A 57,122-nucleotide genomic window follows, 5' to 3' on the forward strand; every position below is an offset into this window, starting at 1 on the left:
GAACTCGCGCTGCGCATGCGGCAGGCCGGCAATTTCAGCCGCCTCGATTACGCGCGCGAGCAGGCGTTCCATGCCGATGCGGTTGCGCAGCACGCGAAGGCACGCCAGCAGGCCGTCGCCGCGCGCGAGAAGCTCACGCGTGCGATGGGCCTGTGGGGTGAACGCACGCGGTACGCGCTGCCCGAGCGCCTGCCCGACCTGCCGAAAGCGCGGCCGAACCTGCCCGATCTCGAGCGGTTCGCGATGAGCAACCGCTTCGACATCCAGGCCGCTAAGCTGCAGACGCAGGGCGTCGCGTCGTCGCTCGGCCTGAGCAAGGCGACGCGCTTCGTCAATGCGGTCGACCTCGGTTACGTGAACAACTACGAGACCGGCAAGGGTCACGAGCACGGCTACGAGATCAGCGTCGAGATCCCGCTGTTCGACTGGGGCGGCGCGAAGGTTGCGCGCGCCGAGGCCGTCTACATGCAATCGGCGAACCGCCTCGCGAAGACGGCGATCGACGCACGCTCCGAAGTGCGCGAATCGTATGCGGCATACGTGACGAGCTACGACGTCGCGACCCACTACCGCGACGAAGTCGTGCCGCTGCGCAAGACGATCTCCGACGAACTGCTGCTGCGCTACAACGGGATGCTCGCGAGCGTGTTCGAACTGCTCGCCGATGCGCGCGAACAGGTCGGCGCGGTCAACGGCTACATCGATGCGCTGAAGGACTACTGGCTCGCCGAAACCGATCTGCAGATGGCCGTCGGGGGCCGGCTGCCGTCCGGCCATGCCACGCCGCGTACGACGCAACCGACCCAACCCGAACCCGCTTCAAACGCCGACGCTGCGCCGCAGCGGGCATCGACCCCCGCGGCGCAACCGACGCCCGCGACGCAACCGCATCCGGAAGGTCATTGACATGGTGTCCCGTCGACAATTTCTCAGCGGCTCGGGCGCCGCGCTGCTGGGCGCCGCAATGGTCAGCAAGGCCGGCGCCGCGTCGCTGCCCGAAGCGCCCACGATGGCGAAAGCGGCGACCCAGCCGCCGCTCGTGCCGCCGAACGGCCGTCCCTACACGCCCGTCGCGACGCTGAACGGCTGGACGCTGCCGTGGCGGATGAAGAACGGCTGGAAGGAGTTCCACCTGACGGCCGAGCCCGTCGTGCGCGAGATGGCGCCCGGCATGAACGCGAACCTGTGGGGCTACAACGGCCAGTCGCCGGGCCCGACGATCGAGGCCGTCGAAGGCGACAAGGTGCGGATCTTCGTGACCAACCGGCTGCCCGAGCACACGACGATCCACTGGCACGGGCTGCGGCTGCCGAACGGGATGGACGGCGTCGGCGGCCTGACGCAGCCGCATATCCCGCCCGGCAAGACCTTCGTCTACGAGTTCCAGCTGGAAGCGCACGGCACGTTCATGTATCACCCGCACGCCGACGAGATGGTGCAGATGGCGATGGGGATGATGGGCATGTTCATCGTGCACCCGAAGGATCGCGGCACGATGCCGGTCGATCGCGATTTCGTGTTCCTGCTCGCCGCGTACGACATCGATCCGGGCAGCTACACGCCGCGCGTGAACGAGATGACGGACTTCAACATGTGGACCTTCAACTCGCGCGTGTTCCCGGGCATCGACCCGCTGCCGGTGCGAGCGGGCGACCGCGTGCGGATTCGATTCGGCAACCTGACGATGACGAACCATCCGATCCACCTGCACGGCTACAGCTTCGAAGTCGCGGGCACCGACGGCGGGTGGATTCCGCCGGCTGCGCGCTGGCCGGAAGTGACGGCCGATGTCGCGGTGGGCCAGATGCGCGCGATCGAGTTCACCGCCGATCGCCCGGGCGACTGGGCGTTCCACTGCCACAAGTCGCATCACACGATGAATGCGATGGGCCACCAGGTGCCGAACCTGATCGGCGTGCCGCAGAAGGATCTCGCGCAGCGCATCGGCAAGCTCGTGCCCGACTACATGGCGATGGGCAGCACGGGCGGTGCGATGGGCGGCATGGAGATGCCGTTGCCCGACAACACGCTGCCGATGATGACGGGCACGGGCCCGTTCGGGCCGCTGGAGATGGGCGGCATGTTCACGGTCTGCAAGGTGCGGCAGGGGCTCGGCCGCAACGACTATCGCGATCCGGGCTGGTTCCGGCATCCGAAGGGGACCGTCGCGTACGAGTACACCGGCGAACTGCCGGACGGTTGAGCAGCAGCATACGGCGGCTGCGTGAATGCAGCCGCCGGTTTCGTTTCATTTATTCGGGAGTCGACACGATGAAGAAGGGACTGGGTTTGATGGCAACGGGTTGTGCATTGGCGTTTTCCGCGGCGTCCTACGCGGCCGGCGACGTGGCCGGCATGGACATGAGCGGCGGCGCGACGCAGGCAGCCGCGGCGCAACAGGGCATGTCGCACGGCGAAATCCGCAAGGTCGACACGGCCGCCGGCAAGCTGACGATCAAGCACGGCCCGCTGGACAACCTCGGGATGGACGCGATGACGATGGTGTTCAAGGTGAAGGACCCGGCGATGCTGTCGCAGGTGAAAGCGGGCGACAAGATCGACTTCGTCGCGGAAGACGTGGGCGGCGCGCTGACCGTCGTCGAACTGAAGAAGCCGTGACGCGGAGCGTGCACATGAAGATGACGAACCTCACGCGGCTGGCCGCGATCGTCGCGACCGGCGCGATGCTCGCTGCGGCACCGCTCGCGGCAGCCGCGCACGGCAAGCTGGAACGTGCCGCGCCGGCGACGGGCAGCACGGTCGACATCGCGCCCGACACGGTGCGGCTGACCTTCAACGAAGACCTCGAACCGGCGTTCAGTTCGGTGAAGGTAGCGGATGCGAACGGCAACGCCGTCACGCAGGACACGGCGAAGGTCGATGCGGCGAACCCGCGCGTGATGACGCTCGCGATGCCGAAGCTCGCGCCCGGCGCGTACACGGTGCAGTGGGCGGCGATGACGGCCGACGCGCATCGCACGAAGGGCACCTATACGTTCCGGGTGAAGGGGTGAACGACGGCCTCGTCGGTCTCCTGCGGCTCGTGTCGGTGGCGATCCAGAACGCCGGGTTCGCCGTCGTCGTCGGCGCGCTGCTCGGCCGCCACTGGCTCGCGCACGGCGCATCCGCGTGGCAGCGCGGCATCGGGCGGCGGCTCGTCGCGACGCTGCGCATCGCGTCCGTCGTATCGCTGGTCGCGAGCATCACCGCGTTCTGGGCGCACTGCGCGCTGATGAGCGAGGTGTCGTTGCTCGACGCGGGGCCGGCCGTCTGCTCGATGCTCGCGGGCACCGGGTTCGGTCATGCGTGGCTGGCCGGCGCGGGGTTCATGCTCGTCGTGGTGGTGCTGTCGTTTGTCCGGCGCGGGAACGACACGCGCTTGCGGTTCGCGATGTGGGCCGCGCTCGCCTGCGTCGCACTCGCGCGCAGCAACGGCGGGCATCCGGTGGATGCCGGGTTGTTCAGCGTGCCGGTGTGGATCGACTGGCTGCATCTGCTGGCGATCAGCGCATGGGTCGGGCTCGTGCTCGTGACGGCAGTCGGCGTGATGCCGAGGCTCGTCGGCATGCCCGCAAGCGAGCGCAAGACCGGCGCATCGTTCGTGCAGTCGCTGTCCGATGCGTCGACCTGCGCATTGATCGTGCTGTTCGCGACCGGCGCGTACAACGGCTGGCGCGGCGTCGATACGCCCGCCAACCTGCTCGCGTCGGCGTACGGGCAGATCCTGCTGTTGAAACTCGCGCTCGTGCTGATCGCCGCAGCGCTCGGCGGACACAACCGCTTCTTCGGGATGCCGACTTTGCTGGCCGCGTTGAACGATCCGGCCGCCTCGATGCCGGCCAGCGCGTTGAAACGGTTCGGCACAGTGCTGAGGATCGAGGCGGTCGTGCTCGGCGGCGTGCTGATGGTCGCGGCGGTGCTCGTGTCGAGCGCGTTGCCGGGCACGGTGTAGCGGGGCGGCGCGACGCAGCGGCAGCGAAGGCCCGCGGGGGAGTCGCCTCGTTCACGGCGGATTTTCATCAGACGATTTCCCCGCTTTTTCAGGTGCAAACGTGCGCTCGACGGCGATCGCAGCGCGATCACGATAATTACATCAACCTGTCTCGCGATTACCAAAAACTGTCATTGAGCGCCGCTAAGCTTTCGCCACCCTCACAACCGGGATTCCCCGTCATGCGCTCGACAATCCGCCTCTTCACCCCGCTATTGCTGCTCCCGACGCTCGCCGCGCCGGTTTTCGCCGCCACTGCCGCGCCCGTCAGCGCGAACTGCGGCGGCAGCACGACGCCGATCGCCGATATCCAGGGGCCGGGCGCGCCGTCGCCGCTCGCCGGCCAGAACGTGTCGATCGAAGCGGTCGTCACCGCCGATTTCGGCGGCACGGACGGCTTCGGCGGCTTCTTCGTCCAGCAGGCCGACGCGCAGCGCCGCAACCAGCCGGGCGTGTCCGAAGGGCTGTTCGTCTACGCGCCGAAGGTGCGTGCGACAGCGGGCGACCTCGTGCACGTGACGGGCAAGGTCGAGGAGAAATACGGCCAGACGCAGCTCACGCAGTCGGGGGCGATCGCGGTGTGCGCGAACAACCAGACCGTCACGCCCGTGACGCTCACGCTGCCGGTCGACAGCCCGAACACGTTCGCCGCGTATGAAGGGATGCGGGTGCGCCTGCCGCAGACGCTGAACGTCACCGACAACTACGAACTCGGCCGCTACGGCAGCGTGATGCTCAGCAACGGCCGCCTGCGCACGCCGACGAGCGTCGTGCCGCCCGCCCAGGCGCAAACGCAGATCGAGGCGAACGCACGCAACCGGCTGATCCTCGACGACGGCTCGAACAAGCAGAACCCCGCGACCGTGCCGTACCCGGCGCCGGGCCTGTCGGCCGCGAACACGCTGCGCGCGGGCTACACGGTGCGCGACGTCGAAGGCTTGCTCGAAGTGCGCTACGGCGCATGGCGCGTGCAGCCGCTGCCGGGCGCGGCCGTGCCGGCATTCGACGCGCGCACGAACCCGCGCACCCAAGCACCGGCGCGCGATCCGAAATCGAACCTGCGCGTGGCGTCGTTCAACGTCCTGAACTACTTCAACGGCAACGGTCTCGGCGGCGGTTTCGACGATCCGAACAATCGCGGTGCGAAGAACTTCCAGGAATTCCAGCGCCAGGAAGCGAAGATCGTCAGCGCGCTGAAGGCGATCGACGCCGACGTGATCGGCCTGATGGAAATCCAGAACAACGGCTACGGCGAACTGAGCGCCGTGCGCCAGCTCGCGGCGAAGCTCGGCACCCAATGGCGTGTCGTCGATCCGGGCGTGTCGCGCCTCGGTGGCGATGCGATCACGGTCGCGATGATCTACGACAGCCGCAAGGTCGAACCGGTCGGCCGCGCGGCCACGCTCGCGATCGACGACAAGAACCGCCAGCCGCTCGCGCAGTCGTTCCGGCTGGTCAACGGCAACAAGCAGTCGCTGACGGTGGCCGTGAACCACCTGAAGTCGAAGAACTGCCCGGACGCCGCGAACGACGATCTCGACCAGGGCGACGGCCAGGGCTGCTGGAACCCGACCCGCACGCGCGCGGCGGCGAAGGTGGCCGACTGGCTCGCCGGCAACCCGACGGGCGTCGCAGGCCAGGGCGTGCTGCTGATCGGCGACTTCAACAGCTACACGTACGAAGACCCGATCCGCACGCTCGAATCGCGCGGCTACCGCAACCTCGTCGCGCGCTGGATCGGCGCGAATGCGTACAGCTACGTGTACAACGGCGAAGCCGGCTATCTCGATCACGCGCTCGCGACGCTGCCGCTCGCGTCGCACGTGAAGGCCGTGCACGAATGGCACATCAACGCGGACGAGCCGCTCGCGCTGCAGTACACGCTCGCGTATAAGTCGGCGGAGCAGCAGAAGACGTTCTACGCGCCGGATGCGTATCGTTCGTCGGATCACGATCCGGTGCTGATCGATATCGCGCTGCCGGGCGGAGGGAAGTAACGGCGGATTGAAGGCGGAAGAATCGCGGCGTGCGGCGAGGCTGCATGTCGCGCTTCATTCCGACCGGAAGCGCCGGCAGGAGAAAGGGTAAATAATTCCGCTGATTTTTTGAGGATTGGGAAAATCGGTATTTTATGGATGACGCGATGCGGATAAGCGCAGCGATTGAAGAATGATTGAAGTGACTTGAATCATTGAATGGCAGTCCACGCCTGCCGTCACGCTGAATTAATCGATTCCGGATAATTAAAATGAAAGAATAATTCCGGAGATCTGAAGGCTTTCGAGACGCAACATCAACACCGGTAAAGGATCGCCGCTTGTGCGACAAAAGCGGCGGATTCGGCCGATTAGTGTCGATGGAGCGTGCAATGCACGCATAATCCCGTTTTCTTTCAATTGCCAGACACTGTCCGCCATTAGCATCATTGCGGGTTTTTTAATATCCGAATGATCTTTGACAACGCGGCGCAGCACCGCCTATTTTTGTGTTGTCGTAAATTTGGGTCATATAAAAGTTGTCCAGACTGCAGGGGGCGTCCGAGCACCATTCTCGCCAGCAGTTTGCTGTGTCTGTATCAAGTTCAGTCTCTTAGAAGTCCAATCCCCAACCGCCGACTGCCGACCGTGCAACGCGAGTGGCGGGTCGGCCTGCGCGTTTCGCAGGCGTTGGCGGCCTTTGTGATGCGGTATCCGAACCAAAGGACAGAGATGAAACCAGACAGGAGCTGTACCGGCAGCCGCCGTGGCCGTCACGGCCGGTTGGCCGGGCTAGGTGCATTGACCGTCATGACACTGGCGCTCGCGGCATGCGGCGGCGACGATTCGTCGTCCGTCGGTGCGTCGAGCCTCGCGCAGGCCACCGCCAGCCAGCAGGCCAGCGCGCAACAGGCGGCCGGGCAGACGCCGGCCAACCAGCCGTACGTCGACCCGGTCGCGTATTCGATGAATGCGACCGACGGCCTGGCACCCGGGCAGGTGTCCGAGAAAACCGCCGTCATGCATTACCAGTGGAAAAACGGCGGCACGACCATCAACTACACGACGACCACCGGCCACCTGACCGCGCAGGACGCGAACGGCAATGCGGAAGCGTCGATGTCGTATGTCGCATACACCGCGCCGAGCACGAACGGCAAGCCGCGCCCGGTCACGTTCGTCTATAACGGCGGCCCCGGCTCGTCGTCGATCTGGCTGCGGCTCGGCTCGTTCGCGCCGACCCGCGTGGCCACGCCCGATCCGCTGTTCGGCAGCAACTGGCCGAACTATCCGCTCGTCGACAACGCCGAAAGCCTGATCGACACCACCGACCTCGTTTTCATCGACCCGCCCGGCACCGGGCTGTCGGAAGCCGTGTTGCCGAACACCAACCAGAAGTACTGGGGTTCCGATGCGGACGTGAACATCATGCGCGACTTCATCCAGCGCTACCTGAACGTCAACAGCCGCGGCACGTCACCGATCTACCTGTACGGCGAATCGTACGGCACGCCGCGTACCGACATGCTCGCGCTGGCGCTCGAATCGGCCGGCGTGCACCTGACGGGCATCGTGCTGCAGTCGGCGATCCTGAACTACTTCGCGGATGCGGTGGAAGCCGTGGCGATCACGCAGTCGACGGAGGGGCTGCTGCTCGAGACCGATACCGTGGCCGGCTACCTGCCGGGCTATGCGGCGGTCGCGGCGTACTTCAACCAGGTTTCGCCGGCACCGGTGAACCAGGATCTGTACGCATTCCAGACGGAACTGTTCACGACGCTGATCTACAACCAGCTGCAGAAGTACTCGCAGTCGTGGGTGTTGAGCCAGCTCGGCATTCCGGATGCGCTCGGCACGCCGGTGTTCCCGAGCGACGCGACGCTCAGGCTGTGGTCGATCCCGTCGAGCCTCACGCAGCAGGCGCTGCGCGGCTACTTCAACGCGAATCCGTTCGGCACGAGCCTGCTGCCCGGCACGACGATCGGCCGGTATGACGGACGCGTGTCGTTGCCGAATTCCGATCCGCGCCTGCAGAACGACGGCGACCCGTCCGACATCCTGATTTCGCAGCCGTTCACGAACGCGCTCGCGACGCAGATGCCGGATTACCTCGGCTACACCGCACCGAACGCGACGTACCTGCCGCTGAACGACAACATCATCGGCGTCTGGGACTTCACGCACGACGGCCAGCCGATGCCCGACACGATCCCCGATCTGCTCGGTGCGCTGCAGCTCAACCCGAAGCTTCGCGTGCTCGCGGAGAACGGCTTCCACGATCTCGCGACGCCGTTCTTCAACACCGAGAAGCAACTCGCGCGGCTGCAGACGGTGAATTGCCTGAATCCGAAGCTGCAGGTGAACTTCTTCCAGGGCGGCCACATGATCTACCTGGACGACGTCGCCCGTCCGCAGATGAAGCGGGACCTGAAGACGTTCTACAAGGGGGCGCGGATTCCGACGGCGCTGACGCTGCACACGCTGCCGCCGCCGTGGCCGGATGAAAACCCGCCCAGCGTACCGACCGGCAGCGTCCCGGGCGCGACCGCCGGAACGACGCTGGCTGCGGCCCCGTGAGCGACCCAGAGCGACGGACTCCTTGTCAAAGGAACCCTCTATTCATCCATTGAATGCGAGTGATCATGTCCCTAATCAAATTGATGCGGCGTATGTCTCCGTTGATCGTCCTCGGTGCCGTGACGAGCAGTGCCTACGCGTTGCCGCCGCAGGCGGTCGCGCCGGTGAAGCTGCCGCACGGCGGGCGCGGTGTCGACGGTCCGTTCTTTCCGGCCACGAAAGCGGCGCCGGTGTTGCCGTCGACCGGCGCGACGCTGCAGCAGCAGGCGCAGCAGCGTGTCGATGCGCGGCTCGGCGCCAATACGGTGCTGAGCAACGGTGCGGCCGTGACGAAGGCGCAGGCGCAGAGCAGCGGTCTCGGCTTCGTGTCGAAGCACTTCGACGAGATCGATGCGAAGCACACCGGCCGCGTGACGATGAGCGATGTGCGGCAGTTCATCCAGCAGCGGCAGGTGCAGGCGCAGCAGGAACAGCAGGACGAGTGACGTAGCAGGCAGGGCGGCGGCCGGTGCGGACTCCTGCGCACTGGCCGCCGGAAGGTGAACGACAGGGGGAACGACAGGCGCTAGAGGGCCTGGCGCGCGCAGCGCTTCGCGGTGGCCGACGGCAGTTCGCCGAACATCGCGCGATAGTCCTGCGCAAAACTGCTCAGGTGCCAGAAGCCCCACTTGGTGGCCGCGGACGTCACGGAGCCGCCGAGCCGAAGCTCGCGGCGCACGTGGTTCAGCCGCACGGCCCGCAGGTACGCGATCGGGTTCAGGTTCAACGTATCCTGGAACGCGTATTGCGCGGTGCGCCGGCTGACGCCGAGTTCCACGCACAGCTCGGCGATCGACAGCGGGCAGGTCGACGCATCCTGCAGCCGCTCCCGCACCGCATTGACCAGCGACCAGTATTTCGTCGGGCGCACGATCTGTGCGCCGGCTTCCGGCGTGGCGGCCGTCATCACTTCCGAGATCGCGTACAGCACGGTGCGTTCGAGCAGTTCGATCCTGTCCTGCGTCGTCGCGTCGTCGACGCGTGTGGTCCTGACGGCGGCGGCCAGTGTCTGGCGCAGCAGGTCGCGCAGGTGATCGGCCACACCGGTCGCCATCGGGATCACCGGCGCGTGGGTTTGCGCGCGCAGCGACGCGGCCACCGAGCGCAGCGCCTGCGTCGACAGTTTCTCCGGCTCGATTTCGACGTTCACGAGCAGATGGCGGTCGGGCGAATAGAACTCGAATTGCGGCTGGCTGGAAAACACGTGCAGGCTGTCGCGCCCGCTCTTCTCGCCGCACAGGCGCGCATGCCCTTCCAGTTCCAGCGGCACGGCCACGGCGATCCGCTCCGTCGGCACCGCGCCTTGCTGCAGGATGACCTTGTCGAGATCCTCGACCAGCAGCTTGATGCCGCCCAGCGACACGATCGACGACGAGCCATGAAACCTCCCGCCCGAGATCTGCGTGTAGTTCATGTTCCAGCCGTCGAACGAGCGCGCCTGCTCCTCCACGTCGGTAAACGCGCAGAACGTGACCGTTCGCGCGAACAGCGCGTTGCCGGAGAAATCGCTCGGATGGGCAGACGGCGTCATCGAGGGCGGAGGGCGGAGGACGGGAACGGGCGGGCCGGATCGATTCATTCTAGTCGCTCGCCGCGCCGGTCAAAAATGTGCCGGATGGGCGTCGCCTCGCCAAAACCCTGACTTGCCGAAATCCGATAGTGGAAAACCTTTCGGCACCCTATCGTTGGCACCAATACGACGCTGGAGAGACGGTGATGGAACTTCCCCGTGGCGGATTCTGGAGAAACTGGGTCGGCAATCAGTCGTGCATGGCCGCGCACCTGGCATCGCCGGCGAGCGAGGACGAGATCGCGGCGCTGGTGCATGCCGCGGCGCGGCAAGGCAAGCACGTGCGATGCGCGGGGTCGGGGCACTCGTTCACGCCCGTGGTGGCCACCAGCGGCCTGCTGCTGTCGCTGCAGGATTACCAGGGCATCGTCGATGTCGACGAAGCACGCAAGCGCGTGACCGTGAAGGCCGGCACGAAGATCAATGCGGTGACGCGCCACCTGAAGGAACTCGGCCTGTCGCTGGTCAACCAGGGCGACATCGATTCGCAGGCGATTGCCGGTGCGCTGGCCACCGGCACGCACGGCACGGGGGCGACGCTGAGCAACCTGTCGTCGCAGGTCGTCGGGATGCGCATCGTGCGCCCGGACGGCTCGATCATGCAGGTCAGCGACCGGCAGGACCTCGACCTGCTGCATGCGACCCAGGTGAACATCGGGATGTTCGGCGTGGTGTCGGAGATCACGCTGCAGGTGACCGATGCGTTCTGGCTGCACGACCGCGTGTGGCGCGAGGACTTCGACGCGCTGATGGAGCAATACGACGACCTGGCCGCGAAGCACCGGCACTTCGGCTTCTTCTGGTGCCCGACCTCCGCCAGCCGCGATCTCTACTGCCTGCCCGACACCACGAAGGTGTCGAATTCGAAGAAGGACTACGACGTGTGCGAGATCAAGGTGATGGATGTCACCGACGCGCGCACGTTCCATGAAGGCGAGCACGAGAAGATCGCCTACAGCTCGGAGGTGTACGCGATCCACTACGTGCCGAACTTCCACGAGCTCGAGTACGCGGTGCCCGCGCACCACGGCAAGGAGGCGCTGCGCCGCGTGCGCGAGCTCATCCTCACGAAACACCGCGACTGTATTTTCCCGGTCGAATACCGCTTCACGAAGGGCGATCCGGCGTGGATCAGCCCGTTCAACCACCAGGACAGCGTCACGATTTCATGCTCGGGCGGGCCGAACGGTGTCGACTACTGGCCGTTCCTGAAGGACGTCGACACGATCCTGCGCGACTACGGCTCGCGTCCTCACTGGGGCAAGCTGCATTTCACGAACCGCGAGGATGTCGATCGCTGGTTCCCCAAGGCCGAAGCGTTCCGCGCGCTGCGCCGCAGCGTGGACCCCGAAGGCACCTTCCTCAACGATCACCTGCGGACGCTGTTCAGTTGAGCAGACCGAACGAACCAGACTGGAGAACGAAGCATGAATGTCAAGATTGACGGCCGCCTGGCCGGCAAGGTCGCGATCGTGAGCGGCGGCGCCGGCGGCTGCGGCGGCGCGGCGTCAGAACTGTTCGCCGCCCAGGGCGCGAAGGTCGCGATCGTCGACCGCGACGGCGACGCAGCCGAAACGCTTGCGTCCCGGCTGCGCGACGCGGGCCTGCAGGCGATCGGCCTCGGCGCCGACGTGTCGAAACAGGCGGACGTCCAGCAGGCCGTGAGCGCCGCGCGTGAGCAGTACGGCAACGCGGACATCCTGTTCAACCACGCCGGCACGCTGATCGTCAAACCGTTCCTCGACATCGAGGAGTCGGAATGGGACTGGCTGATGGGCGTGAACGTGAAGAGCATGTTCCTGATGACGAAGGCGGTGCTGCCGCAGATGCTGGAGAAGGGGCGCGGCAGCATCGTCTGTACGTCGTCGATTTCGGCCGTGTGCGCGACACCGGGCGAAGTGCTGTACGACGCGACCAAGGGCGCGTGCCACATGTTCGCGCGGGCGATAGCGGTCGAGTATCGCGACCGCGGCATTCGTTGCAACGCGCTTGCGCCGGGGTTCATCCGCACGCCGCACGGGATGCGCGAACTTCGGGATCTGCAGGCGATGGGTGTCGACGCGACCGAGGCAGCGATCGCCGTGCAGCAAGGCCGCCTGTGCGAACCGTCGGAAGTCGCGGCCGCCGCGCTGTTCCTCGCGTCCGACGAGTCGAGTTTCGTCAACGGCACGCACCTGTTCGTCGACAACTGCTTCTCCGCCGTCTGATTCTCGCTTTACGTTGCGACAAAAAACCGACTCGCGGCACGAAGCCGGCGAGTCGGTTTTTTTCAGCCTGCTTCGAAACGCGTCAGACAGTCGGATCGACGTTCGCCTCGAGTTCGCGGATGCGGTCGAGATTGCGCGTGTCCTTCAGCACCGGCGGCCCCGCGAACGTGTTGCGCACGCCGAAGCCATACCAGATCACCATCAGCACCGCGACGAAACCGACGAGCACGTACAGCACCTTCTCGTTCGGCGGCTGGATGCCGACGTACGCGAGCACGCAGGCGCCGACCAGCGCGAGCAGCGCACACGGCTTCGACCAGATCCCCAGTTGAAACGGGCCCTTGTCGGTCCACGAGCGGCCTTCGGCCAGCATCCCGGAGCCGATCGGCATCGCATACGAGATGAACAGGAACACCGCGCTGCCGGCGCTCAGAACCGAGAACGCATCGCCGTACAGCGTGACGACGATCGCGAGCACCGCACATGTCCAGATCGCGGGGCCGGGCGTCCGGTGCGTCGGGTTCACGCTGCGCAGCAGCTTCGACGCCGGCAGCCCGCCGTCGCGTGCAAAGGCGTACACCATCCGCGACGTCGACATGATCGCGGCGAGCCCGCACACGTAGTTGATGAAGAACATCGCGAGTTCGAGCGTGACGCGCAGCGTCTTCGGAATCGGCGCGAGAATCGCTTCGAAAAATCCGGTGCCCTGCTTCATGCTGGCGGTCAGGTCGGGCATCACCAGCACGAACGCGCACACCATCACGTAGCCGAACACCGCGGACCAGAACACCGATCCGATGATGCCGCGCGGCACGTTTTTGGCCGCGTCGTGCGTCTCTTCCGACGTGTGCGCGGAAGCATCGAAGCCGGTGATCGTGTAGGTCACGAGCAGCAGGCCGGACAGGAACGCGAGCGGCGTGGCCTGCTTCGGCCATGCGCCGCCGTCGACGCCGGTGAAATTGGTGAACGTCACCAGCCGATGCGCATCGAACGCGACCGGCGAGTAGACGAGCAGCGACACCACGAGCGCGATCGTCACCACGAAGATGAGATAGCCCGACAGGTCGGTGATCCTGCTCGCGATCCGGATGCCGCGCGCATTCAGGATTGCCTGCGAGATCGTGATGAACGCGATGAATGCCGTCTGATGCCACCAGGTCAGGCTGTCCGGGCTGACGCCGAACATCGGCGCGATCAGCGTCTTGAAGAACGGATCGTAGGTGCCGAAATTGATCGCGGCGATCACGAAGATCAGGCCGAGCAGGTTGAGCCACGCGGTCATCCACCCCCATTTCTTCCCGCCGAGGATCGCGCCCCAGTGATAGAGGCCGCCGGCCGTCGGAAACGCGGACGCGATCTGCGACATCGACACCGCGACGATCAGCGCGAACAGCGAGCCCAACGGCCAGCCGAGGCCGATCGACGCGCCGCCGGTGGCGGAAAACGCGAGCTGGAACGCGGTAATGCCGCCCGACAGGATGCAGATCACGGAAAACGACACCGCGAAGTTCGAGAAACCGCTCATACGTCTCGACAGTTCCTGCGCATAGCCCATCTTGTGCAGCAGGCTTACGTCACTGTCGGTGCCTGAATCAGGCTGGAGTTTTGCATCCATGGTCGCTCCGTCACGAATGTCCTGCGTGGCAGGACCGTCATCGCCGCCCGGGCCAGGCAAGCCGGCCCGCTCCTGGGATTCGTCGGCGGCTCGCGATGCCGTGTCGAGCGGTCATCGCTTTCCAGTCCGATGCGTGAACGGTATGAAATCAAATCTCCCGGCTCTATCAGATTTCGGCAATCCAGTAAAAAACCGGACTGATGCACCGGAACAGGGCTCGTCGCACCGTCTCGTCGCCGGGAGGACCGGGCGCGTGACGGATGCGCGGCGGCGGCGACGGGCGGTCGCCGGATCGCCGGATCGCCGGATCGCCGGATCGCCGGATCGCCGCCAGGCAAGCCGCCCCGGACGCACGCGGGAACCGGGGACGGCCTACTCCGTTTGCGACATGTCGCGTCGCGATCCGAAGCGGGCGCGATAGTCGCGCGGCGATACGCCGACCTGTTTCGCGAACGCGCGCTGCAGCGCGTCGACGCTGCCGAATCCCGACCGCTCGGCGATGCGTTCGAGCGGCCAGTCGGCCCGCTCCAGCAGCGCTTTCGCGCGCTCGACGCGTGCTGCCAGGACGAACTGCGCGGGCGATCGTCCGGTCTCCTTGAGGAAATTGCGCGCAAACGTGCGTTCGCTCATGTGCATCCGCGCGGCCAGTGCGGCGACGCCGAGATCGCCGGCCGGATCGTCGGCGATCTCGGCGAGCAGGGTGCGCATGCGCGGCGTCGCGTTGGCCAGCGTGCCGAGCCCGACGCTGAACTGCGCCTGTCCGCCGGGACGGTGCATGAACAGCACGAGTTCGCGTGCGACCGCGAGCGCGGTCGGCGCACCGCAATCCGCCTCGACGAGTGCAAGACACAGATCGATGCCGGCCGTCACGCCGGCCGACGTATGGAACGGCGGATCGCTGACGTAGATCGCGTCCGGTTCGATCCGCGCGTCGGGACACAGCGCCTGCAACATCGCGCACTGGTTCCAGTGTGTGGTCGCGCGCCTGCCGTCCAACCATCCGCCGGCGGCCAGCACGAACGCACCCGTGCAGATGCTCGCGATGCGCCGCGTGTCCGCGATCCGCGTGCGCAGCCACGGCAGCACGCCGGCTTCCGACGCGGCGTGGCGCAGCGCCGCTTCATTGCCGCCGGCGACGATGATCGTGTCGATCCGCTCGGGCAGCGCCGCGAGCGCGGCCGTGCCGGCGAGGCGCAGGCCCGCGTGCGTGACGATGTCGTCCCCGTGTTGCGACGCGAGCGTGAGCCGGTACGGCACGGCATGGCCGGGAAGGTGACGGTTCGCGACCGCGAACACTTCCATCGGGCCCGTGACGTCGAGCGACTGGACGCCTTCGAAGCCGACGACGACGATGTCGCGCGCCGGGCAGGTTGACTGGGACATGGCGGAAAGTGCGGTGGAGTTGTCCTTGTGACCGCGAGCATGATCCTTGTAATTTTCCGGACATGCAATCGACGGATGCGGGTGAACGATGCGGGGATGGAAGACAGGCGGGGCAGGGCTGCTCGTGTGCGCGATGCTGGGCGCGTGTGCGGCGGGGTGGCATGTGCCTGCGGTGGCGGAGGATGCGCCGCCGGTCGCACAAGCGCTCATGATCGGCGCGCCGAAGGCGGGCCGCACGCGGCCGCTCGTGGCGATCGTCGCGGACAACGCCGGAACGGAGACGACCGATTTCATCGTGCCGTACGCGATGCTGAAGGCGTCCGGGGCGGTCGATGTCGTCACCGTATCGGCCGACGAAGGCGAGGTCGAACTGATGCCCGCGCTGCGCATGCTGGCCGATACGACGTTCGACCGGTTCGATGCCGCGACCGCTGCGGGGGCCGACGTGGTGATCGTGCCGGCGTTGCACCGCGCGGACGGCCCGGCCGTACTGGCATGGTTGCGCAAGCAGGCCGTTGCCGGCGCAACGATGGTGGCGATCTGCGAGGGCGCGGAAGTGCTCGCGAATGCGGGCCTGTTGCAGCAGCGCACGGCGACGTCCCACTGGTATGCGCGCGACGGCCTGCGCCGGCGCTTTGCCGATACGGCGTGGGTCGACGATCGCCGCTATGTGATGGACGGCAACGTCATGACGACGACCGGCGTATCGGCGTCGATTCCCGCTTCGCTGGCGTTGGTGGATGCGCTGGCCGGGCCGGCAGCGGCGCGCGAGACTGCGCGGCGCGTCGGCGTGCACGCATGGAGTGACGTTCACGACGGTAGCCGGTTTGCGTTGACTGCGCGTGCGGTGGCGGTCGCGCTGACGAACCGCGTCGCGCTCTGGCGGCACGAGACGTTCGATCTTCCGGTAGAAACCGGGTTCGACGAGCTTGCGGTTGCGTTGACCGCCGACGCGTGGGCGCGGACCTGGCGCAGTGACGTCGTCGCGACGGCTGACGCGCGCGTGATCGAGTCGAAGTACGGGCTGCGGTTGCTGGCGCAGCCGGCGAACGTCCGGCACGCGCGCATGACGATGTCGGCTGACCGGCGCGGCGAAGCGGTGCTGCCCGGTGTGCTCGACGACATCGCGGCACGCTATGGCGATACGACCTCAGGCTGGGTAGCGCTGCAACTGGAGTATCCGAAGCAGTAGCCGTCGTGCGTGCCGCGCTTGTAACGGAATTCACCGGCGCCGGGCAGCGGAAATGTCGAGGCGCGGCCGTTTCATGTCGTTCTCCTCGCGAACGCTGTGCCGCTCACGCGCTGGCGGGGCGATGTTCCTGATCGATCAGACAGAGGCCGGGGCTTCGGCCGTCCGCCGGGCGGACAGCCGGCTCCACAGCAAGCCGGAGCGATTGCCGCTGCGGCAATACGCGAGCACCGGCTTCTGCAGCGTGTCGATCAGCTCACCGAATGCGTCGATCTCCGCATCGCCGATGCCGTCGCGCTCGACCGGCAGGTAGCGCGCTTCGATGCCCAGTTCGCGGGCCGCCGCGGCGATTTCGTCGAATGCCGGATGTACGTCGCCTTCGCCGTCGGGACGGTTGCAGATGACCGAGCGGAAGCCGGCATTGCGGATCGCCTTCAGGTCGGCCGGCGTGATCTGCCGCGACGCGGAGAAGCCGTTCGCCGCCGTCGCGCGACACTGCTCGATCGCGTGGCGGAAACAGGCGATCGCGAAGTCGACGTCCTGCTCCGTCGTGAAGCGGCCGAAGCTCACGCGCACTGTGCGGCCCGCCGTTTCGGCGTCGAGGCCGATCGCGGTCAGCACGTGGGACGGTGCGCCGCTGGTCGAGTTGCATGCGGACGTCGACGACACGGCGAGCGCTTCGCCGAGCATGAACGGGAAGAAGCCCGGCGTGTTCACCGTCAGGCTCAGCGTGTGCGGGATCCGGCGTGCCGTGGCCGCGTTCTGCGTGACGTCGCCAAGTGCGACCAGCGCGTCCGTTAGGCGGGCGCCGAGCGCCGCGATCCGTGCGGCTTCGCCGTCGAGCTTGTCGGCGGCCAGTTCGCATGCAACGCCCATGCCGACGATCTGGTGCGTCGCGAGCGTGCCCGAACGCAAGCCGCGCTCATGCCCGCCGCCATGAATCTGAGGGGCGATCCGGTGCGCGATGTCGCGGCGGACGAACAGCGCGCCGATGCCCTTCGGGCCGTACACCTTGTGCGCGGACATCGACAGCATGTCGATGCCGAGCGCGCGCACGTCGATCGGCGTCTTGCCGAGCGCCTGTGCGGCGTCGACATGGAGCAGCGCGCCCGCGTCATGCACGATGCGCGAGATTGCGCCAATATCGGTCAGCGTGCCGAGCTCGTTGTTCACGAGCATCAGCGACACGAGGCCCGTATCGGGGCCGATCGCGGCCGCGACCGAGTCGGCGGTGATCTCGCCGTCTCGCGTGGGCGTCAGGAACGTGACCGACGCGCCGTGCTTCGCCAGGTTCGCCATCGTATCGAGAATGGCCTTGTGCTCGATGCGGCTCGTAATCAGGTGGCGCTTGCCGGTCGCGTTTTCCGCATAGCCCTTCAGCGCGAGGTTGTTCGATTCGGTGGCGCCCGACGTCCAGACGATCTCGTCGGCGTCCGCGCCGATCAGCGCGGCGACTTGTGCGCGGGCCTGCTCGACCTTGTCTTTCGCGAGCCGGCCGGCGGCGTGCGAGCTCGATGCCGGGTTGCCGAAGATGCCGTCGAAGCCGAGGCAGGCCGTCATCGCTTCGATCACGCGCGGATCGGCGGGCGTCGTGGCGGCGTAGTCGAGGTAGTGCAGCGGGGTGGTGTCGCTCATGTCCTTCTCATGCTCGTTTCTTTCGGAATGGAAGAAATGATACGGGGGACAGAAGGGAAAAAGGATCCAAAGTTGGCTGGTGATTCAGCTTGATATGGAATAACGTTTTATCGGAATGTGGATTGGGGGAATTTATTTTTCATGTGGCGAGCGGGTGCGATGCACGTGTCCGCAGCCCATTTTGCGAGGGATGATCGACATGCAGTATGAACTGACAACGCTGTCGTGTTTGCTGCTGGAGCAGGATGCCGTTTCCGCCGGTGCGCATCGGTGGGTATCGGATCCGGGGGCCGCGGGGCGCCTCCTCGGCGCGTGGCGTTCGGAAATCGGCGAGCTGGGGCAGATCGTCGTATTGCGAGGCTTCGACGATGTCGACGAACTGCGGCAGGAGCGCCGTCGTGCGTTGATGAGCGGCGGGCCGTTCAATATCGACGGTGACCATGTGGGTCTCAGCATGGAAACCTACGAACTCTTTCCGTTCCTGCCCGAGATCGAGCCGTCGAAACTCGGCAGGTTCTACGAACTTCGCCGCTACTGGCTCAAACCGGCCGGGATCGCGCCGACGATCGCCGCGTGGGAGCAGGCCGTCGGCCCGGCCGAAGCCTATACGTCGCATCTCGTCGCGAACCTGTACGCGATCGATGGGCCGCCTCGCATTGCCCATATCTGGGGATTCTCGAGCCTGGAGGAGCGCATGGCATTGCGCGCGCGCCACTATGCGGAAGGGCTTTGGCCGCCCAAGGGCGGGCCGCAGCAGATCGAGCGGGCCACGTCGACGATTTGCCTGCCGGAGGCGTGGTCGCCGCTGTGCTGAACTTTCGTTGAATCGCCGATGAGGCCGCTTCGCCTCGTGCTGTCGAGGGCAGCACGAGGCGAAGGCTGGTGCCGGATATTCTCCGCCAGTCTCAGGGATGGAATGCCGGCCGGCCTGAGGGCCGAATTACGGCGTCGGCACGCCGGCACGCAACGCGATCGTCGCGTACCGGGCCGCATCCGGAATGATCGAAAACTTCCTGTGACGTAAAAGCTGTTGTGAATTGGGTTTGAGAGACGGTCCGGGGCGGGAATCGATCAGGTTGCCGTATCTTGTTCATTCTGATTCGCCAATCGATATGCATCCCGCACCCATGCCTGGAGTGCGGGCTCATATCTGGCCGGGATCGTGATCGTGAGGGTGGTGAGGCGCGTGCAGTTTGCCGGTAGATCCAGATACCGCTGCCACGCCTTACGTACAAGCTGCGACATCGCGGAACCCGTCATGCCGACTTCCGCCGCCACAGCCCGCTGCGATCGGCCCTTGACGAAAATCTCGTGCCGGGCCCACTGGTTCAAGGGCTTGATTCGTGTATTTTGCATGCGCAACAGACGGAACTGTTCGGCAGTCATGCGTCGGGTCTTTTGCATTCAAACTCGCCCGGAAGTGTGAAGTGAAGAAATCAAGGTCGCGCCGCATGAAGTCTTGTGACCATCGAAGGCAGCGTCTCGACCTTCGACCTCGAATGCCGCGTCGCCTTCGGCAATCGTGCACGTACCGTGAATCGGACACGAACACACGTCGCCGATGCGGGCGACCGAGCGCCCCATCACCTTGCTCGTTCCGGCTCCGGATTCGACCCGGCCGCCGTGGGTATGGACGTCGCCTACCCGGATAATTCCTCGCATATGACTCATTCCCCGAATGATTGGCGTGGTGCTCGCGTTCGCATGCGACGTGCCGTCGAGTTGGTCTGTGTCGGTTTGCATCACCACGAGTAACCCTGCATGCCGTAATCGGTATCGTGTCGGCGGCCCCACCACGGCAGGTAGGCGTTGTTGCCGCCGCGTGCGCGGAACCAGTCCTTGTCGGGATCGATGGGCGTGAGCTTCGATGGTGGCCGGACGACGACCGCGACGGGATGCTCGGGATCGGTCGTGCCTGCGACGAGTGCGTTGCCGCCGAAGTGATTGATCCGGCCGATGGCGAGTGCAACGTCGGTCAATGCGCTTCCGGTTCCCATGTCGCCGAGTAGTGCAGCCGTGTTGAACGTCTGCTTCTGGTGGTCGTATTCCGGAAGCGTTTCCGTCAACGTCTGTGCGAGCGCGGCAACGCGGGACGACGCGGTGTCGCTGCCTGCACCTGCGTCGTGGACGATGTACTTGAGGTCTGGAACCGCGACGCCGGCATTGCGTGCCGCCTGGTCGATGGTTGCCTTCCATGCCTGCACGGCGCGAGTCGTGCCGACCTTCGGTGAAAACTCTTTCGTGTTGCCCATTGCGGCTTTGCCGATCCAGGCGAGCGGTTCGCGTTGCGTGTTGAAGTTCGGGCCGGCGAGGAACAGCACGACGAGGTTCTCGTTGATCTGTGCATCCGTGGGCGGGAAGTTGGGCGCGTCCCAGTTCACTACCCAGACGCTCTTGTCGGGGTTCGCCTGCAAGTAGTCCAGTGCGTTGTTCAGGGATGTGAAGCCGGTGTTGGGGCCGCCCTGTGCGACTTGTACGTCGGGGAGCGTGTTGCGGCTCCACATCGTTGGAAAATACCGATTCCCGATCGAAAACGTCCTTCGAATCGAGTCCTGCAAGTAGTTTTGCGATTCGGCCGCGTCGAGTCGTTCCGGAATCGCAAGCTCGACACGGATGCCAGCCAACTCGCGCCAGTTCTTTTTATCGTCAGGTTTGACCGTGTAGAAGTATTTCGCGTTGCTCGCGTAGCGTGAGTGAAGCAGTAGCGGGAACTTGGTCATGTACTTGCTATAGAAACCCTTGAATGTTTCTGTGCCTTCGTTTCCGTATGCAATACCTGCTACCGACTGGAGCGTCGTAAAGGACTTCGGATCAGTCCGCACCATGTCGTCGTTCTTGTTCGGAGACGCGAGTCCTTGCGTCCACAGCAATTGCCATTCGGTTGGATAGTCCATGCGTTGCAACGGATTCAACCAAATGAGTCCGACGACCTGGGAAACGAATGGCTTCACCGGCTCTTCGACGGAGGGAACTGCGTTCGCTATTGGTTCAGCGGCAGGTGCGGAGTGCGCCGAGCGCATCATGGCCGTCGGGAACAGAAACACCACAAGTGCCACAAAACTAAGTACAACTACAAATCGTTTCATCCCATCTCCTGCTGATCGATACAACAGCTACGTTCACATGTAACGCGCTGCCTTGTCGGTGTGCATCACCACGAATAGCCTTGCATGCCGTAATTTGTATCGTGTCGGCGGCCCCACCACGGCAGATAGGCATTGTTGCCGCCGCGTGCGCGGAACCAGTCCTTGTCGGGATCGATCGTCGTGAGCTTCGATGGCGGTAGGACGACAACCGCGACGGGATGCTCTGGATCGGTCGTGCCGGCAACCAGGGCGTTGCCGCCGAAGTGATTGATTCGGCCGATGGCGAGTGCAACGTCGGTCAATGCGCTGCCGGTTCCCATGTCGCCGAGCAGGGCGGCCGTGTTGAAGGTCTGTTTACGGTAGTCGTATTCGGGAAGGATTTCGGTCAAGGTCTGCGCGAGGGCGGCAAGACGTGCCGACGATGCGTCACTGCCTTTACCGGCGTCGTGGACGATGTAGTTGATGTCGGGCGCCGCGATGCCGGCGTTGCGCGCCGCTTGGTCGATGGTCGCCTTCCACGCCTGCACGGGGCGCGTCGTGCCGACTTTCCGCGGAAAATCGAGCGTGTTGCCGGTTGCGGCCTTGCCGATCCACGCGAGCGGTTCACGCTCGGTGTTGAAGGTTGGGCCGGCGAGGAACAGTACGACAAGGTTCTCGTTGATCTGTGCATCCGTGGGCGGGAAGTTGGGCGCGTCCCAGTTCACTACCCAGACGCTCTTGTCGGGGTTCGCCTGCAAGTAGTCCAGTGCCTTGTTCAGCGATGTAAAGCCTGCGTTTGCGCCGCCTTGGGTGATTTGCACGTCGGGGGGCGTGTCGCGGCTCCAAAGCGTCTTGGGTGACGGCGGGCCGATTTCGAAGAAATTCATCATCCGATCGACCACGCGTGACTTGGCAAAGGCCAGATCAAGTCGGGGTGGAATGGCAACTTCGACGTGTATACCAGCGAGTTCACGCCAGTTCTGCTGGCTTTGGGATCCCACATTGTAGAAGTACTTCGCGTTACTAAAATATCTGGTACGCACCAGCAAGATGAACTTGTCCACGTACTTGGCGTAGAAGCCCTTGATCGTCTCCTTGCCGTCGTTGCCGTATGCGATCCCCGCTACAGACTGCAAGGTAGTAAAGGATTTCGCATCGGTGCGAACCATATCGTCGGTCTTGTTTGGCGCGGCCAGTCCCTGTGTCCACAATAATTGCCATTGGGTGGGGTAGTCCATACGTTGCAAGGGATTCAACCACATCAGGCCAACAACCTGCGCGACGAACGGCTTTGCCGGCTCATCGGCGGTTAGCGTGGCATGCTCCCGGACAGGCGTGGCCCGTGCTGGACGCATTAGGACGGTGGTGAACAGAAACACCATGAGTGCAGCCAAGCCGGGCACGACAACGAATCGCTTCATCCAATCTCCTATTTCCAAATGGGCCGGGTCAGGTTGTTCTACGTGCGTCATCAGCGAGGCCATGAGCACGGTTGCGATCAACCATGTCGAAACGGCGACGGCGACACGTCGCGGCCATGTAGCGATCAGCATCTTCATACGGCACCCCCGACCTTCAAATAAAGCTGACCTTCACGCTCATCCACGATCGCGCTCGGCATCTTGCCTTCGCTTTTATCTGCATGTATCCATTCTTGAAGAGGCGTTCTATAGAGAGTGCCCGATGCAAAGTAGTCGGCATACGTCTTGTTCGGAATATCTAGAGGAATCCCGTCCCCCATCCGCCAATCCGCCTCAATCCGCAAGTCATAGAGTTGCTCGGGCGTCAAATAGCAAACCCCAATCGCCACATCGTACGAAAGCGCCTTTTCCGCATGCTCCGGATTAGTCATCGTCGTGGAATGATTCGTCGGGCTGTTGGTCGAACCACGATCGAGCCAGTCGACAATCTGCTTGTCGCGCCACTCCTTGTAGCCCTCCGGCATTTCGCTCTTGCCGTCCTCGCCGATCACGTGGCCATCACCATCGAGCCATTCCGTATTCAGCGTTCGCCGCGCCTCCATCCGCATCAACGCGCGGTCCTCATAACGCTGTCCGGCTTCGCTTTCCGCAGTACCTTGCGCGACGCTATCGTCGTTCTTCGCGTTGTACTGGTCGTACGGATCGTCCGCGCGCTTGTCTGCCTCGCTCTTGCTTGCGTCGCGCCACGCAGCCGGCGGATCGTTGCCTTCGTTGAAGTCGCTTGTCGCATTGCCGTCCTTCGTTTCGATGGGCTTGCCGAACCGCCACGCCTTCGGTGGGAACGGTTCGTCGAGTGTCGGAGCGTCCGCCACCACGGTCCAACCCTCCGGCGGATTGGCGTTCACGCGGAACATATTCAATGCCGAGCTGATCTGGGTCACGAAAAACATGATCGGCGCAGATGCAAGCGTGGCCGCCACCCCGAACACGGACTCGTTTCCCTTGAGTGCACCGATGAGATTGAATTTGGCAGGCGGTGAAGGCGGATACCAGAATCCCGACGTCGCTCCCTTCTGTACATGCCGCCAGTCATCTTCCCAATACCGATATTGCTCCTGCACGCCGACGTGGAAGCCGGAGGCAAAGACGCGCTGCGTCAGCACGCCGGGGACGCCGATATCGTTCAGTTCGTGCTTGTCGATGCCGCGCCAGCCGATGCCTTGAACCGTGATCGCCGAAATCACCTGATCGTGCGGACAGCAATACGCGGTGACGCGACCATACGTCGATCCGTTCAGGCCGTGGCGAACCCGATCCTCGTGTGCCGCATACGACCGCTTGCTGGTCGGCGATACTCGCTCGTTGGCCATGTCTTCATCGATCTTGTCGGCGGAAAGTTCATAGGCCTTCCGCGTGCCGATGATCGACAGAAACTTGCCGAACGTTTTCGTGCGGGCGGCGTAGGTCTGCCGTCCGCGACGGCCATCGCCGTCCTTGGTCGCGCGTTGCGACCACGTATCCATGAACGTATCGGATGGATTCGGACCATCTGCACGCGCAAGCCTATACGGCGCATTCGCCAGCACGTAGGCGTCTGCCACGCAATGCCCGCTACGCCCCCACGGATCTTCGACATCCGGTAGCGCGTCGCCGAAGAACGCCGCCGTCAGGCCCACGATGTTGCCCTGGCTATGGCACACGACAGTAATCGGCACGTCGGCCTGCATGCGGCGGATCGACTCGATCAACTTCGCAAGGCGCAACGCCGCGAGCACGCCATACGCGCGGGGCGGCGCGCGATACAGCGGCCGATTGGTCGGATTGATGCCCTGCACGGTTATCCAGCCGGCCGCCCGGTCGTCGAGGCCGCCTTGCCAGAGATCGGGCAAGCTTGCACAGCCGTCCGTGAACGGACCGCCGCCCCAATAGTCCTTCTCGTTCAGGAAAATCTTGTCGCCGTATTCCTTGAGTTCCTCGGCTGTCGCCCGATAGCCCCACCGGAAATGAATGACCGGTGAAAACGACGGATCGGGCTTGATGTAGTCGCCGGCCCAGAGCTTCGGATTCAGAAACCCGTCCGGCGTCACGCTTTCCGTGTACTTCGCGGGCACCAGTTGCCCGGCATCGATGCCGCGATACTTGAGTTGATCGTCCAGCCGCCCGAGCCGGCGATTCAGGCCGTCGCACAATCCTTGCTCGGCGGCCTCGAACCATTCGCCTTCGGAGTTCACCCCATGCACGAAGATGACGATACCGGGTAACGGAAGTTGCTTGATGCAGATCAGCCGAGTGCCTTTCGTCCACATCGAGACGCCGTCGCTCCGGCCGACGATGATCTGAGGTGGCTCCGGGCGCGGCGCAGCCGCGTCGGGCATATCTGCCTTCGCGGCGCGCTCGTCGGTGCGCGCGTCCTCTTCCGGCCGAGGATCGAGAGATGAATCAATCATCCGGACTCCTGCGCTTGCGTTAAACATTCTTCTTGGTGAACTGCACCGCCAGCCTCTCGAACCGGTCGGTATCGATCTCAGGCAGTTCCCCGGCCATGTCGGTCGTCAAATCCGACAGCGTTCCCGATGTCGTTCGAACCTGTCCTTCGAACCCCGGTGCCGCGTTACCGTCCGTTGGGCGGACCAGCTTCGGGACGCGGCCGAGCGTACGTTGATCGAATGTCGGCAAGTCGACGCTCATGCTTGCGGGGCCATCCCATGCATGACCGTTCGATTTCACGGTGAACTTGCCGGGGCATCCCAGTTCGATATCGCCGCCATGCAGCTTGAGATACGCGCCGCCGGACGTGACGAATACGACTTCGTCGCTTGCCGTGCCGGCAAGCTTGCCGGCAGCGGCAGTCAACCGAATGTTTTTTCCGGACTCGATCTGCGTGTCGTCGTTCTGCGATTGAATGGCCACTTTCCCCTGATTCGCGATCGCCGATACGCCGTTGCTGTGCGCGAACATCGCGACGCCATGCCCGGCATGCAGATTGATCCGCTCGCCGCTCGTGATCTGCATGTGTTGTTGCGCAATCTGATCGATGTTCTCGACCGCATACATGACGTGCGTTTTCGGCGTGACGTTCAGCGACCCCGCTTGCGCGCCGAACGCCATGAACGCGGATGCGTCACCCGTGGCACGGGATTCCGAACCGCCGGGTTTCCAGTGACGGAATGCGCTGACGAGGTTGTCCTGGCCGCCCGTGTCGGCGGATTGCCCGCCATGCTGGCCGGCGTAATCGCCGAGCGACTCGAACAACGCCGTGCATTGGTCGAGCAAGCGGATCAGCTCATCGCGATCGAGCTGACCACCGGTCGCATGCGACCGCGCATAGGTCGTCAACAGCATGCCCTGGGCGGCGCGCAACGCCGCAGCGGCGTCGGTGCGCAGTTCCGCGCCTTCACCCCGGTCGCTCCCGTGTCCATCGTTACGGGGCTGCGTCAGATAGCCGAGATTCAGTTGGGAGTGCGCATGTTCGCTCGCCAACTGCGCCGAAATTTGCGACGGCGTATCGTCCAGGCGAAGCTGGTTGTACCGATGGCCCTTGATTTCCTTGGTCTTGATCCCGGACAGGTAACGGTTGCCGGGTAGCGAACCGGTATCGCTGAAGGTCGCGGGCGGGTTCGCACCGTTGCTCAAAATCCCGATGATCACCAGACGGTCCGGATCGCCCGACAGGCTGCCCAGCAAAACCTCCATCCCGACCCGAGGCAGGAAAAGCGCGCCGAAATGTTTCCCCGCCAGGCTTGCGCCGACGCGAATCGGCGCACTGTCGCCGGCCAGGCCGGTCGTTCCGGCGCCTTGTGCGTGGGCGTGATCGACCGGGTCGTAGCCGTGAATCTGCACGCGCACGCGGCCGGCCTCATCGCAAAACACTTCCTCGCCTTGTGTGCCGACGATCGTGCCGGTGAGCAGGTGAACCGGCGGCACATCGATTCGCGGATCGTAGGAAGGCTTGAGCGGCACGCCGCGTCGCACGCACGTGAAACTGTTCTCATAGCGCGTGTCCGTTCGTTCCGATGCATCGGCCGGTGCCGGCGGAACGACTTGCGCCAGGTGACGGCTTGCCGCGAATAGCCCGTTCACGCGACCTGCCAGGATCTTCGGCAGGTTGTTCCAGATATCGTGCCGAACCGACGTGACGACGAACTGGCGATGATCGGCGGGCTTCATATCCAGCTCGGGGTCGCCGGTCAACGTGAACCAGTGACCGACCGGCATGTCGCGCACGCTGCTGATGCCTTCATGGCGTACGGCTTCGAACTGATGCGCGAGCATCCGGTCGCGCGTGATGCGATCGTGATCGCTCCACGAATCGCCGACGTGCGGAATGTCGATCGCCACGTCGGTCAGCAGGTGCGCAAGGTCGTTCCCCGACTCGCCCTGGTCGATGCCGGTGACGGTCGTGGATTCGTCTACACGGGCTTTCTTGTAGTCCCACGACGGACGGCTGACTTTGCCGGACGACAGGCTTTGGCAGCATGCAAAGAGCGTCACCGTGTCGCGTTGTTCGACGCCGGCATCGCGTGGATGGATGCGGAGGGTGCCGGCCGGCGCTTCCGCCAGGCGATAGGGATCATCGCAAAACAGGAGCGTGTGGACCGGGCGTTCGTCGGGCTTGCCGCTCGCCCCACCGATCGGTCCGGCTTTCGCAAATACCGTGATGCCATCCCGACGCAACAGGCGCCGGATGAAGCGCGCGTCGGACTCGTTCACCTGCCGTGTCAATTCGCGCACCGGATAGCGTTCGGCCCGCAATGCCGACAGGTCGAAATCGAATGCCTGCGCGAGTGCCGGGCCGCGATGTTTCCACTCGTTCATCAGCGTCGCCAGAATGTCGATCATGCTGCACGATCGGAACATGCGGACGTTCGTGCGGCGGTCCATCAGCGACAGGGCGTCGCACACGTGCAACTGGTACACGGTCAGTTCACCGTCGGATTGACCGGCTCGCACGTCGTGCACGATCGCATTGATCGCGCGTATGCCACCCCGATCGGTCGTCAGCCGGACCGACACGGGCAGACCGAGAAACAGCGCGGGCGATAGATGCGCGTGGGTGGACACGCAGGTCAGTTGTCCGTCGATCCCCGATATCAACCCTTCGCGAATATCGGCGTGATGGAGCGCCAGCAGATGGCCGACCGTGCGTTGGGCGAGACCGAAATGGAGATCGACAGGCCGCTTGTTGCCGCTAATCCGACCGTACACGAAATTCCGAAATGTACTTTCTATCGACATCACCGCAATCTGGATACTTTCGCCGCAATTCCGAATGGTCGGAATTGTGGATTTAAGTGAAAAAGGAGGATTCTGGAAAATTCGTGGTGAAGAATATCAAACTTGTTTGGCGTGTTAAATGATTTGATATTTTGAGATGGATTTTTTGTTGGGCGGATACTGTATTTAACTTTCTGCGTGAGGAGTGTGGAATTTGTGTTTGGTAATGGATTTAGATGCTATGGATAAGAATATGGTGGTGTATCGAGGGGAGATGGTTTTTGTTTTTTAGATATAAATTGAATTTAAAAAGGAAGAATGAGACTTATCTCATGTCTGAACGAACTGCGGCGCAGTGTGATGCAGGAAAGGGCAGTGACCAGGATTGCGCGGGTGCTCGACCGATGCATCTTGGTTTGCCCCCGTTTTTTCGCCTCCCGCTACCCGGCGGGCGGCTTCTTCTTGCATGGTTCGTGAAGGGTTTGCCTCATCGTATGCATGCGTGACGTGAATGGCGCCGTGCGTGGATGCCCCGATGTCCATGAGGGAATTCCCCGTGACGCATGAGCGAGCGTCGCGTCGACGCCGCGCCCGTTCGCTTCGCGCTTTCCCGTCACGCCTTCCCGCCCACCGCCCGCGATTATTTGCGTTTCGCGAATGGCGCGTTCGCCGGTTGTTCCATACCCGATTGGCAGCCGTGCACCTATCGTGGTGACGTCGGCTGATTGAACGCAACGCGTCGAACCCGAACGCCAGCCGGCACTTCCTCGCGATTCGCGTCGCACACAAAAACCATCGGACCTGGCTCATGCGCAGGCGCTGCGGCGCGCGCAGGCGAACCTGTGTCCACGGAGACGGACATGAAAGCAAACGAGTGGGATACCTCATACGAGTGGAAGGCGGTCACGCTGCTGGCGCTCGGCTTCGGGCTGGTCGGCCTCGATCGCTGGCTGATCGCGCCGCTGTTCCCTTCGATCATGAAGGACCTCAACCTGAACGCGCAGGACGTCGGCAACTGCATCGGCGTGCTCGGCCTGTCGTGGGGTATCTTCGCGGCGCTGATGGGCGGCATCTCCGACAAGATCGGCCGCAGGAAGGTGCTGATTCCGGCCATCGTCGCGTTCTCGCTGCTGTCGGGCTTCTCGGGGCTCGCGGGCGGCCTGCTCGGCCTGATGGCGATTCGTGGCCTGATGGGCGTGGCCGAAGGCTCGTTCTGCCCGACGAGCTTCGCCGCGACGGCCGATGCGTCGCACCCGCGGCGGCGCGGGCTGAACCTCGGCCTGCAGCAAAGCGGCTTCGCGCTGTTCGGGCTCGCGCTGTCGCCGATCATCGCGACGCAGCTGCTCGGGTTCGTGTCGTGGCGCTGGGTCTTTGCGCTCGTCGCCGTGCCCGGCCTGATCCTCGGCGCGATCATGTTCTTCGTCATCCGTGAGCCGAAGGTCACGAAGGCCGTCGCGTCGGAGCATGCGCCGGCGTCGCTCGGCCACGTGCTCAAGAGCCGCAACATCCTCGTGGCGATGGCCGCATTGTGCTGTGCAATGACGGGCGTATTCGTGCTCGGCGCGCTGCTGCCGCTGTACCTGACCGACTACCTGGCGCTCGGCACGCAGAAGATGGGCCTCGTCGTGTCCGCGATCGGCTTCGGCGGTTTTCTCGGGCAGTTCGGGTTGCCGGGCCTGTCGGACCTGGTCGGCCGCCGCCTCGCGAGCATCGTCGGTTTCGCGGGAACGGCCGTGATGCTCTACCTCTTCCGCGGCCTCGGCCCGCAGCCGCTCGCATTGTTCGGGGTGCTGTTCGTTGCGTCGTTCTTCACGCTCGGGCTGGTGTCGCTGCTGTCCGGCCCGGTGGCGACGGAGGCTGCGCCCATCGGGCTCGTGTCGACGTCGATCGGCGTGGTGGTCGGTGTCGGCGAGATCTTCGGCGGCGGCATCGCGCCGGCGCTGGGCGGCTACGTCGCCGCCCACTTTGGCATCCAGAACATCCTGTGGCTGCCGATGTGCGCGGTCATGCTGGGCATCGTGGTCAGCCTGCTGCTGAAGGAAACCGCGCCGGCCGTGCTGCAGCGCCGCGTGGCCGTGCAACCGGAACTCGCGGCGGGCGAGCAATCGCGGTAAGGGCCGCGCATGCGGGGCCGGCGTCATCGGCGATTGACATCGATTGGGTGACAGAGAGACGCCTCCCGCATGACACAGCTCGTCATCCGCACGGGTAGACTGCCGGTTTCGCTGTCGAAAAAGGGCGCGGTATGGACCGGTTCCTGAGCATCGAGGCATTCGTCAGGGTGGCGGAGGCGAGCAGCTTCGCCGAGGCGGCGCGGCAGCTCGGCGTGACCAGCTCGGTCGTGACGAACCGCATCCAGCAGCTCGAGAAGTTCGTCAACGCGCCGCTGTTCCATCGCAGCACGCGCCACGTGCGCCTGTCCGAAGTGGGCGAGGCGTTCTATCGCGAGTGCGCGGAGGTGGTGGGGCGCGTCAACGAGCTGACGGACCAGATGCGCGAACTGCGTGCGACGCCGACCGGCCGGCTGCGCATCCAGATGCTGCCCGGTTTCGCGCTCGATCACTTCGGTGCGCCGCTGATGGAATTCAACCGGCGCTACCCGGGCATCCAGCTCGACGTCATCGTCAATGACCGTGTCGTGGACCCTGTCGAAGAAGGGTTCGACATCGCGTTCCAGATCTTTCCGCCGATCTCCGAGTCGCTGATCGAACGGCGGCTGTTCACCGTCAGGCGCCTCTTCTGCGCGTCGCCCGCGTACCTCGACGCGCATGGTGCGCCACAACATCCACGCGACTTGCTGCAGCACACCACCGCGCTGTATTCAGGCTATCCGTCGCGCAACCGCTGGACGATGACGCGCGGCGACGAAGTCGTCGAAATGGAGCTGCCGGGCATGATCCGCTCGAACTCCGTGCACCTGCTGCGCGAGTACGCGCTGTCGGGCGGCGGCGTCGTGTGCCTGCCGACGCTGGTGGCGAGCGAGGCGCTCGTCGCCGGCCGGCTGGTGCCCATCCTGACCGATTTCCAGCTCGCGCCGCTGAGCTTTGCCGCGGTTTATCCCGCAACGCAGCGACAGGCGCTGAAAGTGAAGGCGCTGGTCGAATTCCTCGCGGAAGCGATCGGCGACGAATCGCCGTGGGATCGTCCGCTCCTGGAGCGCGGCTGGGTGCGTTGAACCGCGCGGATTATTCGCGAAACGCAAATGCCGTAGTCGCCGTCCCGTGCCTTGTTGCGGTGGGTCCTTGCCCCTAGAGTGGAATCCAACAAGCGGTTCAACTCAGGAGACAGAAATGACCGACACGGCATTCCATACCGTCTTTGGCTCGCTCGACCATTACCGGAAAGGCGAGATCGAAATCACGAGCGGCAGCGCTCAACACTACGCGTTCTCGAATGTCTTCGAGGTCGCATCGAAGTCGGCCCCTTACGAAAAGGTCGTCGCCGGCAAGAACCTCGAATACGTGATCGAAGTGCTGCGGACCGACGGTCAGTCGCCGTGGTTCGCCTGCTCGCACGATGAATTCGTGATCCAGATGGACGGCGAAGTCCGGATCGAATTCATCAAGCTCGATACGCCGCCTGCATCGAGTCGCGGCACCGTCAGCGCCGGCACGCAACCGGCCGGCCGCAAGATGGGCTACGTCGTATTGCGCCAAGGCCATCAGGCGCTGCTGCCGGCCGGCTGTGCATACCGCTTCACCGCCAGCCGGCCGGGCGTCGCACTCGTGCAGACCGTCCTGGGCGAGCTGTCCGTGGAGAAGTGGGCCGACATTTGCCTGCACTGATTCGTCCGACCTCATTCGACACTTCCAGGAGACACGTCATGGCCACGCTCGACACCCTCGACACTTCCGCAGGCTTCGCCGCCGATCTGGTGCAAGCCACCGAAGCCGATGCCGTTACCGGCTACCGCCGCTTCCGGCTCGGCGCATTCGAATTCCAGCGCGACGAATATTTCGTGAAGATCAGCTGGCCCGCGAAAGGCCAGACCCGCACGCACGCGATGCCGGCGGACGCGTTCCTGCGCGCGATGATGCGCGACGTGGCGTGGGGCTTCTTCTACGGCTGGGTGAACTTCGACCACGTGTTCGGCACGCGCAATCACTACGGCAAGGTGGACATGTATGCGGGCACCTTCAACGGCATCCTGAAGGATGCCGGCGTGGACTACACCGAGACCTTCGAAACGCCCACGATCATGGCGACCTTCAAGGCGATGCTGCACGACTGGACGAACGAAGGCTTCGATCCGTTCGCGGCGCCCGAGGAAACCGGCACGGCGTTCGGGCGCAAGCACGGCGAGAACGGCTCGGCGATCGAGCGTACGCGGATTGCGACGCGCCGCATGCCGGGCCTCGAAGGCGATTCGCCGCTGCGCGACGACCTGCCGGTCAACCGCGCGTTCCTCGACGTCGCGCAGGACGAACCGGAGGTGCATGTCGAGCCGGGCTTCGAAGGCGAGCTGCACGCGTTCAACCTGTTCAAGTACCTGTCGCGTTCGGACGTGACGTGGAATCCGTCGGTCACGTCGGTGTGCGGGCGCAGCCTGTTCTGCCCGACCACCGAGGAATTCATCCTGCCGGTGTTCCATGGCAACGACCGCGTCGAATGGTTCCTGCAGCTGTCCGACGAAATCGTGTGGGACATCGGCGACAAGAACACCGGTGCGCCGCGCGCACGCGTGACGATGCGCGCCGGCGACATCTGCGCGATGCCCGCCGACATCCGGCATCAGGGCTACTCCACGAAGCGGTCGATGCTGCTGGTCTGGGAAAACGCGACACCGAACCTGCCGCAGCGCTACGAGAGCGGCGAGCTCGCGCCGTATCCGATCGCGTTCTGAGCGGTGCGCCGGTTTCCGCTTCCGCTTCAAGCCATACACCGAGGACGATTCATGCAAACCCAACTGTTCATCGACGGACGCTTCGTCGACGCCGTCGACCGCGGCACGATCGACGTGCTGAACCCGCACGACGGCTCCGTCATCACGAAGATCGCAGCAGCCACCGCGGCGGACGTCGACCTGGCGGTCGAAGCCGCGACGCGCGCGTTCCCCAAATGGTCGGCGCTGCCGGCTGCCGAACGCGGCCGGTTGCTGCTGCGTCTGGCCGACGCGATCGAGGCCAACGCGGAGGAGCTGGCGCAACTCGAATCGCTGGACACCGGCCACCCGATCCGCGATTCGCGCGCGCTCGACGTGCCGCGCACGGCTGCGTGCTTCCGCTACTTCGGCGGCATGGCCGACAAGCTGCAGGGCTCGGTGATTCCTGTCGAGACCGGCTTCCTGAACTACGTGCAGCGCGCGCCGATCGGTGTCGTCGGCCAGATCGTGCCGTGGAATTTTCCGCTGATGTTCACGAGCTGGAAGATGGGCCCGGCGCTCGCCGCCGGCAACACGGTCGTGCTCAAGCCGTCTGAAATCACGCCGCTGTCGACGCTGCGCATCGTCGAGCTGATGGCCGAGGTCGGGTTCCCCGCAGGTGTGGTCAACATCGTCCCCGGCTACGGGCATACCGCCGGCCAGCGGCTCGCCGAACATCCGGGCGTCGGCAAGATCGCGTTCACGGGATCGACGGCCACCGGCCGGCGGATCGTCGAAGCGTCGCAGGGCAACCTGAAGCGCGTGCAGCTCGAACTGGGCGGCAAGGGCGCCAACATCGTGTTCGACGATGCCGATCTCGACGCGGCCATCAACGGCGCCGCGTGGGCAATCTTCCACAACCAGGGGCAGGCGTGCATCGCCGGCTCGCGTCTCGTGCTGCATGAGCGCATCGCGGATGCGTTCCTCGAACGCTTCGTGGCGCTCGCGTCGTCGATCCGCCTCGGCAACCCGCTCGACGCGGACACCGAGATGGGGCCGCTCACGTCGAAGCAGCACCTCGAGCGCGTGCTGTCGTTCGTCGACGTCGCGCGCGAGCAGGGCGGCCGCGTGCTCACCGGCGGCACCGCGCCGCAGGATCCGGCGCTTGCCGACGGCTACTACGTGCGCCCGACGGTCATCGAAGCCAGGAGTGCAACCGACCGCGTCGCGCAGGAGGAAGTGTTCGGCCCGTTCGTCACGGTGCTGCGCTTCGGCAGCGACGACGAAGCGCTGGCCATTGCGAACGCAACCGAATACGGGCTGGGCAGCGGCCTCTGGACGAAGGATCTTTCCCGCGCACACAAGATGGCGTCGCAGATCAACGCGGGGATGTGCTGGATCAACTGCTACAAGCGCGTCAATCCGGGCAGCCCGTTCGGCGGTGTCGGCAAGTCGGGCTACGGCCGCGAGATGGGCTTCGAGGCGATGCACGACTACACCGAGGCGCGGTCGGTGTGGGTCAACGTCGACGGCAACGTGCCGCCGCATTTCAAGCGCTGAGGTTCGCCATGGATCGCTTCGTCTATCAGGGCACCCCTTCCCGCGTGGTGTTCGAATGGGGCGCGCTCGACAGGCTGCCGGACGAGCTGTCGACGCTCGGCGCCCGCCGAGCACTCATCTTGTCCACGCCCGAGCAGCGGCCGCTCGCCGAGCGGGTGGCGGCGATCCTGGGCGAGCGTGCGGCCGGCATCTGCGCGCAGGCAGTGATGCACGTGCCGGTCGAGGTTGCACACGCGGCGCGCGAGATGGCCGGCGAGCTCGGCGCGGACTGCTGCGTCGCGATCGGCGGCGGCTCGACAATCGGGCTCGGCAAGGCCATTGCGCTCGAGTCGGTGCTGCCGATCCTGGCCGTGCCGACGACTTACGCGGGTTCGGAAATGACGCCGATCTTCGGGCTCACGGAAGGCCGGCTGAAGCGTACCGGGCGCGACGCGCGCGTACTGCCGCGCACGGTGCTCTACGACCCGTCGCTGACGTTGTCGCTGCCGCCGGACATTTCCGCGGCGTCCGGCATCAATGCGATGGCGCATGCCGTCGAGGCGCTTTATGCGGAAGACGCGAACCCGGTGATCAGCCTGATGGCGGAAGAATCGATCCGCGCGCTCGGCGAAGCGCTGCCCGTGGTCGTGCGCGATCCGGCGAACCGCGACGCCCGCAGCCGTGCGCTGTACGGCGCGTGGCTTGCCGGGACTTGCCTGGGCGCGGTCGGCATGGCGCTGCATCACAAGCTGTGCCACACGCTCGGCGGCACCTTCAACCTGCCGCACGCGCAGACCCATGCGGCGATGCTGCCGCATACCGCGCACTACAACCACGCTGCCGCGCCCGATGCGCTGCGCCGCGTGGCGCGCGCGTTGGGCGGGAGCGACGCGGCCGAAGCGGGCCCGCTGCTGTTCGCGCTGAACGCACGGCTCGGCATCGCGCCGGCGCTCGCCGACCTCGGGATGCCGGAGGCCGGCCTCGATGAAGCGGCCGACCTCGCATGCCGCAATCCGTATGTGAATCCTCGGCCGATCGAACGCGACGCCATTCGCGCGCTGCTTCAGCATGCATGGGAAGGGCGCGCGCCGCAATGAATGGCTGGATGCGCCAACGGAGACAACCATGAGCCTTGACCACCATGACGGTGACGCCACGCCGGCCGAGCCGGTCGTCGCCCGCTTCGACGGCATGCCGAGCCCGTGCTTGCGTGCGCCGATGCAGCGCGTCGTGCGGCATCTTCATGCGTTCGTCCTCGATCGGAGCTGACCGCCATGGCAAGATTTTTTGCGGTGTTTGCGACGGATCAGCCGGGTATGCGCGACGTGCGCGATCGCGTGCGGCCGATTCACCGGACTTACCTGCGCTCGGCCGACCAGCACGGCGTGGTGGTGCGGCTCGGCGGCCCGACGCTGGACCCGCACGGCGACGCGATGAACGGCACGCTGCTCGTCGTGGAGGCGGATGACATTCAGGCGGTGATGCGGTTCATCGGCAACGATCCGTATGTGAAGGAGGGGTTGTTCTCGCACGTGGAAGTGCGTCCGTGGGACTGGAGCCTCGGCAACCCCGAGCAGCGGGTGTGACTCATGGAAGCCCGACAACTCTGCCGGTTTTCCGATGTGCCCGACGGCGGCGCGCGGGTCGTCGATGAAGCATGTATCGGGCGTCCCGTGATCGTCGTGAGGCGGGGCGAGCACGTGTGGGCTTATGTGAATCGTTGCCCGCACTTCTCGGTGCCGCTCGATTTCGTGCCGGGCAGCGTTTCCTGCTACCGGTCGCAGGTGCTGATGTGCGCCCATCACAGCGCGCTGTTCCGGTTCGACGACGGCGTGTGTATCGACGGGCCTTGCTCGGGATCGGCGCTGGAGGCCGTGGCGGTCGAGGTGGATGCTGCCGCGTGGGTCGTCTATCGAGGCGCTTGATTCTGGTGCTTTGATGAAGGGCGAGCCTGGCCGTTCAATGCGACGGCTATCTTGTCGTTTGATCAGTAAAGCTAATCATATTTCAGGTGTCCGGCAATCGATGCCTGAATGATGGCGATTCCTTGTGCAGCACCGAGCGAGCACCTGCCACGTAGCAGGTGGCGGTCTCGCATTTTCATAAGAAAGACGGAGACGCAATGAAACTCAGGTTTGGAGCAGTGGCGATTCTCGCCGTGGCGCAGGGCGCATGGGCGCAGAGCAGCGTGACGATGTTCGGTCTGATCGACGCCGGCGTGTCTTATGTCAGCAACGAGGGCGGCGGAAAGAACGTCAAGTTCGACGACGGCATATTCGCGCCCAATCTATTCGGCCTTCGCGGCACGGAAGATCTCGGTGGCGGATATCGCGCAATTTTCGCGCTGGTGAACCAGTTCTCGATGGCGAACGGCGCGATCATCGGGACGGGGATTTTCGGGCGCAATGCGTATGTCGGCCTCGACAGCAACCGGTTCGGCAGCATCACGCTGGGCAATCAGTACGACTTCATGGTCGATTCGCTGTTTTCAAGGAACAACGCGGTTTCACGGGATATCTCGGGGCTGTACGGCTTTCGCAATGGCCCGTTTCAACGTCTCGCGCTTCCAGGCAATCCGACCGGTGCATTCGATTGGGACCGTACGGCGGGCAGCAAACCGATCGCGAATTCCGTCAAGTACAGTTCGCCGACGGTGTCGGGTTTTTCCGGCGGCGCGATGTATGCGTTCGGCGGGGTGGCCGGGTCGGTCGGCGCGGACAATGCGGTGAGCGCCGGGCTGAACTATGAAGCGGGGCCGTTCGGTATCGGTGCGGCCTACACGAACGAGAAATACGGCCCTGCGCCCGGCGTGCCGTCCACCAGCGTGCGCAACTGGGGCGTCGGGATGCACTACGACTTCGGTGTCGTCACGGCGAATGCGCTGATGACCGCCGTGCGCAATTCGTTCAACGACGCCGGCGTGTGGATGGCCGAAGCGGGCGGGTTGTGGCACGTCAGGCCGGATGTCGTGCTGGGCGCGAAGTACATGTACATGAAGGGCAATGAAGCGGTGAACGACAACCACGCGCACCAGGTCACCGTGGCGCTTCAGTACCTGTTCTCGAAGCGGACGATGGTGTACGTGTCGGCGGACTACCAGCGCGCGAACAACGGCGCGAACGCGCAGGTCAATGGCGTGCTGGATCCGAACGGGGCATCGAGTTCCGCGAGCCAGACGGTGGCGCGGGTGGGGTTGCATACGGTGTTTTGACGGGGCGTGGCGCCCGTTCCTCAAGCGCGCGGGGCGGCCCATGCTCGCCCTGCGTCGATATTTCCCGTCACCGATATGCGCCGCAGAGTTGGCAGCACGACGATATTTTCCTGGTAAGTGAGCGGTAAGTCGACTGGTCCTACAGTAGCCCCCGTTTCGATCGTCGACTCCAGGAAAATGATTGTGAAAACAGCCTTCCGCCGCGAACGTCCGTTACTGCTGCTTGCCGCTTCATTCGCATTTGCGTCTGCTTCCGCCTGGGCGGACGACGGCATGATCCCGCCCGATGCCGATAATTCGGGGCTGACCATCCTCAACAACGCGACCAATGTGACGCATTGGGGATTGGGTGCCGGCGTCGGCTTCGAGCCGTCGACCTACAGGGGCGACAGCACCCGCGTGCTGCCGTTTCCGCTGGTCTATTTCGACAACAAATGGGTACAGGTCATCGGTACCACCGCCGATCTGAAAATCGGGAGCTGGAGCGGCGTCAGTGTCGCGCTTCGTGGGCAGTTCTCGCTTTTCGACGGATACAAGGGATCGGATGCCCCGATCCTGAACGGCATGGAAAATCGCAAGGGCGCATTGTGGTACGGACCTGCACTGTCATGGGGCACCGGGTTCGGTACGTTATCGGGTACCTTCCTGTTCGGCGGAAACAAGGGCGAGCGCGCGAAAATCGGCTTCGAGAAGGCGTTTGCTTTCGGCCAGTTCTCGATCACGCCGCATGTCGGCGCGGAATGGCTGAGCAACAAATACGTCGACTACTATTACGGCGTGCGACCATCGGAGGCGCGTGCGGGACGTGCCGCCTACAGCGCCGGTTCGACGGTGAACGTGTCGGCCGGCACGCGTATCGACTACCAGCCGACGAAGCAGCAGACGATATTTCTGGACGTCGGCGTGTCGCGCCTCGGTGACGCCATCACCGACAGCCCGATCGTCGGAAGACGGTTCGTTCCCGAAGCAAGAGTGGGCTACATGTACCGGTTCAAGTGAGAGCGGCGATGCCGAGAGTTGCGATTGTCGAGGATCATGAGCGCCTTGCCGACATGTTGAGCCAGGCGTTGGCCGCAGCGGGAATCGAATCCGACCGCTTCGGCAATGCCCGTGAAGCTGCCTACGGCGTCGACCGGGCCGACTACGCACTGCTGATCATCGACCGCGGATTGCCCGACGGCGATGGCCTGGCGTTCTTGCGGACGCTGCGCGCGGCGGGGCGCATGATGCCTTGCCTGATGCTGACCGCACGCGATGCGCTGCATGACCGCATCGACGGACTCGAAAGCGGGGCCGACGACTACGTGACCAAGCCGTTCGAAATGAGCGAGCTCGTTGCCCGTGTACGCACGCTGATGCGGCGCCCGGCGCTGCTGACGACGCTCGTCGCATCGTTCGCGGATGTGACGGTCGACCCGCCGCAGCGCGCGATGTGCTGTGGCGACCGGACGATACCGCTTGCGCCGGCCGAGTTGCAGGTCATGCTGTGCCTGATGGAAGCCGCGGGCCGGACGGTACGGCATTCGATACTCGAGCATGCCGCGTGGGGGCTCGGGGAGGCGGTCACGCCGAACGCACTCGAGGTGACCGTGCATCGCTTGCGCAAGAAGCTGGCGGCGATCGGCGCAACGACGCGGCTGACCAATATTCGCGGTGCCGGTTTCGCGCTGCGGGAGGCATGACGCTTCGCCGCGTCGTGCTCGTTTCCGCTTCAGCTTCAGGGTAAGAAAGCGACCATGTTCCATCATTGGATTCGACGCCTGTCGACGCGCTTGTGGATGACCAACGTCGTTGCGTTCGCCATCAGCCTGGCGCTGCTGTCCGCGCTCGCCGTGTATGCCCTCGATCGCTATCCGGAGTTCCTGGGGCGGCGGCAGCAGATGGAGATCGTCGGTCACGTCGTGACCGGATTGCACTTCGACGCCGCCGGGCGTCCGGTATCCGTGCAATTGGACGGCCGTCCGGCGCTGATGTTCCGGCTCTTGTCGAGCGAGGTGAAGTATCGCGTGCTCGATTCGACGGGGCGGCTGTTGCTGGCGTCGACGCCTTCGAACGGGGGCCGGCCGTGGCTGACGGAAGACCTCGCGAAGGCGGCCGGCAAGGTGGTGCCCGCCACGATCGATGGCAACGTATACGCCGTCGCCACACGACGCATGTCGAAAGGAGGCGTCGATTATTACGTGCAGGTTGCGCAAAGCAGGCAGCTGATGGACGCGCTTGTCGTGTCGAAGATCGAGCCGATCCCGAAGATCGTCGGCTATGTGCTGCTCATCGCGACCGTCATTTTCGGGCTGACGCTTCCACTGACGATCAGCCACGTGTTGAAGCCGTTGCGGGAGGTATCGCGTGCCGCGAGCGGAATCGAGCCGCACAACCTGAAGACGCGACTGTCGTCGGACGGGATTCCGAGCGAGATCAAGCCGCTGATCGATGCGTTCAACGATGCGTTGACGCGACTCGAGAATGGCTTTGCCGTTCAGCAGCGGTTTCTGGCCGACGCCGCGCATGAGCTGCAGACACCGCTCACGCTGGTCAGAGGCCAGATCGAGCTGCAGCCCGACATCCGGCACAAGGCGCTTCTGCTTCGCGAGATCGACCTGATGGCTCGGCAGGTCAAGCAGTTGCTGCACCTGGCTGAGGTCAGCGAAGTGCAAAACTTCAGCTTCGACGACGTGAACAGTGCCGAAGTCGCACGGGACGCCGTGGGCTTGCTGGCCGGCAAGGCCGATGCGAAGCAGGTGAAGCTCCATATCGAAGCGCGCGACTCCGCGTCACCCATCCGGGCCGATGGCGGGGCGCTCTTCATCCTGCTCAAGAACATTCTCGAGAACGCGATCAACGCATCGCCCGCGGCCGGCGTGGTCGTGCTGACCGTACTCGATACGGCGATTCATGTCGACGACGAGGGGCCGGGCATTCAGCGGGAGCATGTCCCGCTGCTCTTCGACCGGTATTGGCGGGCGCCGGATTCACGGTATGACGGTGCCGGCCTCGGGCTGGCAATCTGCAAGGAGATTGCCGTGGCCCATCAGTGGAAATTGACGGTGGATGTGCTGGCCACGGGGACGCGGTTCAGCGTGTGGTTTTAGTCCGGGCGGTTGTCGTGCCGGGCCGGGGTGCCGCAGGACAAGGCCCGGATCGAAGGTCCCGCCCGGTCGAAGGGGCGCTTTCCCGGGGGCCCTTGTTCGACGTTTGTTTTTCGGTATAATGAATCCACGTTCGGAATGTCGAACGTAAGGAATCAAGCATCCAGAGTCGGATTCTCCGACGCCAACCTGCCCTCCCGGGCAAGGTGGACGCCTCCAAGGCGATGCGGCCGATTTACGGCAACGAAACGGGAGCAGCATGGCTGGCACCGGTTCGATAACCACTCATCCGGAGCAACCATGCGTCAAGCTACCTCTGCCTCCTGTCCGACAGTCCGTGAAGACTGGTCAAACTTCCTTCCCGGTTTCACGCTGACGCATACGGTTCATCTCGTGTCGAGACGGAATCCGGGCATCGTCTCGACCGCGGCTGCCGTGCTCGAAGGTGAAACCGCCACGGTCGACCGTTGGGCCATCACCCGCTGCGGTGACGTTCTCGAGCAAAAGATCGTTCTCGGGGCAATGACGGAAGGGCAAGCGGTTCGACTGCGCGAACGACTGGCCGCGCTCGAGGGCGTACTGCGCACGAGGGTGGAGCATCACTTCGTGCGGGCCGGGTCGGCCGCCTCCTGAAATTCACCCGGGAGCGGCCATCAGACGACGGATGCTCGTCGTCGCCGTCTCGGCCGAAGCGGGCAGGCAACGATCCCCTCGGTTGTCAAAGATAGGACCAGATCAAACCGGCAGCGTCAGATCGGCCGACTCCGTTCGGCCATTTCAAGCTGTGCGCTCGTCCCCCAATGCCGCCGGCTGAATCGCGCCTGGCGTTCCTCCGCATGCACGCAACCAGAAAAACTTGACAATACGAGCACATGCTCCTATCTTTGCCTTAAGGGAGCATATGCTCTCACTTTCGAACGGAGCGAAGCGATGAACGAAGCCGACATTCTTGTGAGTGGTGCCACCGGACGGACCGGAGGTTTTGCCATTGACGAACTGCTGAAGATGGGCAAACGCGTGCGGGCCTATGTGCGCACGGATGACGACCGGGCGGCCGCGCTGAGGCAGCGCGGTGTCGATATCGCGGTGGGGGACTTTACCGACATCGACGCCATCCGGGCAGCGATGGAAGGCATCCGGTCAGCCTATTTCCTTTATCCGATCGCGCCGGGAATCATCGGGGCAGCGGCCTATTTCGCGCAGGCGGCAAAGGAAGCGGGCGTCTCGGCGATCGTCAACATGTCGCAGATTTCCGCGCGCCGGGAGTCGGCGAGCCACGCAGCACAGGATCACTGGGTATCCGAACGGGTCTTTGATTGGTCGGGTGTCGCGACGACGCATTTGCGCCCCACCTTCTTTGCCGATTGGCTCGTCTATCCGCATTTTGCAAAGGAAATCCGGGCCACGGGGAAGATCGAATTTCCGTTCGGCAACGGCCGTCACGCGCCGATCGCCTCCGACGATCAGGGGCGCGTCATCGCGCATCTCCTCGCCAACCCCGCAGGCCACGAGGGCAAGATCTACACGCTCCACGGCCCCGTCGAGATGAACCATGTCGAGATCGCAGCCGCGATGAGCGAGGTTCTCGGCACCCGGATCGAATACGCGCCGACTTCCATCGAAGAATTCCGAATCAAGATGGAAACCCTTTACAAGTTTCCGCCGTTCCTTACGCAGCATCTGGTCGAAGTCGCGCAGAACTACCGCGATGGCATTTTCTCGGGCACCAACGATGTCGTCGAGACAATCACCGGCACGCCGCCGCTGTCTGTCCAGGCGTTCGTCGCCAGGAATCGGTCCGCATTCGCGTGAACCCATCCTTGAAACGAAGCGAGGTTTGAACATGTCACTCACTCAAGACGAGCGTCACCCGTTTCTCGACGATCTGACGGCTGACGCGGAACTGATCAGCTCGGTGTTGCGCGGTCCCGTCACCGGACGCAACGACATCCGGCTCGCCGTCGACGCCGTCGGAGCCTTCTACGCGTCCCAGACGCCCACGTTTCTTCAAACCGTCGGCTCGCGGCTTTTTCTGGAATACGAGGCTGTCCTGACGAGCGGCGAGAAGTTGAGCGCGGTCGTTGTCGTCGATCGCAACGCCGACGGATCGGTGCCGCGCGTCAGCGTGCGGATGAGCCCGCTTGGCGCCGTACTGACGCTCGCCACCCATCTGCGGGGGGCGCTCTCGAAGCAGTTGCCGGACAACCTCTTTCTTTGAACCGAGCACGCGCAGGCCGGCGGCGGGAGTCGACCCGCACCCGGCAAGCGGCTTTTGAAACAGGAGCATGTGATGGATATCAAGAACGCCACCGTCTTCATCACCGGTGCCAATCGCGGCCTGGGTCTGGCTTTTGCGCGAGAGGCGCGTCGTCGCGGAGCGGCGAAAGTCTATGCGGGCATGCGCAACACGAGCGGTTTCGACGAGCCGGGCGTGGTGCCGGTCAGGATCGATGTCACGGATCCGGCGTCGATCGCCGAGGCCGCGAAACTGGCGGCGGATACGACGCTGCTGGTCAACAACGCGGGGATTGCCGCGCTGATCGACGGGCCTCTGGCGGCCGACATGGAAGCGCAATCCGCCCGCATGTTCGATACGAACTACTACGGCGTGGTGCGCGTCACACAGGCCTTCGAGCCGATCCTGGCGGCCCGGCCGCATGCCGCCATCATCAACGTGCTGTCCGACATCGTGTGGCTTCCGCGACCCTATCTGGCGCCGTATGCTGCGTCGAAGGCCGCCGCGTGGAGTTACACGAACCAGCTTCGCCTGTCTCTGCACGAGCGCGGCATCCAGGTGCTCGGCCTGCACGTCGGGTTCGTGGATACCGACCTGACCCATGGCATCGACGTGCCCAAAGCCAGCCCGGAGGACGTCGTGCGACAGACCTACGACGCGCTCGCCCTCGGCAAGAGCGAGGTGATGGCCGACAAGGGCACCGCGTTGCTGAAGAGTACGCTTGCGGCCGAGATACCCGGCTACATCACGCCGCCGGCAGGGCTTTGAACGCCGCGGACGACACGGGGCGGGCGCGGCAGCGAGACATGCGGTGCGCGGATCGCCGTACACCACCGCTGCCGGCTTTCATCGAAAGATACCGCTGCACCTTCGCGTGACGTACGCTTGGCGTTTGCGCGATCAACCGAAACCAGGAGTAGAACAGATGTTGCCGGTCAACCAGCCGCTTGGAATCGATCAATGCAACTGCTTCGCCGTACGGAAAGCGAGCAGGCAGATCTCCAGGCTCTACGATAGCCATCTCGAGCCCGCGGGCCTGCGCATCACGCAATTCCTCACGCTGGCCGCCCTGAGCGAGGTGGGAAGTACCCCGGTCAACGCCCTTGCCGAACGGCTCGATATCGAACGAACGGCGATGGGGAAAATGGTTGGCTTTCTGGAGCGCGACGGCTACGTCACGATCAAGCCGTCGCCCACGGACGGCCGAAGCCGCCTGATCGAGCTCACCGAGGAAGGGCGGCGCCTGCACGACAGGGCGGCCCCGCTCTGGCAGGAGGCGCAACGGGAGTTCGAGCAACTGAACGGGGCAGACAACGTGACGGCGTTGCGGGAGGGGCTGAGAGGCGTGGTCGTCGGCGACGTGTCGATTGGGTCGTCAGAGGGCTGAGCCTGCGGATGCATTGCGACGGCAACAGGATTCGTGACACCAGCCGTCATTCGCGGAAGGGTCATGAAACCGCCTGTTGCCGTCGGGGGCGGGCGGCTCATGACTGGAAGACGGCGATGAACCCGTTCGCGATCTTCTACGAGGATCGATTCGTTCGACCATCCGTGTGAATCTCACCCGCCTTGGACACGGAAACTCTGACACCCCCGGTCCGCTCGGCACCGGACTCTCTCGCCGCTGCTCGCTTGCCACGGATTGTTGTAGTCTGGGCAATACGATAGTGTGGTGCATCGGCCTGCCGCCGACCTGACAATGAATCTACGATGTGTCGCGCAGGCGATCGGTGAACCCGAACGGTTGGACCGTTACCGATCGTTTTATCCTGCCGGTCTCATCGTCAACCGATCCGCCAGAAAATCAGGAGTGTGTCGTGTTTCACCGGAGATCCATGCTGGGCTGTCGGAATGTCGCGTGCGTTGTTGCCGTGGCGATCATGCTGGCCCCGGTCGCGACGCGTGCAGCGGCCGACAATATCAACGAAACGGCGATCGTCGCGCCTGCCGTTTCGGCCAACGCGTCGCCCACGCGGCCGATCGTCGGCGACGATCCGGTTGCGATTCGGGAAGCACTGGAGAAGCTGCACGTCAAAGGCGCGTCCCCGTCCCTGAGCGAGCGCGTCCGCGGCCTGATCCCCGGCGTGGCCGACAAGCATGGCCAGGACACCGACCTGGCCGCGGTCAACCTGGATCGTGAGGTCACTTTCCTGGTGCCGGTGTCGTACGGGCTGCGATATCAGTCGCAGAAGCATCTGTTGAAGGTGAACGTCGACCTGGTTGACGCCGACGGCGAAGGCCGGACAGGCATCCTGCTCAGAAAGGTCATCACCGGGCCGCGAGGGCGAGGGCTCGTGATCGCACCCGAGGCGAAGGCAAAAGGCTATATCCAGCAGATCGACATCATCGAGCTCGATCCCGGAAAAGGCGGGAAGTCCACCGTGCGCGGCAGCGTGAGGCTGTCACCCGCTGCGTACGCGCAAGCGCAGGGCGGGTTCGCGTTCGCTCTTTCCGGGCGCCTGGTCCGGCCGTACCTGACCGAACACGTCGAGCACGCCGAGCCGAACAACGACGAGCCGACTGATATCACGACGAGAACTTCGAGGTTGCACCTGGATGTCGAATCCATTTCGCTCGTGAGTCGGGCGAGTGGTGCGGTGTTGTTGAAGAAGCTGAGTTTCTCGAAGTAGTGGGTTTGTTGCGGGAGTCTTTGGGCGGGAAAGGGGGCGCCGCAACGGAACATTTCGAGCGTGCGGGGTTGAGCGCGCGCACGCTGCAGCAGCGCTTTTCCAGCGATGTGGGCGTGACGCCGAAGCGGGTGGCCCGTCGATACCGACCGTGTTCGTGCATATAGCCTGTTTTTCTGTACAGCGACGTGCTAGTTCAACCGTTCGAACGCTCTGTCGAGCGCGGACGGGGACCCCGGTGAGCTTTCCAAAGTTTCTCAGTGGAAAAACGGGCCAGTACACCTCTGGAAATCATCGTAAGCTATTGATTTATAAAGATTGGCCGTTTATGGTGCAAAAAACACATCTCTACGGCCAATGCTCAACTACCTGCTACTCACGGACAATGCTGCTCGTCAGGCTATCGACTCGTCTACCGTGTTCGAGGAGTTCTGTCGGACGAAATCTGAGTCTTTGAAATATGCCGGAGGTATGTACTGGAAGATCCAGGGTCCTTACGAATACCTGGTGAAAACGACCGCAGGCAACCGGCAAAAGCGTATCGAACCTCGCTCATCCGAAACCGAACAAACCTACGCAGCCTTCACGTCCAAGAAGGCAGAAATCGAGGCTTGCCTGTCGGACCTTCATGCTGCAGTAGTTGACGCAGAGCGATTAAATCGTGCGCTCAGGGTGGGCCGGATCCCGGCTATCGTCGTCGATGTTCTGCGGGCTATCGAGAAAGCGGGACGGTCTTCCTACTTTACGGTCGTTGGTACGCACGCCCTGTACGCATATGAAGCCGCAGCTGGAGTTCGAATTGCGCAGGGCGCATTGGCGACCCAGGATGTCGACATGCTTTGGGACGCTCAGAAGCATGTTCGTTTTCTGACAGACATCGAACGCCTGGACGTTTCGATGCTTCGTATTTTGCAGAGCGTGGACAAGACTTTTCAGCGCAAAGATGGGCATCTCGAGACGGCCATCAACAGCAAAGGTTTTGAGGTTGATTTCTTGCGGCGCCCACCGCAAGACTCTGACCCACATCCTGTCCGACTGTCGGGCTATGAAGAACACCTGTGGCCTGTACAGGCCCGGCGTGCAGAAGTATTGTCGTCGGCGCGGAAATTCGAGCAGGTCGTGGTGGCCGCGACTGGAAAAATGGCGAGGATGACGACCATTGACCCAGAAGTGTTCATCGAGTTCAAATCCTGGATGGCGAATTTAGCCCCGGACCGCGACCCGCGTAAACGTCAACGCGACAAACTGCAGGCCGATATCGTTTGGACGTTGATGGACCAAGGTTTGCTGTTATCGCAGTAGATGCGCGTTCAGCGCTACACCCCTTGGTTGCGAGGCGCGCAGAGCTTCCGATAACCGGCTAACGCAGAGATTCGAAAGCAGCACAGTCCGTCACTTCAAGAGCTGCCGACACACGCTGCGCGACAAGCTAAATCTTCGCATTGCGCAGTCGCAGCGCGTTCGAGATGACAGACGCGGAACTCAAACTCATCGCCAGCGCCGCAATCATCGGCGAGAGCAGTAGCCCCGTGAACGGGTAAAGTACCCCGGCCGCCAGCGGAACCCCGAGCGTGTTGTAAACGAACGCGAAGCCAAGATTTTGCTTCATGTTCGCGACAGTTGCCTCTGACAGCTCTCGAGCACGCGCGATACCGCGCAAGTCGCCCTTGACGAGCGTCACCTGGGCACTGCTCATTGCCACATCCGTGCCCGTTCCCATCGCCACGCCGACATCGGCCTTGGCAAGCGCGGGGGCGTCGTTTATGCCGTCTCCAGCCATCGCCACGACATGCCGGGCTTGCTGAAGCCGAGTCACCAGGTCGAGCTTGTCGGCAGGCTTCACCTCGCCATGGAATTCAGCGACGCCGAGCTTTTCGGCCACGGCCTTGGCAGTGACAACGCCATCGCCGGTCGCCATCACGACGCGAATACCGTTCTCCTTCAATGTCGAAAGCGCTTCCGGCGTCGTCGCCTTGATGGGGTCAGCGACTGCCAGCAGCCCGGCCAAGCCTCCGTCGACCGCCAGGTACATGACGCTGGCACCTTGCTCGCGCATGCCGTCCGCCTCCTTGGCCAGCGATTCGACGGATACGGCGTCAGTCTGCATCAGCGCGGTGTTGCCCAGCACGAGTTTCCTGCCTGCGACCAGTCCTCTCACACCGATGCCCGTCGCGGATTCGAAATTCTTTGGGCGGTCCAAAGTCAGGTTCTTTTCACGGGCAGCCGCGACGATGGCCGCGGCAAGCGGATGCTCACTGCCCTGGTCGAGACTCGCTGCCAGACGAAGCACTTCGTCGGTCGTGTATCCGTTTGTGCCCACGGCCCGCTCGAAGGCGGGACGCCCCTCGGTCAGCGTTCCCGTCTTGTCGACAATCAGTATATCGATCTTTCTCAGATTTTCAATCGCGGCCGCATCGCGAAAGAGAATCCCGGTTGTGGCTCCTTTGCCGCTCGCGACCATGATGGACATTGGCGTTGCAAGACCCAACGCACAGGGACATGCAATGATGAGCACCGCCACCGCATTGATGAGACCGAATACCCAGCTGGGTTCGGGCCCAAAGATGCCCCACACGAAGAACGTCAGAAGGGCGACGCTGACGACTCCGACGACAAACACGCCGGCCACCTTGTCGGCCATGCGCTGCATGGGGGCCCGGGACCGTTGCGCCTGCGCGACCATCTGCACGATTTGCGACAGCACCGTCTGGGAGCCGACCTTTTCCGAGCGGATGACGAGACTGCCTCTCGCGTTCATCGTCGCGCCAATGACGTGGTCGCCGACGCGCTTCGTGACGGGAATGGGTTCGCCGGTAATCATGGACTCGTCCAGCGAACTCGAGCCATCGGTCACCACGCCGTCCGTGGGGACTTTCTCGCCGGGCCGCACGCGAAGCAGGTCTCCCACATGCACATGGGACAACGGAATGTCTTCCTCGGAACCGTCGGGGTTGATGCGTCGAGCTGTCTTGGGGGCGAGCCCGAGCAGCGCCTTGATGGCGGCGGACGTTTGCGAGCGGGCCTTCAGTTCCAGCAATTGCCCGAGAAGCGTCAGCGAAATGATGACTGCGGCAGCTTCAAAATACACGCTGACTCGGCCGTGCATACTGTACGTTTCAGGAAACACGCCGGGGAAGAGGGTGGCAATGACACTGTAGATATAGGCCGCGCTTGTCCCGAGCCCGATGAGTGTCCACATGTTGGGGCTGCGGTTCATGAATGAGCGCACGCACCGCTCGAAAAACGGCAGGCCTGCCCACAGGATGACCGGCGTGGAGACAACGAACTCGACCCAGCTTTCAGTGCCGGCATCCATCAATCCCAGGCGATGGCCAAACATCGCCAGCACGAAAACGACGACGGTCAGTGGCAACGTCCACCAGAATCGGCGTCTGAAATCGACCAATTCGGGATTCTCGCCTTCGTCGACGCTGGGCAGAATCGGTTCCAGCGTCATGCCGCACTTCGGACACTGCCCAGGATGGTCCTGGCGAATTTCCGGGTGCATCGGGCACGTGTAGATGGTGCCCCCGGGAACTGCTTGCGGTTGCTCAAGGGGCGAGGGCTCGACGTACTCGGACGGCGCAGCTTGGAATTTCGCCAGGCAAGCCTCGCTGCAGAACGTGTACCACTTGGCATGGTGTTCGCAGCGAAAGCGTGACCCATCGGCCACCGTCATTCCACAGACCGGGTCGCGAAGTGAATCTGCGCAATGAACGTGTTCTTCCTGAACCTGATGGTGATGAGTATGCGCGTCGCGCCTATGCTCGGTGGAGTGGGCATGCTTGTCCGTCTCATGAGCGTGAGATTCGTCCGATGCCCCGTGCTCGGAAATCCGTTGGTGATACAGCCTGTCTTCGCCGGGTTGGCCGCTCATTTGATGCTCCTTCGAGTACCCGTTCCATTTCAATTGTGGTCCGTTGCCCTGCGTGTTCGATATTGGCGTAACGGCGGCGCCGCGAACAGTGAGGCCGTATTGTCAAATTGCGGCACGCTGGCGACGATGCTTCGATGTGTCGAGCGATAGCGCGGAGCAACGTTCATTCCGTGCGTTTCCGTTCCAGGGAGATGCGTAGGCATACGGATTTGTGTCAGTAGGGTTCATTCATGCGGTTGTGTAACCACGCGAAGAAGGCACCGGCTGCAAAGAACCAGACCGCGAACACAAAGGCCGGGTAGACAACAAACCACCAGGACAATGGCTCGCCCGTCTGGAGACGCCGGAAATCGAGTCCGTGAAATAGTGCGTTCATGAAGTTCATGAACGGTTCGGGAAGTGCCATCCATACGAGCGTGCATAGGACATAGAAGAGCACAACCGTGGCTGAGAGCGTCACGCCAGTCTTGAAGGGCTTCATGCCAGTCTCCTCATCCCGGAAGAGTGCGATTGAGTTCGGCGGCAGCGCCAGCTAAGGGGAGCCGTCCGAAATCAATGTACTTGAGCCGGGTGTTTTCCAAACAAGTTCGGCACAAAGCGCGGTGTGTGTGCCGCGTATTCGCGCCACGCCGCGCCGAACCGGGCTTCCGAATCGCGCTCCTCTTGTATGGCTAGTCGAACGTACATGAAGACCAGAATGGGAAACATAGCCAGGGTCACGAGTGTGGGCCATTGGAGCAGGAAGCCCACCATGATGACGACGAACCCGACATATTGAGGATGGCGGATTTTCGAGTAAGGGCCGGTGGTGGCCAACTCGTTGCTACGCTGAGCCTCATACAGTACGTGCCACGCGGTGGACAACAAGTAGAAGCCGCCCAATATCAGGAAGAAGCTGAGCAGATGCGGAAGTCCGCCATGCGGGTCGCCGTGCCTGCCGGTCAAGGTCCACCAGAGGTGTCCTGCGTCGTGCGACAGCAAATTTGCTTGTGGAAAGCGCGTCTGCAACCAACCCGACAGCAAGTAGATGGTGAGCGGAAACCCGTACATTTCCGCGAATAGGGCGACGATGAAGGCGGAGAATCCGCCGAACGTTCGCCAATCGCGCTTTGTTGCCGGCTTGAAGAAGCTGAACGCGAAGATGATGAAGACGAGAGAATTGATAGCGACAAGGCTCCAAAGCCCGTAACCGTCACCGATTCTGGTCATGACCGTCTCCCGAATCAGGATGCTCCTCGGTCGATTTCGTCCCATGGTGCCCGTGCCCATGGTGCATAAACAGATGCATCAGCGGGCACGAGAGCAACAGCAGGTATGGCAACACCCCAAGGAAATGGGCGCGGTGCTCTGTGAGCAGGAGGAATAGCGCTATTGCAGCGAACACTACAAGTGCAATGGCTGACCGTGATTTCCAGAACGGCCGGCCACCATGCGAACTGCCGTCCATGGCTGACTCCCATTTCGTACCGTTACTTCTCGGCCGGATGCTCCCGAGCAGTCTGACGGTCCATCATTGCCTGCATCATCATTTGCATCATCTCCATGCGCATTTCCATACTCCCCTGTCGGGACGACATCGGCATACTGGACGAGTGAGCGCCCATCATTTCCATCATGCTCATGCCGTTCTGCATGACTTTCATCTGCTCGTCCATCAGGGCGGCGCGTTCCTGAGGCGTCTTCGCGTTCATCATCTTTTCGTGCATGACGCGCATGGCCTGCATTTGGTCGTCTGCCGCGCGGTTTGACTTACTCGGCGCTTTTGCGGTCGCTTTGTTCGGATGATGGGCATCGTGAGCTGCATTGTCCGCGGCCGCGGATGTACCCGTGATTGCAGCGGCACTGACCATGCCGAGCGTCGCAATTGCGACTGCGAGTTTTCGGGGAAATGCCATCCTGTTCTCCATGAGCATAGTTCGTGAGAGCCGATCGAACCCTGAAACCAATCTATGCTCGCGCCACTTCGACGGCTTGACGTGGCTCAACAAAATGACGACCGACTTCGTCATACGAATCGCAGCCGTGGAGCGAGCGTGCGACCAGGTGGGCGGTATCAACCTGGGTATGCACAACAAGGCGGCATTGACGTGCATCAACGCCGCGACCGTCCGGCTACTTACGATAGGTAGTGCACCCGCGAGCGGCGGAGTGTCACGGAATATCGAACCGAGGCGCGTCCATGTTGGAAAATTCGGCAGCAATCCCGGCGCGACGCCGTCTGGCCCGCGTACTTCTCACGGCCTCGCTTGCGGTGAGCCTGCTTCCTCTCGCCGGGTGCGGCTATAACACCATCCAGTCCGAAGATGAGCAGGTAAAGGCCAGTTGGTCAGAAGTTCTAAATCAATATCAACGGCGTGCCGACCTCGTCCCCAATCTCGTCAACACGGTGAAGGGGTACGCGAACCAGGAAAAGGAAGTGCTCGTCAGTGTGACGGAGGCCCGGGCGCAAGTGGGCTCGATTCGCGCCACGCCCGAACTCATTGCCGACCCGCAGGCGTTCGCAAAGTTTGAGGCGGCGCAGGGGCAGCTCACGTCGTCTCTGTCACGTCTGCTCGTGGTATCGGAGAACTATCCGCAATTGAAGTCGGATGCGAACTTCCGGGACCTGCAGGCGCAGCTCGAGGGTACGGAAAATCGTATTGCCGTCGCTCGCAATCGATACATTCGCTCCGTCCAGACGTACAACACGACGGTACGTTCGTTCCCGAATAATTTGACTGCAAAGGCGTTCGGCTATCTGGAACGACCCAACTTCTCGGTGAGCAACGAAGCCGAGATTTCCAAGCCGCCGCGGGTCGATTTCGGCTCGACGCCGGCATCTGCAGGCAAGGCATCCAATTGAACATGTTCCGACTGGCGATGGCCGTCGTCTTGGCCTTCTTTGTCTTGGGGGGAGTCTGCGCCCACGCGGCCGCGGTTGTCCCGCCGCTGACATCGAGAGTAACCGATGAGACTGGAACCCTGACCAGCGACCAGAAGACCGGGATTGAGCAGACGTTGAAAGAGTTCGAGGCGAAAAAGGGAGCGCAGATTTCGGTTCTCGTCGTTCCAACCACGGAGCCGGAAACCATCGAACAGTATTCGATGCGAGTCGTCGAGCAATGGAAGCTTGGGCGCAAGAACGTCGACGATGGCGCGCTTCTGATTATCGCCAAGAACGACCGAACGCTTCGAATCGAGGTCGGATATGGCCTCGAAGGCGTGCTCACCGACGCGACGAGCAATCGCATCATCAACGAGGCAATCGTGCCACGGTTCCGAAACGGGGATTTCTACGGCGGCATCACTGCGGGCCTCGACGGCATGATGCGCGTCATTAGCGGTGAGCCGTTACCTCCACCGCAGCAACGACATCGAGCAAGCGATGGCGCCGGACGGTTGCTTCCAGTCCTCTTTCTCCTGACGGTCATGGCCGGCGGCTTGCTGCGCGCCATGCTCGGAAGACTGCCGGGTGCTGTCGTAACCGGTGGAGTCGTTGGCGCACTCGCGTGGATTTTGTCGGGGGCGCTCTTCGTGGCCATCGCGGCAGGACTGATGGCGCTGCTCTTCACGTTACTGGGTGGCGGGACGAGAGCCGTCGGTGGGCGCTTCATTGGCGGCAGCGGTGGGCGTTTCGGTCGTGATTCGAATCGCGACATCTTTCGCGGCGGCGGCGGAGGCTTCGGCGGCGGTGGCGCATCGGGACGGTGGTGAGCATGGACCTGAAGCGCCTCTTCCGGCATCTTTTCACGACCCACCGGCGGGTCAGCAAGGCATTTTCACGGCGGGCACTTATCGCTATTGAAGAGGCGGTACGTGCCAGTCATCGCGCGCATGTGGGTCAAGTCAGGTTTGCTGTAGAGGGGGCGCTGCACATCGGCGATTTGCTGAAGGGCACATCTGCGAGGGACCGTGCCATCGAGGTTTTCTCGGACCTCCGGGTTTGGGACACGGAGCACAACAACGGCATTCTTATCTATCTGCTTCTTGCGGACCGCGACGTCGAGATCGTTGTGGACCGAGGCATACACGCCAAGGTGGATGGCAGCGAATGGGAGGCGATTTGCCAGGCCATGGAGGCCCATTTCCGGCAAGGCGAGTACCGGTCCGGTGCCCTGCACGGTATCGAGCAAGTTACCGAGCTGTTGAGAAAACACTTTCCAGTTCACGGCCCGCGGCGCGACGATCTCTCGAGTTCGCCCGTTGTGATGTGAGTCATTGACCTCATATCGCTCATCCGGAGCGGAAATCTGCCGATTTTGAGCCACTTGTGCCAACTCAAGGTTCACTTCAATCATGAGCTCCATCGTTTCACGGAAACGCTGAAGGCTCGTGATCGGTTGGTCGACAACGAATTCGGTGAAGCAATTTCAGACTGCTTCGGGTACAGGGTCGTCAATGACAACATTTCCTGCAGAGTCCCCCTCAGTGAGCGGACACGCATCCTTCGCGAATTCGGTCACGGCGACGTCATTGTGCTCGGCGTGCATCTTCTGGCCGAGCCGGAATAGCGCTCTAGCGAAGAGCAGGTTCAGATAAGTGCCGGACCTATACGGCGGATGGCCGCGCGGCCGGACATTGATTTCCCGCGATATTCTTCACCTCGGCCACACGCAATTGCTGTTGGAGTAGTTTCGCTTAAGCCCCGCCCGGCGACCGATCGCGGGAATTTCGTGGGGCGTTAAGTGAAACTATTCGAAGTTGCCACCCGAATCACCGATTCGGAGACCCTCACTCCACCGTCACCGACTTCGCCAGATTCCTGGGCTTATCGATATCCGTCCCCCGCGCCAGTGCAGCGTGATACGCGAGCAGTTGCATCGGCACCGTATGCAGAATCGGCGAAAGCGGCCCGTAGTACTCGTTGAGCCGAATGACCTCGATCCCCTCACTCGGCACCAACCCACAGTCCACATCCGCGAACACAAAAAGCCGTCCGTTCCGCGCACTGACCTCATGCATGTTCGACCGGAGTTTTTCGAGCAGCATGTCGTTCGGCGCAACCGCAATCACCGGCATTTCGTTGCTGACGAGCGCCAGCGGCCCATGCTTCAGCTCCCCCGCCGGATAAGCCTCCGCATGAATATACGAAATCTCCTTCATCTTCAGCGCGCCTTCGAGCGCGATCGGATAATGCATCCCGCGCCCGAGAAACAGCATGTTGTCGCGCCTTGCGAGCAGTTCCGACCAAGCCATGATCTGCGGTTCCAGCGCGAGCACTTTCGACATCGCGTCCGGCAGATGCCGTAGCGCACGTAGATGCTCCTTCTCTTCGTCGTCGCTCAACCGCCCGCGCACCTGCGCCAGCGACAACGTCAGCAGAAACAACGCCACGAGCTGCGTCGTAAAAGCCTTTGTCGAAGCCACCCCGATCTCGATCCCCGCGCGCGTGACGAACTGCAGCGCACATTCCCGCATCAACGCGCTCGTCGCAACGTTGCAGATCGCGAGCGTATGCATCATCCCGCTTTGCTTCGCGACATGCACCGCACCCAGCACATCCGCCGTCTCACCGCTCTGCGACACCGCGACAACCAACGTCCGCGGATTCGGCACACTATCGCGGTACCGAAACTCGCTGGCAATTTCCACGCTGGCCGGCAGCTTCGCGATGCTCTCGATCCAGTACTTCGCGGTGAGCGCCGCGTGATAGCTGCCGCCGCAGGCGAGCAACAACACCGAATCGACGTCATTGAAAACCCGCCACGCCCCATCGCCAAACAACTCCGGCATGATCGAAGACACATCGAGCAACGTATCGGCCACCGCCTGCGGCTGCTCGAAGATCTCCTTCTGCATGTAGTAGCGATACGATCCGAGATCGGCCGCCCCGCTATGCGCGGCGACCCGTTGCACGGCGCGCTCGACACGCTGGCCGGCCGCATCGACGATCCAGTAACGATGCAGCTGGATATCGGCAACATCACCGTTCTCGAGGTAAGCGATGCGATCGGTAATGCCCGACAGCGCAATCGCATCCGACGCCAGAAAATTCTCGCCTTCACCGACACCAACGACGAGCGGCATGCCATCGCGCGCACCGACGATCCGGTGCGGCTCGTCGCGGCACATCACCGCGATCGCATAGCTGCCGCGCAGTCGCGCAACCGCGCGCCGGACCGCGTCGAACAGGTCGCCGTCGTAAAGATGATCGATCAGGTGCGCGATCGCCTCGCTGTCGGTCTGGCTCGCGAACACGTAACCATGCGCCTGCAATTCCGCGCGCAGTTGATCGCAGTTCTCGATGATCCCGTTGTGCGACAGCGCGATGCGCGCATTGGCGTCGCTCGGCGAGAAGTGCGGATGCGCGTTGAGCGTGACGGGCGCGCCGTGCGTGGCCCAGCGCGTGTGCGCGATGCCGGTGTAGCCCGACAGCGCCTGTTCGGCGATCTCGCGCTGCAGGTTGGCCACGCGGTCGACGCTGCGGGCGCGCGCCAGCGCCCGGTCGCGGTAGACCACGACGCCGCACGAATCGTAGCCGCGGTATTCGAGCCGCTTCAGGCCGTCGACCAGGTTCGGCAGGATGTCCCGCTGGGCAACCGCCCCGACAATTCCACACATATCGCGCTCCGTAAATGTCCTGTCTGGATCAGTGAGAGCGATGGTAGGGCGAGCCAAATGGAATTAAATTTCAAAATACAACAACAAATGAAATGAATGACAGATCGTCTATCATGTTGAAATTAAATTTCACACCCTGACCGGAAGGAGCCGCCGATGGCCGGCATTACCCTCGACGATCTCGACCTGCGCATCCTGGCGATCCTGCAGGACGACGCGTCGGTGTCGAACCTGCAACTGGCCGAGCGCGCGCTGTCGTCGCCGCCCACCTGCATGCGCCGCGTGCGCCGGCTGACGGAGGCTGGCGTGATCCGCAGGCAGGTCGCGGTGCTCGATCCGGTGGCGATCGGCACGGCCGTCACCGCGCTGATCGAGATCAGCCTCGACCGGCAGACAGCGGAAGACTACGACGCATTCGAGGCGTACGTGTGTGCGGAGCCGGCCGTCACGCAGTGCTATCGGGTGTCGCCGGGGCCGGATTTCGTCGTGGTGGCCGATCTGGCCGACGTCGCCGAATACGACGAATTCGCGCGGCGGCTGTTCACCGGCGCATCGAACGTCCGCAACGTGCGGACGTTCTTCTCGACGCATCGCGCGAAGTTCGAAGCGAACGCGCGGGTCACGCATGCGATGCGCAAGCGCGCGTGAGGTGATCGCACCATCATTCGCCATGCGTTCGCGCATGCCTGCGCGACGTCACCACGTCACCACGTCACCACGTCATCACGCGGCAGCGTCAGCCGCGCCCACGAGTTGCAGCGGCTTGCCATACCCGAAGCAATGCGCGGGCTCCGGAAACACCCGCTGCCGCACATCATGCGCGTACTGACGAATCGCATCGCGCATCACCGCATTCGCATCGGCATAACGCTTCACGAAGCGCGGCGTGTACGCATCGAAGGCGCCGATCATGTCCTCCGTCACGAGCACCTGCCCGTCGCACGCGGGCGATGCGCCGATACCGATCGTCGGGATCGTCAGCGTTTCGGTGATATGGCGCGCGAGCGCTTCGGCAGTGCCTTCGACGACGACGCAGAACGCGCCGGCACGCTCAGCCGAACACGCGGCGTCGAACACCTGCGCAGCCGATTGCGGATCCATCCCCTGCGCGCGGAAACCGCCTGTCGCGTTGGCTTGCTGCGGCATGAGCCCGATGTGCGCCATCACCGGGATACCGCGCGCGGTGAGGAAGCGGATCGTGTCGCCCATCTCGCTGCCGCCTTCGAGCTTCACGCCCTGCGCGCCGGTTTCGGCGAGCAGGCGCGCGGCGGAGCGATACGCTTGCGCGGGCGATTCCTGATACGTCGAGAACGGCAGGTCGAC

55 protein-coding genes and 1 riboswitch (1 of these 56 running past the window's edge) are annotated in these 57,122 nt (G+C 63.5%); of the genes, 38 read left to right on the top strand and 17 right to left on the bottom strand.

All coding sequences use genetic code 11. The features are described from left to right. The 8 genes from FFS49_RS19360 to FFS49_RS19405 all read left to right on the top strand — a co-directional run. A partial coding sequence (locus FFS49_RS19360; RefSeq protein WP_171026787.1) for a TolC family protein occupies window positions 1–906 on the top strand: 906 nt, incomplete at its 5' end. A gap of 1 nt (window position 907) precedes the next feature. Then, window positions 908–2,203 carry a copper oxidase gene (locus FFS49_RS19365; RefSeq protein WP_039354046.1) on the top strand — a complete coding sequence of 432 codons (1,296 nt, stop codon included), beginning with the start codon at window positions 908–910 and terminating at the stop codon, window positions 2,201–2,203. A gap of 68 nt (window positions 2,204–2,271) precedes the next feature. Then, window positions 2,272–2,619: a copper-binding protein gene (locus FFS49_RS19370; RefSeq protein ID WP_105817363.1), complete on the top strand. Its 348-nt coding sequence runs from the start codon at window positions 2,272–2,274 to the stop codon at window positions 2,617–2,619. Window positions 2,620–2,633: 14 nt separating this feature from the next. Next, a complete protein-coding gene (copC, locus tag FFS49_RS19375) occupies window positions 2,634–3,014 on the top strand; it encodes a copper homeostasis periplasmic binding protein CopC (protein ID WP_039354604.1) in 381 nt (126 codons plus the stop codon). Continuing rightward, the gene (locus FFS49_RS19380; protein ID WP_105817362.1) at window positions 3,011–3,952 is read left to right on the top strand and encodes a CopD family protein; all 942 of its coding nucleotides are present in this window, start codon (window positions 3,011–3,013) and stop codon (window positions 3,950–3,952) included. The genes copC and FFS49_RS19380 overlap by 4 nt, the downstream gene beginning before the upstream one ends. A gap of 221 nt (window positions 3,953–4,173) precedes the next feature. Continuing rightward, a complete protein-coding gene (locus tag FFS49_RS19385) occupies window positions 4,174–5,988 on the top strand; it encodes an ExeM/NucH family extracellular endonuclease (protein WP_105817361.1) in 1,815 nt (604 codons plus the stop codon). A gap of 711 nt (window positions 5,989–6,699) precedes the next feature. Next, entirely contained in the window at window positions 6,700–8,544 is a 1,845-nt protein-coding gene (locus FFS49_RS19400; RefSeq protein ID WP_105817360.1) for a peptidase S10, read from the top strand. Window positions 8,545–8,597: 53 nt separating this feature from the next. Next, window positions 8,598–9,029: a hypothetical protein gene (locus FFS49_RS19405; protein ID WP_046196717.1), complete on the top strand. Its 432-nt coding sequence runs from the start codon at window positions 8,598–8,600 to the stop codon at window positions 9,027–9,029. A gap of 80 nt (window positions 9,030–9,109) precedes the next feature. Here FFS49_RS19405 and FFS49_RS19410 read toward each other — a convergent pair whose 3' ends face one another. Further along, complete coding sequence (locus FFS49_RS19410; protein WP_105817359.1) at window positions 9,110–10,114, bottom strand: helix-turn-helix domain-containing protein; 1,005 nt, start codon at window positions 10,112–10,114, stop codon at window positions 9,110–9,112. 185 nt (window positions 10,115–10,299) lie between these two features. Here FFS49_RS19410 and FFS49_RS19415 point away from each other — a divergent pair, with 185 nt between their 5' ends. Together FFS49_RS19415 and FFS49_RS19420 are read left to right on the top strand one after the other, a co-directional pair. Continuing rightward, entirely contained in the window at window positions 10,300–11,547 is a 1,248-nt protein-coding gene (locus FFS49_RS19415; RefSeq protein WP_105817358.1) for a D-arabinono-1,4-lactone oxidase, read from the top strand. A gap of 33 nt (window positions 11,548–11,580) precedes the next feature. Next, window positions 11,581–12,360, top strand: coding sequence for an SDR family oxidoreductase (locus tag FFS49_RS19420; protein WP_105817357.1), 780 nt, complete (start codon window positions 11,581–11,583; stop codon window positions 12,358–12,360). 82 nt (window positions 12,361–12,442) lie between these two features. On the opposite strand, the gene FFS49_RS19425 is transcribed toward FFS49_RS19420, so the two are convergent. Continuing rightward, on the bottom strand, window positions 12,443–13,975 hold the full coding sequence (locus FFS49_RS19425) for an amino acid permease (RefSeq protein ID WP_039354064.1): 1,533 nt from the start codon (window positions 13,973–13,975) through the stop codon (window positions 12,443–12,445). Between the two features lie 372 nt (window positions 13,976–14,347). Further along, the gene (locus tag FFS49_RS19430; RefSeq protein ID WP_105817356.1) at window positions 14,348–15,358 is read right to left on the bottom strand and encodes a helix-turn-helix domain-containing protein; all 1,011 of its coding nucleotides are present in this window, start codon (window positions 15,356–15,358) and stop codon (window positions 14,348–14,350) included. A gap of 88 nt (window positions 15,359–15,446) precedes the next feature. Here FFS49_RS19430 and FFS49_RS19435 point away from each other — a divergent pair, with 88 nt between their 5' ends. Next, window positions 15,447–16,550, top strand: a complete 1,104-nt coding sequence (locus tag FFS49_RS19435) for a DJ-1/PfpI family protein (protein WP_105817355.1) — start codon at window positions 15,447–15,449, stop codon at window positions 16,548–16,550. Between the two features lie 135 nt (window positions 16,551–16,685). Here the strand turns inward: FFS49_RS19435 and FFS49_RS19440 are convergent, their stop codons facing one another. Then, window positions 16,686–18,182 (bottom strand): aminotransferase class V-fold PLP-dependent enzyme, encoded by a 1,497-nt coding sequence (locus FFS49_RS19440; protein ID WP_105817354.1) that lies wholly within the window; start codon window positions 18,180–18,182, stop codon window positions 16,686–16,688. Between the two features lie 199 nt (window positions 18,183–18,381). Between FFS49_RS19440 and FFS49_RS19445 the strand changes: the two genes are divergently transcribed. Next, complete coding sequence (locus tag FFS49_RS19445; protein WP_105817431.1) at window positions 18,382–18,996, top strand: NIPSNAP family protein; 615 nt, start codon at window positions 18,382–18,384, stop codon at window positions 18,994–18,996. 257 nt (window positions 18,997–19,253) lie between these two features. Here the strand turns inward: FFS49_RS19445 and FFS49_RS19450 are convergent, their stop codons facing one another. The 6 genes from FFS49_RS19450 to FFS49_RS19475 form a co-directional block, all read right to left on the bottom strand. After that, entirely contained in the window at window positions 19,254–19,586 is a 333-nt protein-coding gene (locus FFS49_RS19450; RefSeq protein ID WP_171026788.1) for a TrfB-related DNA-binding protein, read from the bottom strand. Beyond that, window positions 19,587–19,844, bottom strand: coding sequence for a PAAR domain-containing protein (locus tag FFS49_RS19455; RefSeq protein ID WP_105817429.1), 258 nt, complete (start codon window positions 19,842–19,844; stop codon window positions 19,587–19,589). A gap of 80 nt (window positions 19,845–19,924) precedes the next feature. Then, complete coding sequence (locus FFS49_RS19460; protein ID WP_224755721.1) at window positions 19,925–21,295, bottom strand: virulence factor; 1,371 nt, start codon at window positions 21,293–21,295, stop codon at window positions 19,925–19,927. A 38-nt stretch (window positions 21,296–21,333) separates the two neighbouring features. Continuing rightward, entirely contained in the window at window positions 21,334–22,806 is a 1,473-nt protein-coding gene (locus tag FFS49_RS19465; RefSeq protein ID WP_171026789.1) for a virulence factor, read from the bottom strand. Then, entirely contained in the window at window positions 22,803–25,043 is a 2,241-nt protein-coding gene (locus FFS49_RS19470) for a hypothetical protein (RefSeq protein WP_105817427.1), read from the bottom strand. Before FFS49_RS19470 ends, FFS49_RS19465 begins: the two co-directional genes overlap by 4 nt. 91 nt (window positions 25,044–25,134) lie before the next feature. After that, the gene (locus FFS49_RS19475) at window positions 25,135–27,798 is read right to left on the bottom strand and encodes a type VI secretion system Vgr family protein (RefSeq protein ID WP_226285460.1); all 2,664 of its coding nucleotides are present in this window, start codon (window positions 27,796–27,798) and stop codon (window positions 25,135–25,137) included. On the opposite strand from FFS49_RS19475, the gene FFS49_RS42620 reads away from it, so the two are divergent. The 22 genes from FFS49_RS42620 (at window position 27,739) to FFS49_RS19575 (ending at window position 46,684) form a co-directional block, all read left to right on the top strand. Continuing rightward, window positions 27,739–27,963, top strand: a complete 225-nt coding sequence (locus FFS49_RS42620; protein WP_224755725.1) for a hypothetical protein — start codon at window positions 27,739–27,741, stop codon at window positions 27,961–27,963. The genes FFS49_RS19475 and FFS49_RS42620 overlap by 60 nt on opposite strands. Window positions 27,964–28,445: 482 nt before the next feature. Beyond that, window positions 28,446–28,607: a hypothetical protein gene (locus FFS49_RS42020; protein WP_171026790.1), complete on the top strand. Its 162-nt coding sequence runs from the start codon at window positions 28,446–28,448 to the stop codon at window positions 28,605–28,607. A gap of 135 nt (window positions 28,608–28,742) precedes the next feature. Further along, entirely contained in the window at window positions 28,743–29,996 is a 1,254-nt protein-coding gene (locus tag FFS49_RS19480; RefSeq protein WP_039354091.1) for an MFS transporter, read from the top strand. 131 nt (window positions 29,997–30,127) lie between these two features. Further along, window positions 30,128–31,057 (top strand): LysR family transcriptional regulator, encoded by a 930-nt coding sequence (locus FFS49_RS19485; protein ID WP_105817351.1) that lies wholly within the window; start codon window positions 30,128–30,130, stop codon window positions 31,055–31,057. A gap of 115 nt (window positions 31,058–31,172) precedes the next feature. Then, the gene (locus FFS49_RS19490; protein WP_039354096.1) at window positions 31,173–31,667 is read left to right on the top strand and encodes a hypothetical protein; all 495 of its coding nucleotides are present in this window, start codon (window positions 31,173–31,175) and stop codon (window positions 31,665–31,667) included. Window positions 31,668–31,705: 38 nt separating this feature from the next. After that, window positions 31,706–32,725 (top strand): hydroxyquinol 1,2-dioxygenase, encoded by a 1,020-nt coding sequence (locus FFS49_RS19495; RefSeq protein WP_046549159.1) that lies wholly within the window; start codon window positions 31,706–31,708, stop codon window positions 32,723–32,725. Between the two features lie 51 nt (window positions 32,726–32,776). Further along, on the top strand, window positions 32,777–34,243 hold the full coding sequence (locus tag FFS49_RS19500) for an aldehyde dehydrogenase family protein (protein WP_105817350.1): 1,467 nt from the start codon (window positions 32,777–32,779) through the stop codon (window positions 34,241–34,243). Between the two features lie 8 nt (window positions 34,244–34,251). After that, window positions 34,252–35,319 carry a maleylacetate reductase gene (locus FFS49_RS19505; protein WP_039354104.1) on the top strand — a complete coding sequence of 356 codons (1,068 nt, stop codon included), beginning with the start codon at window positions 34,252–34,254 and terminating at the stop codon, window positions 35,317–35,319. A 28-nt stretch (window positions 35,320–35,347) separates the two neighbouring features. Further along, window positions 35,348–35,491, top strand: a complete 144-nt coding sequence (locus tag FFS49_RS42025) for a hypothetical protein (protein ID WP_171026791.1) — start codon at window positions 35,348–35,350, stop codon at window positions 35,489–35,491. A 5-nt stretch (window positions 35,492–35,496) separates the two neighbouring features. Next, window positions 35,497–35,808: a YciI family protein gene (locus tag FFS49_RS19510; protein ID WP_039354114.1), complete on the top strand. Its 312-nt coding sequence runs from the start codon at window positions 35,497–35,499 to the stop codon at window positions 35,806–35,808. A 3-nt stretch (window positions 35,809–35,811) separates the two neighbouring features. Further along, a complete protein-coding gene (locus FFS49_RS19515; RefSeq protein WP_039354117.1) occupies window positions 35,812–36,147 on the top strand; it encodes a Rieske 2Fe-2S domain-containing protein in 336 nt (111 codons plus the stop codon). A 197-nt stretch (window positions 36,148–36,344) separates the two neighbouring features. Then, window positions 36,345–37,433 carry a porin gene (locus FFS49_RS19520; RefSeq protein WP_105817349.1) on the top strand — a complete coding sequence of 363 codons (1,089 nt, stop codon included), beginning with the start codon at window positions 36,345–36,347 and terminating at the stop codon, window positions 37,431–37,433. 183 nt (window positions 37,434–37,616) lie between these two features. After that, the gene (locus FFS49_RS19525; protein ID WP_105817426.1) at window positions 37,617–38,432 is read left to right on the top strand and encodes a MipA/OmpV family protein; all 816 of its coding nucleotides are present in this window, start codon (window positions 37,617–37,619) and stop codon (window positions 38,430–38,432) included. Window positions 38,433–38,440: 8 nt separating this feature from the next. Further along, window positions 38,441–39,115: a response regulator transcription factor gene (locus FFS49_RS19530; RefSeq protein ID WP_105817348.1), complete on the top strand. Its 675-nt coding sequence runs from the start codon at window positions 38,441–38,443 to the stop codon at window positions 39,113–39,115. Window positions 39,116–39,169: 54 nt separating this feature from the next. Further along, window positions 39,170–40,522, top strand: a complete 1,353-nt coding sequence (locus tag FFS49_RS19535; protein WP_105817347.1) for an ATP-binding protein — start codon at window positions 39,170–39,172, stop codon at window positions 40,520–40,522. Between the two features lie 151 nt (window positions 40,523–40,673). Further along, a riboswitch (SAM-I-IV-variant riboswitch) is annotated at window positions 40,674–40,777 on the top strand. Between the two features lie 42 nt (window positions 40,778–40,819). Next, the gene (locus FFS49_RS42030; RefSeq protein WP_171026792.1) at window positions 40,820–41,152 is read left to right on the top strand and encodes a hypothetical protein; all 333 of its coding nucleotides are present in this window, start codon (window positions 40,820–40,822) and stop codon (window positions 41,150–41,152) included. Window positions 41,153–41,449: 297 nt separating this feature from the next. Continuing rightward, window positions 41,450–42,331, top strand: a complete 882-nt coding sequence (locus tag FFS49_RS19545) for an NmrA family NAD(P)-binding protein (protein ID WP_071333228.1) — start codon at window positions 41,450–41,452, stop codon at window positions 42,329–42,331. Window positions 42,332–42,362: 31 nt separating this feature from the next. Continuing rightward, window positions 42,363–42,737, top strand: a complete 375-nt coding sequence (locus FFS49_RS19550) for a hypothetical protein (RefSeq protein ID WP_071333705.1) — start codon at window positions 42,363–42,365, stop codon at window positions 42,735–42,737. Window positions 42,738–42,809: 72 nt separating this feature from the next. After that, window positions 42,810–43,523 carry an SDR family oxidoreductase gene (locus FFS49_RS19555; RefSeq protein WP_039354144.1) on the top strand — a complete coding sequence of 238 codons (714 nt, stop codon included), beginning with the start codon at window positions 42,810–42,812 and terminating at the stop codon, window positions 43,521–43,523. 157 nt (window positions 43,524–43,680) lie between these two features. Then, a complete protein-coding gene (locus FFS49_RS19560) occupies window positions 43,681–44,142 on the top strand; it encodes a MarR family winged helix-turn-helix transcriptional regulator (RefSeq protein WP_071333226.1) in 462 nt (153 codons plus the stop codon). A 430-nt stretch (window positions 44,143–44,572) separates the two neighbouring features. After that, on the top strand, window positions 44,573–45,385 hold the full coding sequence (locus FFS49_RS19565; RefSeq protein WP_071333225.1) for a hypothetical protein: 813 nt from the start codon (window positions 44,573–44,575) through the stop codon (window positions 45,383–45,385). A 354-nt stretch (window positions 45,386–45,739) separates the two neighbouring features. After that, a complete protein-coding gene (locus FFS49_RS19575) occupies window positions 45,740–46,684 on the top strand; it encodes a GSU2403 family nucleotidyltransferase fold protein (protein WP_105817346.1) in 945 nt (314 codons plus the stop codon). A 127-nt stretch (window positions 46,685–46,811) separates the two neighbouring features. On the opposite strand, the gene FFS49_RS19580 is transcribed toward FFS49_RS19575, so the two are convergent. The 5 genes from FFS49_RS19580 to FFS49_RS19600 form a co-directional block, all read right to left on the bottom strand. Continuing rightward, window positions 46,812–49,259 carry a heavy metal translocating P-type ATPase gene (locus tag FFS49_RS19580; protein WP_105817345.1) on the bottom strand — a complete coding sequence of 816 codons (2,448 nt, stop codon included), beginning with the start codon at window positions 49,257–49,259 and terminating at the stop codon, window positions 46,812–46,814. 214 nt (window positions 49,260–49,473) lie between these two features. After that, entirely contained in the window at window positions 49,474–49,740 is a 267-nt protein-coding gene (locus FFS49_RS19585) for a DUF5676 family membrane protein (protein WP_105817344.1), read from the bottom strand. Window positions 49,741–49,811: 71 nt separating this feature from the next. Continuing rightward, window positions 49,812–50,468 carry an isoprenylcysteine carboxylmethyltransferase family protein gene (locus FFS49_RS19590; RefSeq protein ID WP_105817343.1) on the bottom strand — a complete coding sequence of 219 codons (657 nt, stop codon included), beginning with the start codon at window positions 50,466–50,468 and terminating at the stop codon, window positions 49,812–49,814. Next, window positions 50,452–50,706 carry a DUF2933 domain-containing protein gene (locus FFS49_RS19595; protein WP_105817342.1) on the bottom strand — a complete coding sequence of 85 codons (255 nt, stop codon included), beginning with the start codon at window positions 50,704–50,706 and terminating at the stop codon, window positions 50,452–50,454. Before FFS49_RS19595 ends, FFS49_RS19590 begins: the two co-directional genes overlap by 17 nt. Window positions 50,707–50,728: 22 nt before the next feature. Then, complete coding sequence (locus FFS49_RS19600; protein WP_105817424.1) at window positions 50,729–51,154, bottom strand: hypothetical protein; 426 nt, start codon at window positions 51,152–51,154, stop codon at window positions 50,729–50,731. A gap of 284 nt (window positions 51,155–51,438) precedes the next feature. Between FFS49_RS19600 and FFS49_RS19605 the strand changes: the two genes are divergently transcribed. Genes FFS49_RS19605 through FFS49_RS19615 form a run of 3 tightly spaced genes read left to right on the top strand, consistent with a single transcriptional unit; the run spans window position 51,439 to window position 53,452 of the window. Then, window positions 51,439–52,101, top strand: coding sequence for a LemA family protein (locus tag FFS49_RS19605; RefSeq protein ID WP_071333220.1), 663 nt, complete (start codon window positions 51,439–51,441; stop codon window positions 52,099–52,101). 17 nt (window positions 52,102–52,118) lie between these two features. Next, window positions 52,119–52,952: a YgcG family protein gene (locus tag FFS49_RS19610; RefSeq protein WP_105817423.1), complete on the top strand. Its 834-nt coding sequence runs from the start codon at window positions 52,119–52,121 to the stop codon at window positions 52,950–52,952. 2 nt (window positions 52,953–52,954) lie between these two features. Then, the gene (locus FFS49_RS19615; protein ID WP_105817341.1) at window positions 52,955–53,452 is read left to right on the top strand and encodes a DUF5130 family protein; all 498 of its coding nucleotides are present in this window, start codon (window positions 52,955–52,957) and stop codon (window positions 53,450–53,452) included. Between the two features lie 517 nt (window positions 53,453–53,969). Here FFS49_RS19615 and glmS read toward each other — a convergent pair. Beyond that, complete coding sequence (glmS, locus tag FFS49_RS19620) at window positions 53,970–55,799, bottom strand: glutamine--fructose-6-phosphate transaminase (isomerizing) (RefSeq protein ID WP_105817339.1); 1,830 nt, start codon at window positions 55,797–55,799, stop codon at window positions 53,970–53,972. 156 nt (window positions 55,800–55,955) lie between these two features. Between glmS and FFS49_RS19625 the strand changes: the two genes are divergently transcribed. Continuing rightward, a complete protein-coding gene (locus FFS49_RS19625) occupies window positions 55,956–56,447 on the top strand; it encodes an Lrp/AsnC family transcriptional regulator (protein ID WP_021160045.1) in 492 nt (163 codons plus the stop codon). Between the two features lie 75 nt (window positions 56,448–56,522). On the opposite strand, the gene panB is transcribed toward FFS49_RS19625, so the two are convergent. Continuing rightward, window positions 56,523–57,122 carry the 3' portion of a 3-methyl-2-oxobutanoate hydroxymethyltransferase gene (panB, locus tag FFS49_RS19630; RefSeq protein WP_105817338.1) on the bottom strand. It continues 258 nt past the right edge of the window, so the window shows 600 of its 858 coding nt (coding positions 259–858); the start codon falls outside the window, past its right edge — the gene reads right to left on this strand; its stop codon occupies window positions 56,523–56,525.

It is taken from the genome of Burkholderia sp. 4NA327C6, assembly GCF_005502655.1.
GTDB classification, from domain to species: domain Bacteria; phylum Pseudomonadota; class Gammaproteobacteria; order Burkholderiales; family Burkholderiaceae; genus Burkholderia; species Burkholderia contaminans.

Excerpts from the sequence above, each read along its gene's own strand:
- FFS49_RS19365 (WP_039354046.1), top strand. The coding sequence starts at position 908 with ATGGTGTCCCGTCGACAATTTCTCAGCGGCTCGGGCGCCGCGCTGCTG.
- FFS49_RS19370 (WP_105817363.1), top strand. The coding sequence starts at position 2,272 with ATGAAGAAGGGACTGGGTTTGATGGCAACGGGTTGTGCATTGGCGTTT.
- copC (WP_039354604.1), top strand. The coding sequence starts at position 2,634 with ATGAAGATGACGAACCTCACGCGGCTGGCCGCGATCGTCGCGACCGGC.
- FFS49_RS19385 (WP_105817361.1), top strand. The coding sequence starts at position 4,174 with ATGCGCTCGACAATCCGCCTCTTCACCCCGCTATTGCTGCTCCCGACG.
- FFS49_RS19400 (WP_105817360.1), top strand. The coding sequence starts at position 6,700 with ATGAAACCAGACAGGAGCTGTACCGGCAGCCGCCGTGGCCGTCACGGC.
- FFS49_RS19405 (WP_046196717.1), top strand. The coding sequence starts at position 8,598 with ATGCGAGTGATCATGTCCCTAATCAAATTGATGCGGCGTATGTCTCCG.
- FFS49_RS19410 (WP_105817359.1), bottom strand. The coding sequence starts at position 10,114 with ATGACGCCGTCTGCCCATCCGAGCGATTTCTCCGGCAACGCGCTGTTC.
- FFS49_RS19415 (WP_105817358.1), top strand. The coding sequence starts at position 10,300 with ATGGAACTTCCCCGTGGCGGATTCTGGAGAAACTGGGTCGGCAATCAG.
- FFS49_RS19420 (WP_105817357.1), top strand. The coding sequence starts at position 11,581 with ATGAATGTCAAGATTGACGGCCGCCTGGCCGGCAAGGTCGCGATCGTG.
- FFS49_RS19425 (WP_039354064.1), bottom strand. The coding sequence starts at position 13,975 with ATGGATGCAAAACTCCAGCCTGATTCAGGCACCGACAGTGACGTAAGC.
- FFS49_RS19430 (WP_105817356.1), bottom strand. The coding sequence starts at position 15,358 with ATGTCCCAGTCAACCTGCCCGGCGCGCGACATCGTCGTCGTCGGCTTC.
- FFS49_RS19435 (WP_105817355.1), top strand. The coding sequence starts at position 15,447 with ATGCGGGGATGGAAGACAGGCGGGGCAGGGCTGCTCGTGTGCGCGATG.
- FFS49_RS19440 (WP_105817354.1), bottom strand. The coding sequence starts at position 18,182 with ATGAGCGACACCACCCCGCTGCACTACCTCGACTACGCCGCCACGACG.
- FFS49_RS19445 (WP_105817431.1), top strand. The coding sequence starts at position 18,382 with ATGCAGTATGAACTGACAACGCTGTCGTGTTTGCTGCTGGAGCAGGAT.
- FFS49_RS19450 (WP_171026788.1), bottom strand. The coding sequence starts at position 19,586 with ATGCAAAAGACCCGACGCATGACTGCCGAACAGTTCCGTCTGTTGCGC.
- FFS49_RS19455 (WP_105817429.1), bottom strand. The coding sequence starts at position 19,844 with ATGCGAGGAATTATCCGGGTAGGCGACGTCCATACCCACGGCGGCCGG.
- FFS49_RS19465 (WP_171026789.1), bottom strand. The coding sequence starts at position 22,806 with ATGAAGATGCTGATCGCTACATGGCCGCGACGTGTCGCCGTCGCCGTT.
- FFS49_RS19470 (WP_105817427.1), bottom strand. The coding sequence starts at position 25,043 with ATGCCCGACGCGGCTGCGCCGCGCCCGGAGCCACCTCAGATCATCGTC.
- FFS49_RS42020 (WP_171026790.1), top strand. The coding sequence starts at position 28,446 with ATGAGCGAGCGTCGCGTCGACGCCGCGCCCGTTCGCTTCGCGCTTTCC.
- FFS49_RS19480 (WP_039354091.1), top strand. The coding sequence starts at position 28,743 with ATGAAAGCAAACGAGTGGGATACCTCATACGAGTGGAAGGCGGTCACG.
- FFS49_RS19485 (WP_105817351.1), top strand. The coding sequence starts at position 30,128 with ATGGACCGGTTCCTGAGCATCGAGGCATTCGTCAGGGTGGCGGAGGCG.
- FFS49_RS19490 (WP_039354096.1), top strand. The coding sequence starts at position 31,173 with ATGACCGACACGGCATTCCATACCGTCTTTGGCTCGCTCGACCATTAC.
- FFS49_RS19495 (WP_046549159.1), top strand. The coding sequence starts at position 31,706 with ATGGCCACGCTCGACACCCTCGACACTTCCGCAGGCTTCGCCGCCGAT.
- FFS49_RS19500 (WP_105817350.1), top strand. The coding sequence starts at position 32,777 with ATGCAAACCCAACTGTTCATCGACGGACGCTTCGTCGACGCCGTCGAC.
- FFS49_RS19505 (WP_039354104.1), top strand. The coding sequence starts at position 34,252 with ATGGATCGCTTCGTCTATCAGGGCACCCCTTCCCGCGTGGTGTTCGAA.
- FFS49_RS42025 (WP_171026791.1), top strand. The coding sequence starts at position 35,348 with ATGAGCCTTGACCACCATGACGGTGACGCCACGCCGGCCGAGCCGGTC.
- FFS49_RS19510 (WP_039354114.1), top strand. The coding sequence starts at position 35,497 with ATGGCAAGATTTTTTGCGGTGTTTGCGACGGATCAGCCGGGTATGCGC.
- FFS49_RS19515 (WP_039354117.1), top strand. The coding sequence starts at position 35,812 with ATGGAAGCCCGACAACTCTGCCGGTTTTCCGATGTGCCCGACGGCGGC.
- FFS49_RS19520 (WP_105817349.1), top strand. The coding sequence starts at position 36,345 with ATGAAACTCAGGTTTGGAGCAGTGGCGATTCTCGCCGTGGCGCAGGGC.
- FFS49_RS19530 (WP_105817348.1), top strand. The coding sequence starts at position 38,441 with ATGCCGAGAGTTGCGATTGTCGAGGATCATGAGCGCCTTGCCGACATG.
- FFS49_RS19535 (WP_105817347.1), top strand. The coding sequence starts at position 39,170 with ATGTTCCATCATTGGATTCGACGCCTGTCGACGCGCTTGTGGATGACC.
- FFS49_RS42030 (WP_171026792.1), top strand. The coding sequence starts at position 40,820 with ATGCGTCAAGCTACCTCTGCCTCCTGTCCGACAGTCCGTGAAGACTGG.
- FFS49_RS19545 (WP_071333228.1), top strand. The coding sequence starts at position 41,450 with ATGAACGAAGCCGACATTCTTGTGAGTGGTGCCACCGGACGGACCGGA.
- FFS49_RS19550 (WP_071333705.1), top strand. The coding sequence starts at position 42,363 with ATGTCACTCACTCAAGACGAGCGTCACCCGTTTCTCGACGATCTGACG.
- FFS49_RS19555 (WP_039354144.1), top strand. The coding sequence starts at position 42,810 with ATGGATATCAAGAACGCCACCGTCTTCATCACCGGTGCCAATCGCGGC.
- FFS49_RS19560 (WP_071333226.1), top strand. The coding sequence starts at position 43,681 with ATGTTGCCGGTCAACCAGCCGCTTGGAATCGATCAATGCAACTGCTTC.
- FFS49_RS19575 (WP_105817346.1), top strand. The coding sequence starts at position 45,740 with ATGCTCAACTACCTGCTACTCACGGACAATGCTGCTCGTCAGGCTATC.
- FFS49_RS19580 (WP_105817345.1), bottom strand. The coding sequence starts at position 49,259 with ATGAGCGGCCAACCCGGCGAAGACAGGCTGTATCACCAACGGATTTCC.
- FFS49_RS19585 (WP_105817344.1), bottom strand. The coding sequence starts at position 49,740 with ATGAAGCCCTTCAAGACTGGCGTGACGCTCTCAGCCACGGTTGTGCTC.
- FFS49_RS19590 (WP_105817343.1), bottom strand. The coding sequence starts at position 50,468 with ATGACCAGAATCGGTGACGGTTACGGGCTTTGGAGCCTTGTCGCTATC.
- FFS49_RS19595 (WP_105817342.1), bottom strand. The coding sequence starts at position 50,706 with ATGGACGGCAGTTCGCATGGTGGCCGGCCGTTCTGGAAATCACGGTCA.
- FFS49_RS19600 (WP_105817424.1), bottom strand. The coding sequence starts at position 51,154 with ATGGCATTTCCCCGAAAACTCGCAGTCGCAATTGCGACGCTCGGCATG.
- FFS49_RS19605 (WP_071333220.1), top strand. The coding sequence starts at position 51,439 with ATGTTGGAAAATTCGGCAGCAATCCCGGCGCGACGCCGTCTGGCCCGC.
- FFS49_RS19610 (WP_105817423.1), top strand. The coding sequence starts at position 52,119 with ATGGCCGTCGTCTTGGCCTTCTTTGTCTTGGGGGGAGTCTGCGCCCAC.
- FFS49_RS19615 (WP_105817341.1), top strand. The coding sequence starts at position 52,955 with ATGGACCTGAAGCGCCTCTTCCGGCATCTTTTCACGACCCACCGGCGG.
- glmS (WP_105817339.1), bottom strand. The coding sequence starts at position 55,799 with ATGTGTGGAATTGTCGGGGCGGTTGCCCAGCGGGACATCCTGCCGAAC.
- FFS49_RS19625 (WP_021160045.1), top strand. The coding sequence starts at position 55,956 with ATGGCCGGCATTACCCTCGACGATCTCGACCTGCGCATCCTGGCGATC.